This is a genomic window from Geodermatophilus sp. SYSU D00698, assembly GCF_054050335.1.
Window position 1 is genome coordinate 56,923 of sequence record NZ_JBJGZD010000017.1, and the last position, 51,565, is coordinate 108,487.

The 51,565-nt window shown below is 74.5% G+C and carries 50 protein-coding genes and 2 pseudogenes (1 of these 52 cut by a window edge); 16 read left to right on the forward strand and 36 right to left on the reverse strand.

From position 1 onward, the window contains the following. The 3 genes from ACI8AB_RS15870 to ACI8AB_RS15880 form a co-directional block, all read right to left on the reverse strand. On the reverse strand, positions 1 to 181 hold the 5' end (the start) of the coding sequence (locus tag ACI8AB_RS15870; protein WP_456950887.1) for a WS/DGAT/MGAT family O-acyltransferase. Its footprint begins 1,202 nt before the window's first position; the window shows 181 of its 1,383 coding nt (coding positions 1–181); the start codon lies at positions 179 to 181; the stop codon falls past the left edge of the window. Positions 182 to 272: 91 nt separating this feature from the next. Beyond that, positions 273 to 1,568: an AAA family ATPase gene (locus ACI8AB_RS15875; protein ID WP_456950888.1), complete on the reverse strand. Its 1,296-nt coding sequence runs from the start codon at positions 1,566 to 1,568 to the stop codon at positions 273 to 275. Continuing rightward, a complete protein-coding gene (locus ACI8AB_RS15880) occupies positions 1,568 to 2,473 on the reverse strand; it encodes an SAF domain-containing protein (RefSeq protein WP_456950889.1) in 906 nt (301 codons plus the stop codon). Before ACI8AB_RS15880 ends, ACI8AB_RS15875 begins: the two co-directional genes overlap by 1 nt. Positions 2,474 to 2,686: 213 nt before the next feature. On the opposite strand from ACI8AB_RS15880, the gene ACI8AB_RS15885 reads away from it, so the two are divergent. After that, complete coding sequence (locus ACI8AB_RS15885) at positions 2,687 to 2,983, forward strand: helix-turn-helix domain-containing protein (RefSeq protein WP_387991546.1); 297 nt, start codon at positions 2,687 to 2,689, stop codon at positions 2,981 to 2,983. A 2-nt stretch (positions 2,984 to 2,985) separates the two neighbouring features. On the opposite strand, the gene ACI8AB_RS15890 is transcribed toward ACI8AB_RS15885, so the two are convergent. Further along, on the reverse strand, positions 2,986 to 3,555 hold the full coding sequence (locus tag ACI8AB_RS15890) for a hypothetical protein (protein WP_456950890.1): 570 nt from the start codon (positions 3,553 to 3,555) through the stop codon (positions 2,986 to 2,988). An 85-nt stretch (positions 3,556 to 3,640) separates the two neighbouring features. Between ACI8AB_RS15890 and ACI8AB_RS15895 the strand changes: the two genes are divergently transcribed. Further along, positions 3,641 to 4,327 carry a hypothetical protein gene (locus ACI8AB_RS15895; RefSeq protein WP_456950891.1) on the forward strand — a complete coding sequence of 229 codons (687 nt, stop codon included), beginning with the start codon at positions 3,641 to 3,643 and terminating at the stop codon, positions 4,325 to 4,327. Between the two features lie 79 nt (positions 4,328 to 4,406). Further along, the gene (locus ACI8AB_RS15900; protein ID WP_456950892.1) at positions 4,407 to 4,955 is read left to right on the forward strand and encodes an Rv3235 family protein; all 549 of its coding nucleotides are present in this window, start codon (positions 4,407 to 4,409) and stop codon (positions 4,953 to 4,955) included. Between the two features lie 3 nt (positions 4,956 to 4,958). Here ACI8AB_RS15900 and ACI8AB_RS15905 read toward each other — a convergent pair whose 3' ends face one another. Both ACI8AB_RS15905 and secA read right to left on the reverse strand, forming a co-directional pair. Beyond that, positions 4,959 to 5,474: a GtrA family protein gene (locus ACI8AB_RS15905; protein WP_456950893.1), complete on the reverse strand. Its 516-nt coding sequence runs from the start codon at positions 5,472 to 5,474 to the stop codon at positions 4,959 to 4,961. A 128-nt stretch (positions 5,475 to 5,602) separates the two neighbouring features. Further along, positions 5,603 to 8,701: a preprotein translocase subunit SecA gene (secA, locus tag ACI8AB_RS15910; protein WP_456950894.1), complete on the reverse strand. Its 3,099-nt coding sequence runs from the start codon at positions 8,699 to 8,701 to the stop codon at positions 5,603 to 5,605. 59 nt (positions 8,702 to 8,760) lie between these two features. Here secA and ACI8AB_RS15915 point away from each other — a divergent pair, with 59 nt between their 5' ends. Continuing rightward, positions 8,761 to 9,153: a TIGR03618 family F420-dependent PPOX class oxidoreductase gene (locus ACI8AB_RS15915; protein ID WP_387991528.1), complete on the forward strand. Its 393-nt coding sequence runs from the start codon at positions 8,761 to 8,763 to the stop codon at positions 9,151 to 9,153. 138 nt (positions 9,154 to 9,291) lie between these two features. Continuing rightward, on the forward strand, positions 9,292 to 9,840 hold the full coding sequence (locus ACI8AB_RS15920) for a GNAT family N-acetyltransferase (protein ID WP_456950895.1): 549 nt from the start codon (positions 9,292 to 9,294) through the stop codon (positions 9,838 to 9,840). Positions 9,841 to 9,910: 70 nt separating this feature from the next. Here ACI8AB_RS15920 and hpf read toward each other — a convergent pair whose 3' ends face one another. From hpf to ACI8AB_RS15985, 13 genes are all read right to left on the reverse strand, one after another. Continuing rightward, on the reverse strand, positions 9,911 to 10,597 hold the full coding sequence (hpf, locus tag ACI8AB_RS15925) for a ribosome hibernation-promoting factor, HPF/YfiA family (protein ID WP_387991522.1): 687 nt from the start codon (positions 10,595 to 10,597) through the stop codon (positions 9,911 to 9,913). 67 nt (positions 10,598 to 10,664) lie between these two features. Beyond that, the gene (locus ACI8AB_RS15930) at positions 10,665 to 11,420 is read right to left on the reverse strand and encodes a ComF family protein (RefSeq protein WP_456950896.1); all 756 of its coding nucleotides are present in this window, start codon (positions 11,418 to 11,420) and stop codon (positions 10,665 to 10,667) included. 115 nt (positions 11,421 to 11,535) lie between these two features. Further along, complete coding sequence (locus ACI8AB_RS15935; RefSeq protein WP_456950897.1) at positions 11,536 to 13,248, reverse strand: LpqB family beta-propeller domain-containing protein; 1,713 nt, start codon at positions 13,246 to 13,248, stop codon at positions 11,536 to 11,538. After that, entirely contained in the window at positions 13,245 to 14,984 is a 1,740-nt protein-coding gene (gene mtrB / locus ACI8AB_RS15940; RefSeq protein ID WP_456950898.1) for an MtrAB system histidine kinase MtrB, read from the reverse strand. Before mtrB ends, ACI8AB_RS15935 begins: the two co-directional genes overlap by 4 nt. Positions 14,985 to 14,988: 4 nt before the next feature. Next, positions 14,989 to 15,696, reverse strand: coding sequence for an MtrAB system response regulator MtrA (gene mtrA / locus ACI8AB_RS15945; RefSeq protein ID WP_456950899.1), 708 nt, complete (start codon positions 15,694 to 15,696; stop codon positions 14,989 to 14,991). A 177-nt stretch (positions 15,697 to 15,873) separates the two neighbouring features. Beyond that, on the reverse strand, positions 15,874 to 17,358 hold the full coding sequence (ahcY, locus tag ACI8AB_RS15950) for an adenosylhomocysteinase (protein WP_456950900.1): 1,485 nt from the start codon (positions 17,356 to 17,358) through the stop codon (positions 15,874 to 15,876). Between the two features lie 135 nt (positions 17,359 to 17,493). Continuing rightward, positions 17,494 to 18,363: a GmrSD restriction endonuclease domain-containing protein gene (locus tag ACI8AB_RS15955; protein WP_456950901.1), complete on the reverse strand. Its 870-nt coding sequence runs from the start codon at positions 18,361 to 18,363 to the stop codon at positions 17,494 to 17,496. 66 nt (positions 18,364 to 18,429) lie between these two features. Continuing rightward, positions 18,430 to 19,596: a mannose-6-phosphate isomerase, class I gene (manA, locus tag ACI8AB_RS15960; protein ID WP_456950902.1), complete on the reverse strand. Its 1,167-nt coding sequence runs from the start codon at positions 19,594 to 19,596 to the stop codon at positions 18,430 to 18,432. Positions 19,597 to 19,683: 87 nt separating this feature from the next. Continuing rightward, positions 19,684 to 20,640 (reverse strand): DUF808 domain-containing protein, encoded by a 957-nt coding sequence (locus tag ACI8AB_RS15965; RefSeq protein ID WP_456950903.1) that lies wholly within the window; start codon positions 20,638 to 20,640, stop codon positions 19,684 to 19,686. A gap of 96 nt (positions 20,641 to 20,736) precedes the next feature. Continuing rightward, positions 20,737 to 21,879 (reverse strand): SIS domain-containing protein, encoded by a 1,143-nt coding sequence (locus ACI8AB_RS15970; RefSeq protein ID WP_456950904.1) that lies wholly within the window; start codon positions 21,877 to 21,879, stop codon positions 20,737 to 20,739. After that, positions 21,876 to 22,109, reverse strand: a complete 234-nt coding sequence (locus tag ACI8AB_RS15975; protein ID WP_456950905.1) for a Trm112 family protein — start codon at positions 22,107 to 22,109, stop codon at positions 21,876 to 21,878. Before ACI8AB_RS15975 ends, ACI8AB_RS15970 begins: the two co-directional genes overlap by 4 nt. Further along, on the reverse strand, positions 22,106 to 23,467 hold the full coding sequence (locus ACI8AB_RS15980) for a phosphomannomutase/phosphoglucomutase (protein ID WP_456950906.1): 1,362 nt from the start codon (positions 23,465 to 23,467) through the stop codon (positions 22,106 to 22,108). Before ACI8AB_RS15980 ends, ACI8AB_RS15975 begins: the two co-directional genes overlap by 4 nt. A 122-nt stretch (positions 23,468 to 23,589) precedes the next feature. Next, positions 23,590 to 24,000 (reverse strand): DUF3499 domain-containing protein, encoded by a 411-nt coding sequence (locus ACI8AB_RS15985; protein ID WP_456903293.1) that lies wholly within the window; start codon positions 23,998 to 24,000, stop codon positions 23,590 to 23,592. Positions 24,001 to 24,115: 115 nt separating this feature from the next. Between ACI8AB_RS15985 and ACI8AB_RS15990 the strand changes: the two genes are divergently transcribed. After that, positions 24,116 to 24,595, forward strand: a complete 480-nt coding sequence (locus ACI8AB_RS15990; protein WP_387991485.1) for a metallopeptidase family protein — start codon at positions 24,116 to 24,118, stop codon at positions 24,593 to 24,595. A gap of 66 nt (positions 24,596 to 24,661) precedes the next feature. On the opposite strand, the gene ACI8AB_RS15995 is transcribed toward ACI8AB_RS15990, so the two are convergent. Then, complete coding sequence (locus ACI8AB_RS15995) at positions 24,662 to 25,570, reverse strand: phosphotransferase (protein WP_456950907.1); 909 nt, start codon at positions 25,568 to 25,570, stop codon at positions 24,662 to 24,664. A 72-nt stretch (positions 25,571 to 25,642) separates the two neighbouring features. Between ACI8AB_RS15995 and ACI8AB_RS16000 the strand changes: the two genes are divergently transcribed. Beyond that, complete coding sequence (locus ACI8AB_RS16000; RefSeq protein ID WP_456950908.1) at positions 25,643 to 26,638, forward strand: hypothetical protein; 996 nt, start codon at positions 25,643 to 25,645, stop codon at positions 26,636 to 26,638. On the opposite strand, the gene ACI8AB_RS16005 is transcribed toward ACI8AB_RS16000, so the two are convergent. Next, positions 26,613 to 27,515, reverse strand: coding sequence for a hypothetical protein (locus ACI8AB_RS16005; RefSeq protein WP_456950909.1), 903 nt, complete (start codon positions 27,513 to 27,515; stop codon positions 26,613 to 26,615). The genes ACI8AB_RS16000 and ACI8AB_RS16005 overlap by 26 nt on opposite strands. A gap of 154 nt (positions 27,516 to 27,669) precedes the next feature. Continuing rightward, positions 27,670 to 27,921, reverse strand: coding sequence for a WhiB family transcriptional regulator (locus ACI8AB_RS16010; protein WP_456950930.1), 252 nt, complete (start codon positions 27,919 to 27,921; stop codon positions 27,670 to 27,672). A gap of 302 nt (positions 27,922 to 28,223) precedes the next feature. On the opposite strand from ACI8AB_RS16010, the gene cofD reads away from it, so the two are divergent. The 4 genes from cofD to rfbA are packed head-to-tail and all read left to right on the forward strand — an operon-like array spanning position 28,224 to position 31,779. Continuing rightward, entirely contained in the window at positions 28,224 to 29,186 is a 963-nt protein-coding gene (gene cofD / locus ACI8AB_RS16015; RefSeq protein ID WP_456950910.1) for a 2-phospho-L-lactate transferase, read from the forward strand. After that, on the forward strand, positions 29,179 to 30,234 hold the full coding sequence (locus ACI8AB_RS16020; protein WP_456950911.1) for a coenzyme F420-0:L-glutamate ligase: 1,056 nt from the start codon (positions 29,179 to 29,181) through the stop codon (positions 30,232 to 30,234). The genes cofD and ACI8AB_RS16020 overlap by 8 nt, the downstream gene beginning before the upstream one ends. Positions 30,235 to 30,265: 31 nt before the next feature. After that, positions 30,266 to 30,880: a dTDP-4-dehydrorhamnose 3,5-epimerase family protein gene (locus ACI8AB_RS16025; protein ID WP_456950912.1), complete on the forward strand. Its 615-nt coding sequence runs from the start codon at positions 30,266 to 30,268 to the stop codon at positions 30,878 to 30,880. Between the two features lie 26 nt (positions 30,881 to 30,906). Continuing rightward, positions 30,907 to 31,779 carry a glucose-1-phosphate thymidylyltransferase RfbA gene (gene rfbA, locus ACI8AB_RS16030; protein ID WP_456950913.1) on the forward strand — a complete coding sequence of 291 codons (873 nt, stop codon included), beginning with the start codon at positions 30,907 to 30,909 and terminating at the stop codon, positions 31,777 to 31,779. Between the two features lie 18 nt (positions 31,780 to 31,797). Here rfbA and ACI8AB_RS16035 read toward each other — a convergent pair whose 3' ends face one another. The 5 genes and pseudogenes from ACI8AB_RS16035 to ACI8AB_RS16055 all read right to left on the reverse strand — a co-directional run. Continuing rightward, positions 31,798 to 32,766, reverse strand: a complete 969-nt coding sequence (locus ACI8AB_RS16035) for a DNA-3-methyladenine glycosylase family protein (RefSeq protein WP_456950914.1) — start codon at positions 32,764 to 32,766, stop codon at positions 31,798 to 31,800. Positions 32,767 to 32,782: 16 nt separating this feature from the next. After that, positions 32,783 to 33,553, reverse strand: a complete 771-nt coding sequence (locus ACI8AB_RS16040) for an SDR family NAD(P)-dependent oxidoreductase (RefSeq protein ID WP_456950915.1) — start codon at positions 33,551 to 33,553, stop codon at positions 32,783 to 32,785. Between the two features lie 54 nt (positions 33,554 to 33,607). Further along, positions 33,608 to 34,054, reverse strand: a complete 447-nt coding sequence (locus ACI8AB_RS16045; RefSeq protein ID WP_456950916.1) for a DUF2304 family protein — start codon at positions 34,052 to 34,054, stop codon at positions 33,608 to 33,610. After that, positions 34,051 to 34,836: a glycosyltransferase family 2 protein gene (locus tag ACI8AB_RS16050; RefSeq protein ID WP_456950917.1), complete on the reverse strand. Its 786-nt coding sequence runs from the start codon at positions 34,834 to 34,836 to the stop codon at positions 34,051 to 34,053. The genes ACI8AB_RS16045 and ACI8AB_RS16050 overlap by 4 nt, the downstream gene beginning before the upstream one ends. A gap of 285 nt (positions 34,837 to 35,121) precedes the next feature. Further along, positions 35,122 to 35,724 (reverse strand): annotated as a pseudogene (locus tag ACI8AB_RS16055) (integrase core domain-containing protein); the annotation flags it as partial. 136 nt (positions 35,725 to 35,860) lie between these two features. Here ACI8AB_RS16055 and ACI8AB_RS16060 point away from each other — a divergent pair. Continuing rightward, the gene (locus ACI8AB_RS16060; RefSeq protein WP_456950931.1) at positions 35,861 to 36,850 is read left to right on the forward strand and encodes an IS481 family transposase; all 990 of its coding nucleotides are present in this window, start codon (positions 35,861 to 35,863) and stop codon (positions 36,848 to 36,850) included. Here the strand turns inward: ACI8AB_RS16060 and ACI8AB_RS16065 are convergent. Continuing rightward, positions 36,850 to 37,232, reverse strand: a pseudogene (locus ACI8AB_RS16065) (leucine zipper domain-containing protein); the annotation flags it as partial. The gene ACI8AB_RS16060 and the pseudogene ACI8AB_RS16065 sit on opposite strands and share 1 nt — an antisense overlap. A gap of 351 nt (positions 37,233 to 37,583) precedes the next feature. Here ACI8AB_RS16065 and ACI8AB_RS16070 point away from each other — a divergent pair. Next, complete coding sequence (locus ACI8AB_RS16070) at positions 37,584 to 38,807, forward strand: hypothetical protein (RefSeq protein WP_456950918.1); 1,224 nt, start codon at positions 37,584 to 37,586, stop codon at positions 38,805 to 38,807. Between the two features lie 16 nt (positions 38,808 to 38,823). Here the strand turns inward: ACI8AB_RS16070 and ACI8AB_RS16075 are convergent, their stop codons facing one another. From ACI8AB_RS16075 to ACI8AB_RS16085, 3 genes are all read right to left on the reverse strand, one after another. Continuing rightward, complete coding sequence (locus ACI8AB_RS16075; protein ID WP_456950919.1) at positions 38,824 to 39,540, reverse strand: glycosyltransferase; 717 nt, start codon at positions 39,538 to 39,540, stop codon at positions 38,824 to 38,826. A gap of 152 nt (positions 39,541 to 39,692) precedes the next feature. Further along, positions 39,693 to 40,790, reverse strand: coding sequence for a mannose-1-phosphate guanylyltransferase (locus ACI8AB_RS16080; protein ID WP_456950920.1), 1,098 nt, complete (start codon positions 40,788 to 40,790; stop codon positions 39,693 to 39,695). Continuing rightward, a complete protein-coding gene (locus ACI8AB_RS16085; RefSeq protein ID WP_456950921.1) occupies positions 40,787 to 41,716 on the reverse strand; it encodes a glycosyltransferase family 2 protein in 930 nt (309 codons plus the stop codon). The genes ACI8AB_RS16080 and ACI8AB_RS16085 overlap by 4 nt, the downstream gene beginning before the upstream one ends. A 159-nt stretch (positions 41,717 to 41,875) precedes the next feature. Here ACI8AB_RS16085 and glf point away from each other — a divergent pair, with 159 nt between their 5' ends. Both glf and ACI8AB_RS16095 read left to right on the forward strand, forming a co-directional pair. Then, positions 41,876 to 43,063: a UDP-galactopyranose mutase gene (glf, locus tag ACI8AB_RS16090; RefSeq protein ID WP_456950922.1), complete on the forward strand. Its 1,188-nt coding sequence runs from the start codon at positions 41,876 to 41,878 to the stop codon at positions 43,061 to 43,063. Positions 43,064 to 43,070: 7 nt separating this feature from the next. After that, on the forward strand, positions 43,071 to 45,029 hold the full coding sequence (locus ACI8AB_RS16095; RefSeq protein WP_456950923.1) for a glycosyltransferase: 1,959 nt from the start codon (positions 43,071 to 43,073) through the stop codon (positions 45,027 to 45,029). A gap of 74 nt (positions 45,030 to 45,103) precedes the next feature. Here the strand turns inward: ACI8AB_RS16095 and glfT1 are convergent, their stop codons facing one another. The 3 genes from glfT1 to wzm are packed head-to-tail and all read right to left on the reverse strand — an operon-like array spanning position 45,104 to position 47,621. Next, positions 45,104 to 46,012, reverse strand: a complete 909-nt coding sequence (gene glfT1 / locus ACI8AB_RS16100) for a galactofuranosyltransferase GlfT1 (RefSeq protein WP_456950924.1) — start codon at positions 46,010 to 46,012, stop codon at positions 45,104 to 45,106. Continuing rightward, on the reverse strand, positions 46,009 to 46,785 hold the full coding sequence (gene wzt, locus ACI8AB_RS16105) for a galactan export ABC transporter ATP-binding subunit Wzt/RfbE (RefSeq protein ID WP_456950925.1): 777 nt from the start codon (positions 46,783 to 46,785) through the stop codon (positions 46,009 to 46,011). The genes glfT1 and wzt overlap by 4 nt, the downstream gene beginning before the upstream one ends. Positions 46,786 to 46,787: 2 nt before the next feature. Then, the gene (gene wzm, locus ACI8AB_RS16110) at positions 46,788 to 47,621 is read right to left on the reverse strand and encodes a galactan export ABC transporter permease subunit Wzm/RfbD (RefSeq protein ID WP_387991416.1); all 834 of its coding nucleotides are present in this window, start codon (positions 47,619 to 47,621) and stop codon (positions 46,788 to 46,790) included. Between the two features lie 133 nt (positions 47,622 to 47,754). Here wzm and ACI8AB_RS16115 point away from each other — a divergent pair, with 133 nt between their 5' ends. Next, positions 47,755 to 49,821: a DUF6541 family protein gene (locus ACI8AB_RS16115; protein WP_456950926.1), complete on the forward strand. Its 2,067-nt coding sequence runs from the start codon at positions 47,755 to 47,757 to the stop codon at positions 49,819 to 49,821. A gap of 16 nt (positions 49,822 to 49,837) precedes the next feature. On the opposite strand, the gene ACI8AB_RS16120 is transcribed toward ACI8AB_RS16115, so the two are convergent. Together ACI8AB_RS16120 and ACI8AB_RS16125 are read right to left on the reverse strand one after the other, a co-directional pair. After that, entirely contained in the window at positions 49,838 to 50,761 is a 924-nt protein-coding gene (locus ACI8AB_RS16120; protein WP_456950927.1) for a glycosyltransferase family 2 protein, read from the reverse strand. A 367-nt stretch (positions 50,762 to 51,128) separates the two neighbouring features. Continuing rightward, positions 51,129 to 51,565: LGFP repeat-containing protein (locus tag ACI8AB_RS16125; RefSeq protein ID WP_456950928.1), on the reverse strand; the 437-nt coding region annotated here is incomplete at its 5' end.

Here is a 51,565-nt window from a genome sequence, read left to right on the forward strand (position 1 = left end):
CCGGCACGATCCGCTGCCGGTAGCGCGGCACCAGCGGCAGCCGCGCCTCGACCAGCTCGGCGAGGGTGTCGAGACCGCCCTCGACCGGCTCCAGGACCAGGACTCCGGCGACGTGGATCGGCACCCCGTCGTCCTCCAGGTAGAGGAACGACGCGTCCAGGGTGCTCAGCCGCTCGGCCATCGTCCTCCTCCGGATCGGGAGCCCACCGTACGTCGGGGGCGGAGGCCGGCACACCTGCAGGACGGGGAGGCACCGGGCCGGCACGGCGGCGTCACCCGGCCCTCCGGCGGAGGCGGCCGCGCCGGCCCGCGGAGGGCCCGGGCACCCGTGCGAGCCCGGCGGCGAGCGACCGCAGGGCGGCGCGCAGCGGGGAGCCGGGGGCCACCTCGGCGAGCGTCCGGCCGGAGGCGAGGGCGGCGTCGGTGGCGCGGCGGTCGGCCGGCAGGAACGCGCGGACCCCGCGGCCGGCGAAGCGCTCGAGGGCGCCCGCGATCTCCTCGCGCGGGTCCCCGGGGACCGGCCCGCGGCGCACCTGGTTGACCACGACCGCCGGCTCCACCTCCGGCAGCAGGTCGCGCAGCTGGCCGAGGGCGCGGACGGTGCGCTGCAGCGCCACCGGGTCGGCGCCGCTGACGCAGAGGACGTCGTCGGCGGACTCGAGCACGGTCACCGTGGCGCCGTTGCGCCGGGGCGCGGCGGTGTCGAAGGACAGCTCCTCGTCCTCCTCGAGGTTGAACGCGCAGTCCACGACGACGAGGTCGGCCGCCCGCCGCGCCTCCGTGAGCACCGCGGCGACCGCGGCGGGCCGCAGCTCGGGCCAGCGGTCGGCGCGCGCCAGCCCGGTCAGCACGGCCAGGTGCGGGCGGACCGACCAGGCCAGCCGGGTGAGCGCGGCGTCGTCGAGCGTGCCGGCCGCCGCCTGCCGCGCCGCCCCGGCCAGTCCCGGCGACTCGTCGAGCAGCCCGAGCACCTGGGCGACCACGCCGCCGTAGACGTCGGCGTCGACCAGCAGCGTGGGGACGCCGAGGCGGGCGGCCTCGTCGGCGAGACCGACCGCGACGGTGGTCCGGCCGGGCGCGCCGGTCGGGCCCCACACCGCCACGACCCGGCCCCGCGGGGGCCGCTGCTCCTCCGGCTCCTGCCCGGGCAGCGCCGGGGCGGGCAGCGCCGCGCGCGGGTCGGCGACGTCGCGCCCGGCCGCCGGCCCGCCCGCGACGGCGTCCCGCAGCGCGCGCACGACGTCCTCGGCCGGGGCGTCGGCCGGCAGCACCGTCCCCACGCCGAAGGCGCGCAGCCGGTCGCCGGCGTGCTCGTCCCCGGGGTCGGCCAGCCCGACGACGGCCACCCCCGCGGCGGCCAGCCGGGCGACCGCGTCGCCGTCGAGCCGGTGCAGGTCGGCCGACAGCAGCGCGGCCTGGGCGGTGCCGGTGGCCGCGGTGGCCAGCAGGTCCGAGGCGTCGACGCAGCGCCGCACGACGGTGACGCCGTGGTCGGCGCGGTCGAGCGCACCGACCAGCGCCGCCTCCCACGGCGCGCCGGTGACCGCGGTGACGACCTGCAGCGCCATCAGGCGGCGGGCGCGGCGGGGGCACCGGCCGCGGGGTCGACGGCCACCGGCGGCGCCGCGGGCGCCACCGGCGCGGGGGCGGGCTGCACCGGCGGGACGGGCACGGGAGCCTGACTCGGGCCCGGTGTCGGGGTCCCAGGCGGCGACGAGGAGGTCGGCGCCGACGACGAGGTGGCGGCTGACGACGAGGTGGCGGCCGGGGACCGGGGGACCGTGGGCGCACGGGTGTCGTCGACGGACCCGTGCACCACGACCACCAGCGGCCGGCCGCCGATCGCGGCCAGCACGTCGGGTGCCTCGTCGGCGGCCACGCCGACCACCACCTGCACGGTCGTGGTCGTCGTCGAGAGGACGCCGTCCGCCCGGCCGCTGACCGCCTGCACCGGTGCCGAGCCGACCACGAGCACGACGCCCTCCCCCGTCGCGGTGCCCGCCGGGTCGGTGACGCCGTAGACGTCGACGACCGAGCCGCGGGCCAGGCCCGGCGGCACGTAGCCGGCCTGCACCGGCAGCGCGACCTGCACGAGGTCCTCCGGCTCCTCCAGCACGGTCCGGGGCAGCAGCTCGCCGGTCCGGACCGCCCGGGCGAGGGTCCGGCCCGCGGGGTGGGTGCCGGTGGACAGGTAGGCGCCGGCGGCGTCGCCGAGCCGGACGTCGACGGCGGCCAGGTCCTCGGGGCCGAGCACGGTGCCGGCGGCGAGGTCGGCGGTCACCGACCACACGGGCACGGTGGCGTCGGCGGCGGTGACCACGCGGGCTCCCAGCAGCACCGAGCCCAGGACGAGCAGCACGCCGAGCACCAGGCGCAGGTCCAGCCAGCGGGGCGGGCGCACGCGGCGCGGCACCGGCCCGGCCGGCGTCTCCGCGGCGGGGCCCGCCGGCACCGTGCGCGTCGCAGCGCTCACCGGGCGCTCCTCCCTCCGCTGGCCGGGCATCCCCCGGCGGCCCGCCGACCGGCGGGCGTCCGTCCCGACCGGCACGGCGAGGCTCGGTCGGACGCAGATGATGCGGTACGGATGCGGATGCGTGCACCGGTTGTCCACACGTTCGGGTGGGGGCGGGAAACGTGCGGGTGAGTGCGTTCCTGACAGACTGGCGGGGACCGGACGGAGAGCCCCATGCCCACACCGCGCTTCCTGACCCTCGACGACGTCGCCGAGACGCTCAACGTCTCGTGGTCGCAGGCCTACGCCCTCGTGCGGCGGCGGGAGCTGATCGCCATCCAGATCGGCGGCCGCGGCCAGTGGCGGGTCGAGGTCGACGAGCTGGAGCGCTTCATCCAGCAGAAGTACGCCGAGGCCCGCGCCGGCGCGGTGCCCCCCGCCGACGAGGTCGCGGCCGACGGCGCGGAGGCCACCGGGGACGAGGTCCCGGCCGGCGAGGCGCCCGCCCGGGGACGGCGCCGCACCCGCTGAGGTCAGGCGGCGCCGGGCGCGAGCGTCCGCACCACGGCGACCGCCGAGAGCACCACCGCCCGCACGCCGCGCACCGCGCCGGCCCGACGGAAGTCGTCGGCCGCGTGCTCGGCGAGCTCCACGAAGTCGGCCCCCACCCGGTCCACCGTCCCGGTCAGCACCCCGCCGTCGTCGAGGACGACGGCCACGGTGCTGCGGTCGCGCGCCAGCCCGCGCAGCGCCCGGCGCAGGTCCATCGCGGCCCGGACGGCCGACGGCGGCGCGGCGGCGGCCGTGGTCCGCACCAGCCCGGACACCGTGACGACGGCCGGCAGCGCCACCAGCACCTCCCGCCCGGAACCGTCGTCGAGCAGCGCCCAGTCCGGCCCCAGCCCGGTGAGCAGGCCGGCCACCTCCCCGGCGCCGCGGCAGCGCAGCGACACGTGTCCGCCCACGGCTCCGCCGAGCCGGTCCGCCAGCCGCAGCGCCCCGACCTCCGCGCGGGACCGGGACGGGAGCTCGGCCCGCTCCTCGGCCACCGCGGCCGCCTCGAACTCCGCCTGCAGGTCGGCGAACAGCTGCTGCCAGCGCACGTCACCGAGCCTAGATCCACAAGGACTCTTGCGTTTGATCGCGTTTGCTTGCTTCAGTACGCCGACGTCAACGCAAGGAGGGCTCGTGTCGGCACGTCGACTCGTCGTCACGACGGCGGTCATGGCCGCGCTGGCCGCCGGGCTGCGTGCGCTCACCCCGGACCTCGCCGCTCTCCTGCGCAGCGGCGGCGACCTGCAGGCCCTTGTCGACACCGCCGGTCCCGAGGCGTTGCTGCTCGACGCGGTCGCGGCCGCCGCCTGGGCCGTCTGGGCCTGGGGCGCGCTGGGGCTGGCGCTCACCGCGCTGTCGGCGCTGCCCGGCCTGGCCGGAGCCGCCGCTGGCGTCCTCCTGCGCCGAGTGGTCCCGGCGTCCGGCCGGCGGGCCGCCGCGCTCGCCCTCGGCGTCGGCCTGGTCACGGCGCCGGCGTTGACCGGGTGCGCGACCGCGGGGCCCGTCGTCGTCGCGACCGCCGGCGCGCCGGCCCCGCTGGCCGTCCCGGACTGGCCGGCGCCCGCCCCCGCCCCCGCGGCGCCCGTCCCCGCTCCCGCGGTGCCCGACTGGCCGATGCCTGCTCCCGGCGAGCACGTCGTGCTGCGCGGCGAGTGCCTGTGGACCATCGCCGCCGCCGACCTGCGCGCCCGCACCGGCGCCGAGCCCCCCGACTCCGCGACCGCCGCCGCCGTCGGCCGCTGGTGGGCGGCGAACGCCGCCGTCATCGGCCCCGACCCCGACCTGCTGCTGCCCGGTCAGGTGCTGCGCCCGCCGCCGTGAGGGCCGCACCCCGCCGAACCCGTCCGGCCGCTCCCCCGGCCCCCGTCGCCCCCACCCCGACCCGACCCCGGGAGCTCCCGTGACCGTGTCCACCCACCCCGTCCCGCCGACCGCCGCGCCGCTGCGGACCCTGCGGCTGAGCCTCGTCCCGCCGCTGCACCCGCCGCTGACCGGACCGGCCGTCGCCCTGGTCGACCCCGCCACGCCGCCACCCCGTCCGCCGCACCGGCCCGGTCCGCGGCCGGCGCCGGAGGGACTCCGCCGCCGCAGGCCGGACCTCTTCGGCCCGGCCTGGTCGGTACGGGCCGACCTCCCCGACCCCCGCGCCACCGGGCGGCTGCTGTTCACGACCGTGCTCGAGGCGCTGGCCGGCCGCCGGCCGCTGTCCCAGGTGCAGCGGCTCGCCTCCCCCGGTGTGCACGCGGCGCTCGTCGCCGGACGGCGACCGGTCTGGTGCGCCGCCGGCAGCGCGCCGCTGCTGCTCGGCCCGGTGCACGTGTGCGAGCCGGTCGACGGCGTGGCGGAGGTCAGCGCGGTGGCACGGCGGGCCGGCCGCGCGCACGCGGTGGCCGCCCGGCTGGAGGGCATCGACGGCCGCTGGCGGTGCACCGCCCTGTCGATCGGCTGACGGTCAGGTCCGCACCCGCGTCGGGTGGGCCGCCGCGCCCGGACGGACCACGAGGACCCAGCGGAGACCGACGAACCGGGCGAGACCCACCACGCCGCTGACCGCGATGACCGCGAGCACCGACGCCAGCGGACCGGCGGAGACCGTCCAGGCGTCGAGCGCGGCCAGCGTGAGGCTGGAGGTCGCCAGCCCGGCCACGGCGATCCCCCCTCCGGCCCACTGCGCCGTCGCCCAGCCGACCCGGTCGCCGGCGCGGAAGGTCAGCCGGCGGTGCAGCTCGTTGGCCACGGCCGTCGAGGCGACCACCGCGACGAGGTTGGCCGGCTGGTCCCCGAGCCCGGACAACGCCAGGAACAGACAGGCGTAGACGACGTTCGCCGAGCCGCCGACCAGCACGAACCGGACGAACTGCGCCGGCACGCGGTCACTGCGGAGCCGGTCGGGCAGCGTCGGCGCCGGGGCCGCGGGGGCCCGCGTCCCCACCCGGTCGGGTGGAGGGGCGAGGACGGTCCCGGGCATGCGGCCAGGCTCCTCGCCTCCCCCGCTCCGCACATCAGGGAAGACCCTCATCCCGCACCTGATCCCGGGACGACGGCGCCCCGCCGACCACGGGGGTCGGCGGGGCGCCGGGGTGTGCGCGGGAGCGGTCAGCGACCGGCAGCCCCGTGGCAGACCTTGTACTTCTTGCCCGAGCCGCAGGGGCACGGCGCGTTGCGGGCCGGCTCCTTGGTCCCGGTGACCGTGGCGGTCTTGGCCGCCTTGGCCGGGCCGCTCTCCTTCGGCGAGGCGTCGAGCGAGGGCGCCGAGTAGCTCAGGTCCTCCTGCCGGCGCGGCTCGTCGAGACCCTTGACCGCCAGCTGCGGCCCGGTGCCCGACGGCGCCGGGGCCTCCGCCTCGGGCGTCGCCGGGGCCGCGGGCCGGGTGCCGCTCCTGCGGGCGGTGGGCCGCCCGGCCGGGGCGCCGGTCGAGCGGCGGGCCGCCGGCCCGCCGGACGGCTTGGCCATCGACACGGGCGCGGCCCCGTCGTCGGCAGCGGAGGCAGCGGCCGGAGCAGGGGCAGGGGCAGGGGCCGGGGCCGGAGCAGGCGCAGCGCCGTCGGCGGTCGGAGCGGGCGCGGCGGACGCGCGGGCCGCGGCCTCCTGTGCCGCCCGCTGCCGGGCGAGCACGCGGGCCGTGCCCTCCTGCGCGGCGGCCAGCGCCTTGGCCTCGGCCTCGGCCTGCTGGGCCCGGGCCTCGGCCTCCTGCTGCTCCCTGGTCTTGACCTCCAGGTTGAACAGGAAGCCGACCGACTCCTCCTTGATGCCGTCGAGCATCGCGGTGAACATGTCGTAGCCCTCGCGCTGGTACTCCACGACCGGGTCGCGGTTGGCCATCGCGCGCAGGTGGATGCCGGCCCGCAGGTAGTCCATCTCGTAGAGGTGCTCGCGCCACTTGCGGTCCAGCACGGAGAGCAGCACCCGCCGCTCGAGCTCGCGCATGACCTCCGAGCCCAGCGCCGCCTCGCGCTCCGCGTAGGCGCGGTGCACGTCCTCGAGCAGCTCGGTGCGCAGCACGTCGGCGGTCAGGGCCGCCTGCTCGCCGTCGGCCACCCGGTCGATCAGCTCCTGGCGGTCCAGGCCCACCGGGTAGAGCGACTTGAGGCCGGTCCACAGCTGCTCGAGGTCCCAGTCCTCGGCGTAGCCGGTCTCGGTGGCGCCGTCGACGTAGGCGCGGACGACGTCGTCGAGCATGTGCTGCACCTGCTCGTGCAGGTCCTCCCCGTCGAGCACCTTGCGGCGCTCGTCGTAGATGACCGTGCGCTGCCGGTTGAGCACCTCGTCGTACTTGAGGACGTCCTTGCGGACCTCGAAGTTCTGCTGCTCGACCTGCGTCTGCGCCGAGCGGATGGCCCGGGAGACCATCTTCGACTCGATCGGCTGGTCCTCGGGGACCCGCAGCGTGGTCATCATCGACTCGAGCATCGGGCCGTTGAACCGGCGCATGAGGTCGTCGCCGAGGGAGAGGTAGAACCGCGACTCCCCCGGGTCGCCCTGCCGGCCCGACCGGCCGCGCAGCTGGTTGTCGATGCGGCGGCTCTCGTGCCGCTCGGTGCCCAGCACGTAGAGCCCGCCGGCCTCGGCGACCTCCTCGTGCTCGGCCTTGACCTGGTCCCTGGCCGCGGAGAGCGCCTCGTCCCAGGCGGCCTCGTACTCCTCCGGGGTCTCCGACGGCGACAGGCCGCGGGCGCGCAGCTCCTCGTCGGCGATGAACTCGGGGTTGCCACCGAGCTGGATGTCGGTGCCACGGCCGGCCATGTTGGTGGCCACGGTGACCGCGCCGAGCCGCCCGGCCTGGGCGACGATCGCCGCCTCCCGCGCGTGGTTCTTCGCGTTGAGGACCTCGTGCGGGATGCCGCGGCGCAGCAGCAGCTTGGACAGGACCTCGGACTTCTCGACGCTCGCGGTGCCGACGAGGACCGGCTGACCCTTCTCGTGCCGGTCGGCGATGTCGTCGATGACCGCCTCGAACTTGGCCTTCTCGGTCTTGTAGACGACGTCGGAGCGGTCCTCGCGGACCATCGGCCGGTTGGTCGGGATCGGGACGACGCCCAGCTTGTAGGTCTGGGAGAGCTCGGCCGCCTCGGTCTGGGCGGTGCCGGTCATTCCGGAGAGCTTGTCGTAGAGCCGGAAGTAGTTCTGCAGCGTGATCGTGGCGAGGGTCTGGTTCTCGTCCTTGATCTGCACCTTCTCCTTGGCCTCGATGGCCTGGTGCATGCCCTCGTTGTAGCGGCGGCCGGCCAGCACGCGGCCGGTGAACTCGTCGACGATGAGCACCTCGCCGTTGCTGACGATGTACTGCTGGTCGCGGTGGAAGAGCTCCTTGGCCTTCAGCGCGTTGTTGAGGTAGCCGATCAGCGGGGTGTTGACCGCCTCGTAGAGGTTGTCGATGCCGAGCTGGTCCTCGACGAACTCGACGCCCTCCTCGGTGACGGCGACCGTGCGCTTGGCCTCCTCCACCTCGTAGTGCTCGTCCCGCTTCATCAGCGGCACGATGCGCGCGAACTCCACGTACCACTTGCCGGCGGACTCGGCCGGGCCGCTGATGATCAGCGGGGTGCGGGCCTCGTCGATGAGGATCGAGTCGACCTCGTCGACGATCGCGTAGTGGTGGCCGCGCTGCACGAGGTCGGCCTTGGACCAGGCCATGTTGTCGCGCAGGTAGTCGAAGCCGAACTCGTTGTTCGTGCCGTAGGTGATGTCGCAGGCGTACTGCTCGCGGCGGTGCGCGGGCTTCTCGCCGGACAGGATCGTGCCCACCGACAGGCCGAGGAAGCGGTGCACCCGGCCCATCCACTCGGCGTCGCGCTTGGCCAGGTAGTCGTTGACCGTGACCACGTGCACGCCCTCGCCGGTCAGGGCGTTGAGGTAGGCCGGCAGCACGCCGGTCAGGGTCTTGCCCTCACCGGTGCGCATCTCGGCGATGTTGCCCAGGTGCAGCGCGGCGCCGCCCATCAGCTGGACGCGGAAGTGCCGCTGGCCCAGCGTGCGGGTGGCCGCCTCCCGGACGACGGCGAACGCCTCCGGGAGCAGCTGGTCGAGGGTCTCGCCGTCCTCGTACCGCTGCTTGAACTCGTCGGTCTTCGCCCGGAGCTCCGCGTCGGTGAGGTCGGCGACGTCGCCCTCCAGGGACTCGATCGCGTCGGCGATCCGGTCCAGTCGTCGGAGGATCTTGCCCTCACCGGCTCGCAGGATTCTCGAGAACACCACGACACCAGCGTAGGCGGCGCGGCCAGCACCCCGGGGACGCCGCACGTACCCTCCGCCGGGTGGCCACCGACCCCGCCGCCCTCGGGCCCGGCGCGCTCGCCTTCCTGACCGAGCGCCACCTGGCCACGCTGACCACGCTGCGCGCCGACGGGAGCCCGCACGTGGTCCCCGTCGGCGTCACCTACGACCCGGACACCCGCACCGCGCGCGTCATCACCTCCGGCGGCTCGGCCAAGGCCCGGCACGTCCGCGCCGGGCAGACGCGGGTCGCCGTCTGCCAGGTCGACGGGCGCCGGTGGCTGACCCTCGAGGGGACGGCGGTCGTGCGCGACGACGCGGCCGCGGTGGCCGACGCCGAGGCCCGCTACGCGCGGCGGTACCGGCAGCCGCGGGAGAACCCGGCGCGGGTCGTCGTCGAGATCTCGGTCGACCGGGTGCTCGGCAACGCCTGAGGAAGGACCCCGTCCTCCCACCCCTCCCAGGCTCGGCAGGAGGACCCCCTGCCCCCACCGCTCGCACGCCCGCCCCGGCCCCTGCAGGGGCCGGGGCGGAACCGAGACAGACCACCGGACATGCACGACCCTGATCCCGTGGAGCTCACCGGCATCGACCTGACCACCGAGGTGGTCCGCACCGCCCGGCTGGTCCTCCGGCCGTTCACCCCCCAGGACGCCGGCGCGGTGCACCGCGCCACCCAGGACCCGGAGACGCAGCGCTGGATCAGCGCCGCGCCGGTGCCCTACACGCTCGCCGACGCCCGCGCGTTCGTGGACACGGTGGTGCGCCAGCGCGCCGAGGGCACCGGGCTGCCGGTGGTGGCCGAGGCCGACGGCGAGTTCGTCGGCACGGCGGGGCTGGTGTTCGGCGGGCGGCACCTCGGCCCGGAGATCGGGTACTCGGTGGCGCCGTGGGCGCGGCGGCGCGGCTACGCCACCGAGGTCACCGACGGTCTGGCCGCCTGGGCGTTCGCCCACGGGGCGCCCCGGGTGCACCTGGTGGTCGACGTGGACAACCCCGCCTCGCAGGCGGTGGCGCTGCGGGCCCGGTTCACCCGCGAGGGCGTCGTCCGCTCGGCCCTGCCGCGGCGCGACGGCACCCGCGCCGACGCCGTGCTGTTCGGCCGGCTGGCCGCCGACTGAGGACCGGCCCTCCCCGCGCCCGGACACGGCGGAGGGGCCGCGCCGGCACGGCACGGCCCCTCCGGGACGGTCAGCGCGGGACGGCGGCGGGCTCGGCCGGTGCCGCGACGTGGGAGGACCCGGTGCCCAGCGGCGGCTCCACCAGCCGGATCAGGCCGTAGTCGAACGCGTGCCGCCGGTAGACGACGGTCGGCTGGCCGGTGTCGGCGCACTGGAAGAGGAAGAAGTCGTGGCCCACGAGCTCCATCTCGTGCAGGGCCTGGTCGACGGTCATGGGCACGGCCGGGTGGTGCTTCTCCCGCACGATCCGGCCGGGCAGGTGCTCGTCGAGGTCGGTGACGAGGGGCTCCCCGGCGAACTGCTGCTCGACGTCGGGGATGCCGAGCGCCGGGGTCTCCAGCGGCGCGGCGGTGGGACCGGCGACCCGCACGCTGGGCGGGGTGCGCCGGCCGTGGTGCACGCGGCGGCGGTCGTTCGCCCGCCGCAGCCGGTTGTCGAGCTTGCCGCAGCACAGGTCGAGGGCGGCGTAGAAGTCCGGCGCCGCGGCCTCGGCGCGGACCACGGGTCCCTTGCCGCGCAGGGTGATCTCCACGCGCTGGCAGTTGGAGGACTGGCGGGGGTTCTTCTCGTGGAACAACTCGACGTCGATGCGCGAGAGCTTGCCGTCGAACCGTTCGAGCTGACCGACCTTGTCCTCCACGTGCTGCCGATAGTGCTCGGGCACCTCGACGTTGCGACCACGGACCACGATCTCCATCAGACCTCCCGGTCATCGGGTGTGATCGATGCAACGCTAGTCGCTGTCACGTGGGCCGGACAGTCGATCAGCGGGACTCCCGCGACGCCCTCGGGGAGCCGTCCGGGAAGCACCCAGGTGGCGTCGCGCGGACCGGCCGGGGGCCGGGACGGGGCGTCGCGGCGACGACGGCGGCCAGCACCGGCGTGTCACCGTCCGGGCGTGTCGCGGCCAGCGCGGCGGCCGCCTCGGTGAGTGTCGCGCCGCTGGTGACGACGTCGTCGACGACCACGAGCACCGCCCCGGCCGGGAGCCGGACCGGGCGGACGCCGAAGGTGCCGGCGAGGTTGGCCCGCCGCTGCGCCACCGACAGCCCCGCGGAGTCCCGCACCCGCCCGGTCCGGGTCAGCAGCCGGACGCACCCGGCGGGCACCCCCGCGGCGCGCAGGTCGCCGGCGGCGGCCGCGGCCAGCTCCCGGACGCAGTCGCGGCCGCGCGCCCGCAGCGCCGTCCGGGTCGGCGGCAGCGGGACCAGCAGCACCGGCCGGCCGGGCAGCAGCACCGCGTGCACGCCGACGGCCAAGGCCAGCGCCGCCCCGAGCGGGCCGGCGAGCTCCGCGCGGCCGTGCTCCTTGAACGCGGCGACCGCGGGGCGGACCGGCCCGGCGTAGGCGCCTGCGGCCACGGTGGGCGGCATGCCCGGCGGGAGCCGGCGCGGCGTCGCCTCGCGCGGTGCGCCGAGCAGGGCCGCGCACCGCCGGCACAGCGCCGGGCCGGGCACGCCGCAGCCCGCGCAGGTGCGCGGGAGCACGAGGTCGGCGAGCGCCGCGCCGAGACCTCCCACCACCCCAGCCTGCGGCTCCCGGCTCCCCGGCACCCGGGTCCGACCACATCTGTGGAGAGCGGCCCCTCTGCAGGCAGGAGGACCTCGTCCTCCTGCCTGCAGAGGGGTCCTTCCGCTACACCGGGTAGAAGGGCTCGGTGCCCGGCACCGGCTGCTGGCCGCGCAGCAGCGTCACCCAGGTGCCGCCGACCAGCAGCCACATCGTCCCGCCGGCGCTGACCAGCGGCAGCTGGCCGGGCGCCGCCGCCAGCGCCGTCGGCGCGCTCGGCAGGCCGGCGGTGGGCACCGTCGCCAGCCCCCACCCGTCGACGCCGACGACGTAGGGCACCACACCCTCCTCGCCGTCGGCGAGCACCATCAGGCTGCCGGCGGTGCGCCAGCCGACGTCGACCACGGCGGTCAGCGACGGCGCCACCTCGCGCAGGTCGCGCAGCGCCACCTGGCCCTCGTCGGAGCGCACGACCGTCCCGACCAGCAGCACGGCGTCGTCCCCGCGGGTGACCACCGCGGCGGCGCGGACGCCGTCGGGCGAGAGCTGCAGCGCCGTCGCCCGGCCCTGCCCGGGCAGGGTCGGGGCGTTCACCGGCTGCGGCTGCCCGGAGGCCGGCACCCGGACGACGGTGCTCTCGTCGCGGACCACCCAGAACTCCGGCCGGGTGGCCGCGACCGTCGGCACCGACAGCCGGCCGGCGCCGGTGATCACCGGGGCCAGGGGCTGGCCGTAGGGGCCCGCCAGCAGCGACGCGGTGCCCCCGCTCACCGAGACGCCGGCCATCGCGGTCAGGGCGCTGGTGCGCGGGTCCGCGGACACCGCCGCGCCGGTCAGCCCGTAGGCGCCCTCACCGGCCGGCCCGGGTGCGGGCTGCCCGTCGACGGTCATCAGCCGGCCGGCGTCGAGGTAGTGGCCGTCGGCGTCGGCGGGCACCGAGTCCGGGCTGTAGGAGGCCCAGTCGTCGGTGCGCTGGACGGTGGGGACGCCGTCGATGGCGACCGGCTCGCCGTTGCTGGTCACCTCCACCGAGTTCGTGCCCTCGAGCTGGTCCAGCGTCCACACCAGCTGGGCGGCCAGCTGGGCGAGCTGGTTGGGCGCGAGGTCGTCGAGGCCGGCGAGGTCGACGGTGACCGTCGCCCCGGAGACGGTCACCGCGCGGGTCAGGGTCACGCCGCCCAGCGCGTTGCTGACGCCGGCGGCCAGGGCCGGCGAGGGGCCCTCGACCAGCCGCTGCACCAGCGTCGTCGGCTGGGCGTCCCCGGAGACGAGGTACCGCGGGTCGGGCACCACGCGGGTGCCGGTCGGGTCGACGAAGTAGACGGCGAGGTCGTCGTAGAGGCGCTCGAAGTCGGGGACGAGCATGACCAGGCCGTCCGGCGGGTTGGTGATCCGCCACTCGCCGCCCACCTCAGCCAGCGTGAACTCGCGGGTGAAGACCGTGTCGTTCGGGGCCGAGAAGACGCCGCGCGGGTCGACGGTGCCGACCAGGTCGCCGGTCATGACCACGGCGCCCGAGCCGGTGGTCACCGTCGCGTAGTCCGGGCCCACGAGGGTGATGCCGGACTCGTCGGACCAGGTCGCGGCCGCCTCGGGGGTCAGGTGCTCGACGGCGACGGGGTGGCCGTTGACGGTGCTGGCGGCGGCGTCGACGAAGCCGCGGACGATCTCCTCCGGCGGCGCCCCGGCGCGCGGGCCGAGCGGCTCGATGCCGACGTCGCCGGTGGGCCGGGCCTGGGCCTCGGTGATCGCCTGCGGCGCGGATCCGGTGGGCACGGTCGAGCACGCGGCGAGCAGCCCCACCAGCAGGGCGGCCAGCGCGGCCGGCAGCCGCCTCACCGCCGCTCCCCCGGCCGGCGGACGATCGTCGGCCGCAGCGGCAGCGGCGAGCTGGTGAGGTCGGTGCCGGCCACCAGCGGGACGGTGAGCCGGAACTGCGCGCCCAGGCCCGGCTGGCCCCACACCTGCAGCCAGCCGCCGTGGAGCCGGGCGTCCTCGAGGCTGATCGACAGGCCCAGCCCGCTGCCGCCGACGGTGCGGACCCGCGAGGGGTCGGCCCGCCAGAACCGGTCGAAGACGTGCGCCGCCTCGGCCGAGGACAGCCCGACGCCGTGGTCGCGGACGGTGACCGCCGCCGCCGTCCGGTTGGCCGCGAGCGTCACCTCGATCGGCTGCCCGCTGCCGTGCTCGACGGCGTTGCCGACCAGGTTGCGCAGGATCCGCTCGACCCGCCGCGCGTCGACCTCGGCGATGACCGGGTCGGCCGGGCCGGTGACCCGCAGCTCGCAGCCGTGCCGCTCGGCCAGTGCGGTCATCCCGTCGGCCACCCGGCCCACCAGTGCGCCGAGGTCGGTGGGCGCCCAGTCGAGGACGGCGGCGCCGGCGTCGTAGCGGCTGATCTCCAGCAGGTCCGACAGCAGCCGCTCGAAGCGGTCGAGCTCCTCGTGCAGCAGCTCGGCCGACCGCGCCACGTGCGGCGGGAAGTCCCCGCGCGACTCGTGCAGCACGTCGGCGGCCATCTGCACCGTCGTCAGGGGGGTGCGCAGCTCGTGGCTGACGTCGGAGGTGAACCGCTGCTGCAGCTGGGACAGCGCCTCCAGCTGGGTGATCTGCTGCTGCAGGCTGTCGGCCATGGCGTTGAAGCTGGTGGCCAGCCGGGCCAGGTCGTCCTCGCCGCGGACGGTCATCCGCTCCTCGAGCTGGCCCTCGGCCAGCCGCTGCGCGGTGCCGGCGGCGCGGCGCACGGGGTCGACGACCAGCCGGGTCACGAGCACGCCGATCCCGGCCACGAACAGGGTGAGCGCGATGCCGCTGATCGCCACGGTGCTGCGGATCAGCGACAGCGTCTCCTCCTCCTGGTCGAGCGGGAACGCGTAGTACAGCTCGATCGCCTCGGAGGAGGAGACGTCGCCGGGGACGGGCACCCCCACCAGCAGCGTGGGCTGCGGCTCGCCGGTGTCGTCGGGGACGAGCGCGTACTGCGTGTACTGACCGCCGCCCTGCACGCCCGCCCGGAGGTCGTCGGGCAGCGCGGGGTAGACGCCGGGCCGGCTGATCGCGGGCGGCCGCTCGGCGTTGCCGGTGCGGTAGACCATGACGACGTCGAAGTCACCGGCCGAGCCGCCGCGGGTGAGCAGCCCGTTGACGGTGCGGCCCAGGGTGGCGCGGACGCTGGCGGCGTCACCGGCGGCGATGCCCACCACCTCCGACCGGGCGTAGACGACGCCGGCCTGGGCCTGGTCGATCGCGGCCTGCTCCTTGACCGACAGCAGCTGGGTCCGGATCTGGCTGAACAGCACGAGGCTGACGATCACCACGACCGTGCCGGCCACGACCATCGTGATCGCGCCGATGCGCACGTGCAGCGACCGCCGCCAGGTGGTGACCGCCCGGCCGGCCAGCCGGCGGGCGCGGATCCGCGCCCGGACCGCCCGCCGGCGGAGACCGCGGCGCAGCGCGGGCAGGTCGGCCGGCCGCCGCCGGGACGCGCGGACCGGGGCCGGGCGCGCCGGCGCCGGGGCGCCGGTGTCGCGGTCGTCCGCCGGTGCCGCCGGCGCCCGCTCGGTGGTGCTCACGGGATCACGGGGGGCCGGCCTTGTAGCCGACGCCGCGGACGGTCAGGACGATCTCCGGCTTCTCCGGGTCGCGCTCGATCTTGGCCCGCAGCCGCTGCACGTGGACGTTGACCAGCCGGGTGTCGGCGGCGTGCCGGTAGCCCCACACCTGCTCGAGCAGCAGCTCGCGGGTGAACACCTGGCGCGGCTTGCGGGCCAGGGCGACCAGCAGGTCGAACTCCAGGGGCGTCAGCGGGATCGGCGAGCCGTCCCGGGTGACCTGGTGCGCCGGGACGTCGATGTGCACGTCGCCGATGGACAGCGTCTCGGCCTGGCCGGTCTCGCCGCGGCGCAGCTGGGCGCGCACCCGGGCGACGAGCTCGACGGGCTTGAACGGCTTGGTGACGTAGTCGTCGGCGCCGGCCTCGAGCCCCTGGACGACGTCGATGGTGTCGCCCTTGGCGGTGAGCATGACGATCGGGACGGTCGACTGGCTGCGGATGTCCTGGGCGATCTGCAGGCCGTTGCGGCCGGGCAGCATGAGGTCGAGCAGGACGATGTCGGGCCGGGTCTGCTCGAAGACCGACAGCGCCCGGTTGCCGTCGGAGACGAAGGCGGGGTCGTAGCCCTCGCGCCGCAGGACGATGCCGAGCATCTCGGCGAGGGCGGCGTCGTCGTCGACGACCAGGACGCGGCCGCGACTGGGCCCGTTGTTCGCTGCGGTCGGAGGCACGTGACCATTCTGCGACGTCACGACCGGATAACGGGGGCGCCGGACCGAATCACCGGTCCGGCGCCACCATCCGTCCCACGGATCCCTGCCCGGAGGGCGGGGTGAGGGCCTGGAACGGCCCCCTCGCAGGGGCCCACCGCGAGCGGAGCGAGCGGTGGGGGGCGAGGGGGTCCTCCCTCAGTAGCGGTAGTGCTCGCTCTTGTACGGGCCCTCGACCGGCACGCCGATGTAGTCGGCCTGCACCTTGGTGAGCTCGGTGAGCTTCACGCCGAGCGCGTCGAGGTGCAGCCGGGCCACGTGCTCGTCCAGCTTCTTGGGCAGCACGGTCACGGTGGGCTCGCGGCCCTCGTAGGCCGCGCGGTTGCCCCACAGCTCGATCTGGGCGAGCACCTGGTTGGAGAACGAGGCGCTCATGACGAAGCTGGGGTGCCCGGTGGCGTTGCCGAGGTTCAGCAGCCGGCCCTCGGACAGCAGGATGAGGGTGTGGCCGTCGGCGAAGCGCCACTCGTCGACCTGCGGCTTGATCGTCGTCCGGGTGATGCCCGGGGTGCGGGCCAGGCCGGCGACGTCGATCTCGTTGTCGAAGTGGCCGATGTTGCCGACGATCGCCTGGTGCTTGGTCCGCCCGAGCTGCTCGGCGGTGATGATGTCGCGGTTGCCGGTGGCGGTGATGACGATGTCGGCCTTGCCGATGACGTCGTCGAGGGTGGTCACCTCGTAGCCGTGCATCGCCGCCTGGAGGGCGTTGATCGGGTCGATCTCGGTGACGACGACCCGGGCGCCCTGGCCGCGCAGGGACTCCGCGCAGCCCTTGCCGACGTCGCCGTAGCCGCAGACGACGGCGACCTTGCCGCCGATCATGACGTCGGTGGCGCGGTTGATGCCGTCGATGAGGGAGTGCCGGCAGCCGTAGAGGTTGTCGAACTTGCTCTTGGTCACCGAGTCGTTGACGTTGATCGCCGGGAAGAGCAGCCGGCCGTCGCGGGCGAGCTCGTAGAGGCGCATGACGCCGGTGGTGGTCTCCTCGGTGACGCCCTGGATGCCCTGGCCGATGCGCGTCCAGTAACCGGCGTCGGCGGCCAGCGTGCCGCGCAGCACGTCGAGGATGACGCCGTACTCCTCGGAGTCGGCCTCGGTGGTCTCCGGGACGGCGCCGTCGGCCTCGAAGCGGGTGCCGAGGTGGACGAGCAGGGTCGCGTCACCGCCGTCGTCGAGCAGCATGTTCGGGCCGACGACGTCGCCGTCCTCGTCGCGGAACTCGAACAGGCGCTGGGTGCACCACCAGTACTCCTCGAGCGTCTCGCCCTTCCAGGCGAACACCGGGACGCCGGCGGGCTCCTCGGGGGTGCCCTCCCCCACGACGATCGCCGCGGCGGCGTGGTCCTGGGTGGAGAAGATGTTGCAGGAGACCCAGCGGACGTCGGCGCCGAGCGCGACGAGGGTCTCGATGAGGACGGCGGTCTGCACGGTCATGTGCAGCGAGCCGGCGATGCGGGCGCCGGCCAGCGGCTGCTCGTCGCCGTACTCGGCGCGCAGCGCCATCAGGCCGGGCATCTCGTGCTCGGCGAGCTGGATCTCCTTGCGGCCGAACGGCGCCAGGGAGAGGTCGGCGACCCTGAAGTCGCCGTCGGTCAGGACGCGGGTGCCGGTAGAGGCGGTCATGTCGCTCCAGGGTCGAGGCCCCCACCGGCAGCGGCGGGGGCTCGGGGTCACTGAGGTGAGCGAGCATGCCGAGGCTTCGGCGGGGCTCGTGCCGTCGTCCAGCCTAACGCAGCGGGCCCGGCGGGCCCGGCGGGCTCAGCCCTCGCAGCCGACGCCGTCGCCGTCGCCGTCCAGGGACGGGTTCCAGCCGGGGTCGCCCTCGCGGAGGGGTGCGGCGCCCGCGGCGCGCACCGCGGCGCAGTCGGGATAGGGCGTCGCCGGCGCCGACGGCGCGCTCCCCGGCGCCTCCTGGCCCGGGAGCGGGCCGCGCCCGGGCAGCGGCTCGTCCGGGCAGGCGTCCAGCACGCCGGCGACGGCGTCCCGCTCGGCGCGGGTCATCCACAGCCCGTAGGTCACCTTCACGGCGACCTGCCGGGCCACGTACGCGCATCGGTAGGACCGGGCCGGCGGCAGCCAGGTGGCGGCGTCGGAGTCGCCCTTGGCCTGGTTGAGCGGGCCGTCGACGGCGAGCAGGTTGAGCGGGTCGTTGGCGAACTCGGTGCGACGGTCGGCGTCCCACTGCTGGGCGCCCTTCTGCCAGGCGTCGGACAGCGCCACGACGTGGTCGATCTGCACCGCCTCGCTGGTCCCCTCGCCGCGGCGGAACGCGATGGTGCGGCCGGAGTACGGGTCCACGAGGGTGCCGCTGACGACGACGCAGTCGCGGGTGCCCGGCTCGAAGCGCTCCCCGGTGAGGTCGCGGGCCAGGACGTCGTTGCGGGTGTCGCAGCCGTTCTGGTCGGTGTCGACCCAGCCGTCGCCGAACTCGTCGCGGGAGTAGCCGGTCTGCGGCGCGCGGCCACGGACCTCGACGGAGTCCAGCGCCTCCAGCGCGCTGCCGGCGGCCGGGACGGCGGGCGGGTCGCCGAGCAGGGCGGTGCACCCGGACCCCAGCGCGGCCACCAGGCCCAGCGCCAGCGCCGCCCGCAGCGGGGCGGGGCGCGGCCGGGCCGGTCGGAGGTGCACGACCGACGCTACGTCCGCGGCCGCGTCCCCGTCAGCCGCGACACGCGCCGCGTCGGCGCAGGTTCGTCAGCGCAGGTTCGTGGTCGCCCGGTAGAGGACCGCGGGGCCGCGGGCGGTGACCGGGGCGCCGGCCGGCACGAACGCCGACCGGCCCCTGCTCAGCCGGACCTCGCCGTCCGTGGACTCCAGGACCGCCTCCCCCTCGGTGCACAGCAGGACCTGCGGGCCGCGGGTGGTCAGGGACCCGGCCAGCTCGTCGAGCTGGCAGCGGGTGAGGTCGAAGTCGTCGACCGGCACCGGGTAGCGCAGCCCGCCGGGGCCGAGCACCGGGTGCAGCACCGGGATCTTGCCGTCGGAGAAGTCGAGCACCTCGATGAGCGCCGCGAGGTCGACGTGCTTGTTCGTCAGCCCTCCGCGCAGCACGTTGTCCGAGCTGGCCATGACCTCGACGCCGGCCCCGGACAGGTAGGCGTGCAGGTTGCCCGCCGGCAGGAAGACCGCCTCACCGGGGGCGAGCTTGAGGTGGTTGCACATCAGCGAGATGACCACGCCGGGGTCGCCCGGGTACTCCTCGGCCAGGGTCGTGGCCCAGCGGTAGGTGTTGATGAACTCCGGGTCGTGCGCGGCGACGAACGCGGCCGCCCTGTGCGCGACGACCTCCACCAGGTGCGTGCGCCGCTTGCCCGACAGCGCGAGCAGCTGCGGGATGGCCGCCTGCAGCCCGCCGCGGGCCAGCGCCGCGATGGTCGGCTTGAGCTCGGGCAGCTGCAGCTTGGCCAGGCAGTGCAGCGACTCCTCGACCGGCCGGAAGCCGCACAGGGCCTCGAAGGTGGTCAGCGCGAGCAGCAGCTCCGGCTTGTGCCACGGGTCCTTGAAGGTGCGGGTCGGGTCGTCCTTCGGGACCCCGGCCGCCTCCTCCGCGGCGAAGCCTGCCCGCGCCTGCGCCATCGTCGGGTGGGCCTGCAGCGACAGCGGGCTGTCGGCGGCCAGCACCTTCATGAGGAACGGCAGCCGCGGGCCGAAGCGCTCGTGCACCGCGGGCCCGAGCAGGGCGTCGGGCCGCTCCTCGATCGCCTTGTCCAGCGGCGTGCCGTCCGACAGCGTGCTGGGCAGGTCGGGGTGCCCGCCCATCCAGAGCTCCGCGTAGGGCTGCTCGGCCGGGACGGTCTCGCCCAGCAGTTCGGGGATGACGGTGCGGCTACCCCAGGGGTAGTGCCGGACCGCGCTGGTCATCTGCCACATCACCGGGCAGGTTAGTGCCGGGTGGCCGGCGTGTCCGGTCCTCCGCCCCCTTGTCCTCCCCCGGAGTGGTGCCCGGGCTCAGTGGGCGGCGGCCCCGTGCGCGGCCCGCTCCTTCTTCCGGTGGAACAGCAGGGTCACGACGGCGACGACCACCGCGCCGACGACCAGCCCGACCAGAGCGCTGGCGAACGTGTTGACCAGCCACCCCACGACGCCGCCCAGGGCACCGGTGGCCTCGTGCGCCGCCTCCTCCAGGTGGTGCACCGCGCCGTAGACGGCGTGCAGCCCGAGCTCGTCGCTGCCCACCAGCAGGATGTGACCGCCGACCCACAGCATCGCGGCGGTCCCCACGACGGTGAGCCCGGTGAGCAGCTTCGGCATGCCCCTGACCAGCCCGCGGCCGAACCCGGCCACGCCCTTCCTCTCCGACCGCGACAGCCGCAGGCCGGCGTCGTCCATCTTCACGATGAGCGCGACGACGCCGTAGACGAGGACGGTGATCGCCACGCCGACGACGGCGAGGATGGCCAGCCGCGACCAGAAGCCCTCGCTCGCCACCTCGTTCAGCGAGATGACCATGATCTCGGCCGACAGGATGAGGTCGGTGCGGACGGCGCCGCGCACGAGGGTGTTCTCGTCCGGCGGCTGCCCCTCGGCGTCACCGTGCGCGGCGGAGTGCCCGCGCAGCCGGTGCCAGACCTTCTCGGTGCCCTCGTAGCAGAGGAAGGCGCCGCCGAGCATGAGGATCGGCGTGAGCAGCCACGGCAGGAACTCGCTGAGCAGCAGGATCGCGGGCAGGATGATCAGCAGCTTGTTGCGCAGCGACCCCGTCGCGATGCGCCTGACGATCGGGATCTCGCGCTCGGCGGCGATGCCCTGCACGTACTGCGGCGTCACCGCGGTGTCGTCGACGACGACACCGGCGGCCTTGACGCCGGCCTTGGCGGCGGCGGCCCCGACGTCGTCGATGGAGGCGGCCGCGGCGCGGGCCAGGAGCGCCACGTCGTCGAACAGGGCTACGAGTCCACCGGCCACGGGAGGTCCTTCCAGTCGGTCAGCAGTCGGGTGCGCTCACGGTCGATCGCGGTCCGGTACCCCGGACCGGCCGCCCGGACACCGGCCGGGCCGGGCTCAGCGCCGCAGCGCCCGCTCCTGGTCCAGGGCCAGCGCGAGGTAGACGGCGGTGAAGTCGGCCACCGCCATCTGCTGCGCCAGGCGGGGCAGCCGGCCGTGGCGCTCGGGCTCGCCGTGCTCGGCCAGCCCGCTCACCGGCACGTTGTTGGCCGCGGCGGTGCGCAGCACCTCGCTCATCGCCTCGTGCGCCGAGCGGGGCTCCCGCTCGCCGGCGCCGTCGTGGTCGGCGGCGTCGGTGTCGCGGATGGTGAGCAGCCGCAGCCGGCGGCCGGTGTCCTCGGCTCGGTCGCGGAAGAAGTCGTCGACGTCGCGCGGCGCGAGCGGCCCGCCGAGCACCGCGCAGGCGGCGACGCGCTGGTCGGGCAGCCGGAACCCGCTGGTCGGGAGGCCGGCCAGGGTGGCCAGCTGGTCGGCGAAGCGGGCGGCCGCGGTGCCGGCCAGCGGCCCCTCGGCGGCGATGACCGGGAACGCGTCGAGCAGCTCGAGGGCGAGGGTCTTGGCCGGGTTGGTGAACGACTCGCGCGCGGGGCCGCACTCGGCGGCGACCTCGTCGAGGGCCGCGGCGATCGCCTCGGGGTCGGCCGCCTCGGGCCGCAGCAGCCCGAGGTCGGTGGCCAGCCGCAGCAGCGGGGTGAGCAGCGACCACAGGGTGGTGTGCCGCACCCGCGAGCGCGGCAGCGGCACGTAGGGCATCCGCGCGGTCGAGCAGGCCGCCCGCAGGGGGGCGTCGTCGGCGCCGATGCCCAGCAGGGTCACCCCGCGCCGGGCCGCCTCGTAGGCCGGGGTCACCGCGTAGCGGCCGGCGCCGGTCCGGGTGGCGACGACGGCGATGTCGGTCGGGCCGGTCCACACCGGCAGGTCCGGGCCGGGGACCACGTCGACGGTGACCGGGCTGGACGGGCCGAGCAGCGCCCGCAGCACCGACGCCGCCACCGCCCCCTCGCGCCGGGCGACGATCACCAGCCCGCGCGGGCGGCCGCCCTCGGTGACCCGGCCCAGCCCGGCCTCCTCGGTCAGCCGCGCGGTCTCGCGCACCTGCGCCCCGGCGCCGGCGACGGCCGGCAGCAGGCCGCGCGGGTCGCGGGCGCGCAGCACGTCGAGGTCGTCGAGGACCTCCTCGGCCAGCTCGGGCGAGGTCATCGGCCCGTCGTCCCCCCGCCGCCCCGCACCCGCGCCTCGTCGAGCAGCAGCACCGGGATGCCGTCCCGGACGGGGAAGGCCCGGTCGCACGTCGGGCACACCAGCTCGCTCGCCGCTTCGTCGACGGTCAGCGGGCTGTGGTGGGTGTCCGGGCAGGCGAGGACCTCCAGCAGCAGCGGGTCCAGGCCGAGCGGCCCCTGCGTCGGCCCCTGCGTCGTCCCCTGCGTCATGCGCGCACCATCCCCAGCACCCGGTCCCTGAGCTCTTCCATCCGCGCCCGGTCGGGCGCCTCGACGTTGAGCCGCAGCAGCGGCTCGGTGTTGCTGGCCCTCAGGTTGAACCACGAGCCGTCGGGCAGGTCGACGGTCAGCCCGTCGAGCTCGTCGAGCGTCGCGCCGTCGGCCTCGAACGCCTCCCGGACCGCCTTCGTCCGCTCCGCGGCGTCGGCCACGGTGGAGTTGATCTCCCCGGAGGCGGCGTAGCGGCTGTAGGCGGCCGTCAGCTCCGACAGCGGCCGGCTCTGCTCGCCGAGCGCGGCCAGCACGTGCATCGCGGCGAGCATCCCGGTGTCGGCGCGCCAGAAGTCGCGGAAGTAGTAGTGCGCGGAGTGCTCGCCGCCGAACACCGCGTCGGTGCGGGCCATCTCGGCCTTGATGAACGAGTGCCCGACGCGCGTGCGCACCGGGGTGCCGCCGTGCTCGCGGACGATCTCGGGCACCGCCCGCGAGGTGATCAGATTGTGGATCACCGTCGTCCCGCGGCCCTTGGCCAGTTCCCGGACGGCGACCAGCGCGGTGATCGCCGAGGGGCTCACCGGCTCGCCGCGCTCGTCGACGACGAACACCCGGTCGGCGTCGCCGTCGAAGGCCAGGCCGATGTCGGCGCCCTCGCGGCGGACCGCCTCCTGCAGGTCGACCAGGTTGGCCGGGTCCAGCGGGTTGGCCTCGTGGTTGGGGAAGGTGCCGTCGAGCTCGAAGTACAGCGGGACGACGTCGAGCGGCAGGCCCGCCAGGACGACGGGGACGGTGTGCCCGCCCATGCCGTTGCCGGCGTCGACGACCACCCTGAGCGGGCGGATCCGCGACAGGTCGACCAGTCCGCGCAGGTGGGCGGCGTAGTCGGGCAGCAGGTCCCGCCGGCCGATCTCGGCGACGCGGTCGGGCACGCGGTCGTAGGAGTCGCGCTCGGCCCACTCGCGGACCGTGACCAGCCCGGACTCCTGCCCCACCGGGGCGGCCCCGGCGCGGCAGAGCTTGATGCCGTTGTACTGCGCCGGGTTGTGGCTGGCGGTGAACATCGCTCCGGGCACGTCCAGCGAGCCGGCGGCGAAGTAGAGCAGGTCGGTGGAGCCCAGGCCCGCCTCGAGGACGTCGACGCCGCGGGACAGGACGCCCTCGGCGAACGCCCGGGACAGCGGCACCGAGGACGGGCGCATGTCGTGCGCGGTGACGACGGCGGTGGCACCGCTCTCGGTGGTGACGAACTCGGCGAAGGCGGCGCCGATGCGCCGCGCGACGTCCTCGTCCCACTGGTCGGGGACCACGCCCCGGACGTCGTAGGCCTTGATGATCGCCGACAGGTCCGTCACTGCACACCCTCGCCTGGACTTCCCGGGCGCGTCCCCCGGTCCGGCCGACCCTATCCGCGGGCACCGGCCCGGGCTCCCGGAGGCCGGTGCGGATCCCTCGGAGGTGCGAGCGGCGGAGTCCCTCAGTCCAGGTCGGGGAGGACGCGCAGGTGGCCGCGGCGGGTGCCGCGGCCGTCGTCGGCCGGGGCGCGCGGCGGCTCGGGGCGGGCCGCCTCGCGGACGGCGTCGGCCAGCGCGAGCAGGTCGTCCCCGGTCGGGCCGGAGTCCTCGACGTCGATCTCGTGCCGGACGACCTCCCAGCCGCGCGGCACGGTCAGCCGCTCGGCGTGGAACTCGCAGAGGTCGTAGCTGTGCGGCTCGGAGAACGTGGCCAACGGGCCGACGACAGCGGTCGACTCGGCGTAGACGTAGGTCAGTGTCGCCGCCGCCGGTTGCGCGCAGCCGCTGCGACTGCAGCGACGTGACTGCCTCACCACCGGTTCCTCACGCTGGGCACAGTAGCCGCGTACCCGGGGAGTCGGCGACAGGCACACCGGACCGGCGCCCCTCCGTTCCCATCCAACCCGACGTCCCCGCGCGCCCCGTCACCGGGGGCACGGCAACGCCCCGCTGCCCCGTCCCCGCGATGCGCCGTACGCTCGCCCCGCCATGAGCCGACCCGTCCGTCCCGACCGCTCCCGGCCCGCCCGGTCCCGCCGCGACCGGCACGGCCGGGGCCTGCGGGGCCGCCTCGTCCCCGACGAGGTCCCCCTCGCCCGCAGCCGCGCCGAGCAGTTCGACGACCTGGTGCTCGACGCGGTCGAGGACCTCGAGCGCCGCTGGGAGCGGGAGCTGGCCGGCGTGGAGTTCGCCGTCGAGGACGTGCCCTGGGTCGACCACACCAGCCCCGACGAGGTGGTGCTCGACCCGGACGTCCTCGACGACGGCACGGTGCCGCTGGCGCGGGTGCTGCCGGCGCACCGCGAGGACGGGCGGGAGGTGCCGGCGCGGATCGTCGTCTACCGGCGGCCCCTGGAGATCCGGGCGCACGACCGCGACGACCTCGCCGACCTCGTGCGCGACGTCGTCGTGGACCAGGTGGCGGTGCTGCTCGGCCGCGACCCGGAGGAGATCGACCCCACGGGGTAGGAGAGGACCCCCTCGCCCCCCACGGCTCGCAGGCTCGCCGCGGGCCCCTGCGAGCGGGCCGTTCCATCAGGTCGACAACGGGCTGCCCAGCTCGGCGGCCATCGCGCGGGCCTCGTTGAGGCGGGCGCGGGCGAAGGCGGTGTCCAGGCCGTCGCCGCGGTCGGCGCGGGTCAGCCGCGCCACCAGCTGCTCGAGGGCGACGGCGTGCCACAGCAGCCCCACGTCGGGCTCCTCCCAGCCGGCGGTGCGGGAGAGCACCACCTCCCCGATCTGCGCCCGGTCCTGCGCGTCGGGCGTGGTGGCCCACAGCGTCAGCAGGTCGCGGTGCCGGGGCGCGGGCCGGACGCCGGACCACTCGAGGACCACCAGCCGGCCCTCCCCGTCGGGCCCGCCGGAGTCGACGACGACGTTGGCGGCGCGCAGGTCGCCGTGCGCCACCTCGGACAGCGGCAGTTGCGCGGCGGCCGCGCGGACCGCCCGCAGCTCCCCCAGGCGCACGCCGCCGCGCACCAGCCGGGAGGCGTCCTCGACGGTGGCCCGGGCGCGGCGCAGCGACCCGCCGGCCGGCGGCTCCCACGGCTGCCCGGCCGGCGCCGGCAGCGGCGCGATCCGCACCGCCGCCTCGACCGCGGCGGCGGTCCACCGCGGACCGCCGGAGGGGCCGGGGTGGACGCGGCGGGACAGCAGCCACCGGCCGTCGTCGGCCGCGGCGACCACCTCGGGGACGCCGACCTGCCGCTCCTCGGCCCACCGCCGGCCGCGCAGCTCGGCCTGCAGCCGGCCCCGGCCGCTCTCGGTGACGGCGAGGTCGAGCACCCGGTCGGCGAGCACGCCCTGCACGACGCCGACCCGCGCGGACAGGTCGGTGACGGCGAGGACCGGGTCGGACACCCCCAGCTCGGCGAGCAGCGAGACCACGCGGTCGCGGGCTGCGGACACCGTCCCCGACGCCGTCGCTCCCGGGTTCTCGGCCACGCCGGGATCGTGTCAGGCGGCCCGGTGTGCCGCACGGGATCCCCCCGGGCGGCCCCTGGGATGCTCGGGGGGATGGACTCCCCCGCGCCGGTCGCCCCCTGGGTCGTGCTCGGCGTGGCCCTGGTGGCGCTGGCGGCGGTCGTCGCGGGGCTGGCGCTGAGCCGGCGGAGGGCGCCGGCCCGGCCGCGGCAGGAGGAGCGGCCCCCGCCGCCGGAGCGGCCGCCCGGTCCCCACTGGGCCGTCGACGACCTGCCCGCGTTCCTCGAGGCGCCGCCGGGCACCCCGGTCCCGGAGACGCGACCGGCCGCGGCCCCCGCGCCGGCGGCACCGCCGGGACCCGACCCGTCCGCCCGCACCGTGGCCGCGCTGGCCGCCGCGGGCCTCGCGCTGGTCGCCGTCCTCGCGGGCGTCGCGCTGGGCGGCGACCGCGGGGAGCCGGTGGCCGGCGGCGCGCCGCGACCGGCCGTCCCCGGGCCGTCCACGCCGCCCGCCTCCCCCACTCCCGCGCGGCCCGAGCTGCCCCCCGTCCCCGCCGACCCGCTGCCCGGCGAGCGCGGGGCGGGGCTGCTCGCCGCGCGGTCGGTGCCCCTCGGCGACGCCGGCGTCGCCGCCCGGCTGGCCCTGGGCGGGCTGGTGCTCGAGCGGCGCGCGGTCGGCGTCACCGTGGGCTACCCGTCGGTGAGCGTGAGCGTCGGGACCGACGGGACGGCACTGGCGCACGTGCTGCTGCCCGCCTGGAACTGCCTGAGCACCACCGCGCCCGCGGACCCGGAGGCGGCCGGGTGCACGCCGGTCCCCGTCGAGTACGCCGACCTGCCCACCCCGGCGCTGACCGTCACCCGCGACGGCGACGCGCTGCGGCTCGCCGGCCGCTTCCCCACCTACACCCGGCCCGCGGCGACGCCGCCGGCGTACACCGGCCGGGTCTACGACCTGAGCGTCACCGTGGCCCCGGCCGGTGGGCTCGACGGCGGCGAGGCCCCGGCGGACGGGACGCTGTTCCTCGGCACCGAGCGGGCCGAGGCGCTGCCCGACCCGTCGCTCAGCCGGATCCGCGTCGCCGGCTGACCGGCAGCGCGGGGACCAGCCGGGCCGCCCGGTCCAGCACCGGCCGCAGCACCCGGCCGCGACCGGACACCGCGACGCCGACCAGCGGCGCGCCCCGGACGGTGTCCAGCCCGCCGATCCCGGAGCGGCCCCACCACGGCAGCCGGTCCGCGCCGTCGACCAGCGTGAGCAGCCCGGCGCTCAGCCGCCCGCCGTCGGTGACCGTGGCGACCTCGACCCGGCCGAGGGCGGCGTGCAGCCGGGCGGCCGCGCGGACGAGGTCGCGGGCCCGCGCGTCGGGCGCGGTGGCGAGCAGGGCCGGCAGCGCGCGGTCGAGGTCGCGGGGGTCCCGGCTGCGGACGACCCGGCCGGGCGCGACGTCGTCCAGGCCGTCGACGAGCAGCGTGCTGCGGGAGGTGGCGACCCGGGCGTCGGGGCGCAGCCGGGCCAGCGCCCGCACGGTCGGGTCGCCCAGCGGCAGCCCGGCCAGCCGCAGCCGCCAGGGCCGGCGCAGCCCGGTGAGCAGGCCGAGCACGCCCGCTGCCAGGCGCTCGGCGGCGTCGTCGTCGCGGGCCAGCAGCCGCGCCGGCGGCCGGCCGCCGGGGACCGGGAGGCCGTCGCCGAGCAGGGTCGCGGTGACCACCGGGCCGGCGGTGGCGAGGGCGAGCAGGGCCAGCGCGTCGGGCCGGCCCGACCAGCGCGGCTCGACGACGACCGCGGCGGGGACCAGCCGCGGTCGCGGGTGCGCCGACTGCACCGACAGCACGGTGGTCAGCCAGGGCGCCGCGGCGGTCAGCGGCACGGCGAGGTCCCGGGCGAGCGGGACGGCGGCCCGGACCTCGCGGACCACGCGGGCCCGGCCCAGCGCCGTCCGGGTGTCCCTGTCCGCTCCGGTCACCGGGTCATCCGACCACACCGCCGGGACGCCGCCGGGACGACGCAGCCCCCGGCGGCAGTGCCGTCGGGGGCTGTGGTCGGGGGCTGTGGGAGGGGTCGGGGGACGTCGCACGCCGGTGTGCTGGGCGGTCCCGTCCGTCCCCGGACGCCGGGGGTCAGATGGCGCGGCGGCGCAGGCGGCGGCGCTCCCGCTCGGAGAGCCCGCCCCAGATGCCGAACCGCTCGTCGTTGGCGAGCGCGTACTCCAGGCACTCGGCCTTGACCTCGCAGCCGGTGCAGATCTTCTTCGCCTCGCGCGTGGAACCGCCCTTCTCGGGGAAGAACGCCTCCGGGTCGGTCTCGGCGCACAGCGCGCGCTCCTGCCAGGACTGGACGTCGTCGGCCAGGCCCATGCCGAGCAGCCCCATCAGGCCCTGGTCGGCCGGCCCGCTGTTGCGGGAGCCCCGCTCCGACCCGCCGACGTAGTCACTCAGCCACGAGACCTCTGCCATGACGATGCGTCCCCTCTCGCTCTCGTCCCGGACGCGGTTGCTCCGCGCCGCACACCGCGGGAATTACACGCGTGTCGTTGCCCGAGCGTCAACTTCGCCCGGTGTAAGCGGTTGACCACACGGGCCCCACCCGTCACACGCCGTTCGTCACTTCTCGTCCACGCAGCCGACACGCCCGTCGAACAGTGGACAAGTGCCCATGGGGGACGATGACTTTCGTGGAGATCGTCGTGCTCGCCGGAGGCGTCGGCGGGGCCCGGTTCCTGACCGGTCTGCGGGAGGTGGCACCGCCCTCGTCGGTCACCGCGGTGGTCAACACCGGCGACGACGTGACGATGCACGGGCTGCGGATCTGCCCGGACCTCGACACCGTCGTCTACACCCTCGGCGGGGGCATCGACCCCGGGCGCGGCTGGGGCCGGGCCGGCGAGTCCTGGACGGTCAAGGAGGAGCTGGCCGCCTACGGCGCCGAGCCCACCTGGTTCGGCCTGGGCGACCGCGACCTGGCCACCCACCTCGTCCGCACCCGCATGCTCGACGCCGGCTACCCGCTGTCGGACGTCACCGCCGCGCTCGCCGACCGCTGGCAGCCGGGGGTCACCGTGCTGCCGATGAGCGACCAGCGGGTCGAGACGCACGTCGTCGTCGACGACCCCGGCAGCGGGCGGCGCAGCGCGATCCACTTCCAGGAGTGGTGGGTGCGCCACCGCGCCGGGCTCGAGCCGCACGCCTTCGTCCAGGTCGGCGCCGAGCAGGCCCGCCCGGCACCGGGCGTCGTGGAGGCGCTGGCCCGCGCCGACGCCGTCGTGCTGGCGCCGTCGAACCCGGTGGTGTCGATCGGCACGATCCTGGGCGTCCCCGGCCTGCGCGACGCGCTGCGCGCCACCCCGGGCCGGGTCGTCGGGATCTCCCCCGTCGTCGGCGGCGACGTCGTCCGCGGCATGGCCGACCGCTGCCTGCCGGTGCTCGGCGTCGAGGTCAGCGCCGAGGGCGTCGGGCGGCACTACGGCGCGCGGTCCGACGGCGGTCTGCTCGACGCCTGGCTGGTGCACACCGGCGACCGCGCCGAGGTGCCCGGCGTCGACGTGCGCGCGGTGCCGCTGCTCATGAGCTCCCCCGAGGCCACGGCCGCGATGGCCCGGGCCGCGCTGGACGCCGCGGGCGTCTCGGTCGATGGCTGAACCGGCCGGGGGTCTGCGGGTCCTGCCCGTCCGGGGGCTGCCGGAGTTCACCGCCGGGGACGACCTGGCGGGGGCGGTCGCCGGCGCCGCGCCGTGGCTGGCCGACGGCGACGTCGTCGTCGTGACCTCCAAGGTGGTGTCCAAGGTGGAGGGCCGGGTGGTCCCGGTGCCGCCGGGCGCCGACCGCGAGGCGGTGCGGCAGCGGGCGATCGACGACGAGAGCGTCCGCGTCGTCGCCCGGCGCGGGCCGCTGAAGATCGTCGAGACGCGGCACGGCTGGGTGGTCGCCGCCGCCGGCGTCGACGCCTCGAACGTGCCCGGCGACTCGCTCGTCCTGCTCCCCGCCGACGCCGACGCCTCCGCCCGCGGGCTGCGCGACCGGCTGCGCGCGCTGCTCGGCGTCGAGGTGGCGGTGGTCGTCAGCGACACCTTCGGCCGCACCTGGCGGGAGGGGCTGACCGACGTCGCCGTCGGCTCGGCGGGGATCGCGGCGCTCACCGACCACCGCGGCGCGGTCGACGCGCACGGCAACCGGCTGGAGACGACGCAGACGGCCGTCGTCGACGAGGTCGCCGCGGCCGCGGACCTCGTCAAGGGCAAGCTCGACGGCGTGCCGGTCGCCGTCGTGCGGGGGCTCCGGTTCGAGGTGCCCGCCGAGGACACGGGCACCCGGCCGCTGGTGCGGCTGGGCCCCGGCGACCTGTTCCCCTACGGCAGCCGCGACCTGGTCGCCAGCCGGCAGCCGGTCCGCGACCTGGTGCCGCGGCCCGGGGACCGCGAGGCGGTCGCCGAGGCGTTCCGGGTGGCCAGCGCCGCGCTGCCGGAGTTCCCGGTGGTGCTGCGGCACGGCGGCGAGGGCGACGGCGTGGTCGACGTCCACCTCCCCGAGCGCGCCACGGTCACCGCCGCGCTGAACCTCGGCGCGCACATCGGGGCCGTGCTCGTCCAGCTGCACGCCGAGGGCTGGGCCACCCGGTGGGAGCCGGTCGGCACCCCGGGCGGGTCCTCACTCGTCGGGAGGTTGTGGCTGGGCTCCGTGCGGACCTGAGCGAGGAGGCCGGTTTCGTTACGGTCGCCTGGTGGAGATCCGTGAGCTCGCCGTACCGGACAGTTACCGCATCGACCTCGTTCCCCACGGGGACCCCCGCGGCCGCTTCACCGAGTGGTACCGCGCGGACGTGCTCGCCTCGGCGACCGGCTTCGGGTTGACGCTCGCCCAAGCCAACCACAGCGTGTCCGCCCGAGGCGTCCTACGAGGTGTCCACTTCGCCGTCGTGCCGCCAGGGCAGGCCAAGTACGTCTACTGCCCCGCCGGCCGGGTCCTCGACGTCATCGTCGACATCCGGGTGGGCTCGCCGACCTTCGGGGCCCACGACGCCGTGGTGCTCGACAGTGAACAGCCTCGAGCGGTCTACCTGTCCGAGGGACTCGGGCACGCCTTCGTGTCCCTGGCAGACCACAGTTCCGTCACGTATCTCGTCTCGACGAGGTACTCGCCCGGGCGCGAGTTCGGCATCCATCCCCTGGATCCGGCGCTGGACCTGCCCTGGCCGAGCGACCTCGACTTCTCCCTGTCGGCCAAGGACAAGGCGGCACCCACTCTGGAGGAGGCCCGGAACCGGGGAATCCTCCCGACTATGGAACAGTGCACCGCCCGATACGCCCAGCTGCGCGGTGACCAAGCGGCGAGCTGACCGACACCATCGGTAACGTCCCGAGCATGCGCGGCATCATCCTGGCCGGTGGTACCGGCAGCCGACTGTTCCCGATCACGCAGGCGGTGAGCAAGCAGCTCATGCCTGTGTACGACAAGCCGATGGTGTACTACCCGCTGTCGACCCTGATGATGGCCGGCGTCCGCGAGGTGCTCGTGATCACCACCCCCGGCGACCAGGCCGCGTTCCGGGCGCTCCTGGGCGACGGCAGCCGGCTCGGGATGCGGATCGAGTACGCCGTGCAGGAGAAGCCGGAGGGGCTGGCACAGGCCTTCCTCATCGGCGCCGGTTTCGTCGGTGACGAGGCCGTGGCGCTGGTCCTGGGCGACAACATCTTCTACGGCGCGGGCCTCGGGACGGCGCTGGGACGGCTGCCCGTCCCCGACGGCGGCCACGTGTTCGCCTACCACGTGGCCAACCCGCAGGACTACGGCGTCGTGGAGTTCGACGGGGGCGGCAAGGTCCTCTCCATTGAGGAGAAGCCAGCCACGCCGAAGAGCTCCTACGCCGTGCCCGGGCTGTACTTCTACGAGTCCTCGGTGGTCGAGGTGGCCCGCGGCATCCGGCCCAGCGCCCGCGGCGAGCTCGAGATCACCGCGGTCAACGAGCACTACCTGCAGCAGGGCCGGCTGACCGTCACCGTCCTCGACCGCGGCACCGCGTGGCTGGACACCGGGACCTTCGCCTCGTTGCGCCAGGCGACCGAGTTCGTCTCGGTGGTCGAGGAGCGGCAGGGCCTCAAGATCGGCTGCATCGAGGAGGTCGCCTGGCGGCAGGGCTGGCTCGACGACGACGGCCTGCGCCGCGCCGCCGGGCCCCTGGGCAAGAGCGGCTACGGCGACTACCTGCTGCGCCTGCTGGACGACCCGCGCCCCTGACGGAGGACGCCTCCGCGGTCAGAAGCGGCGGTAGTCGGTCGGCGCCATCCGGGGTCCGCGGCGGGGCGGCATGCTCCCGCCGACGTGCAGCAGCCGCACCACCCGCTGCCGGTGCCCGCGCCAGGGCTCGAGCAGCTCCATCATCCCGTCGTCGTCGGTCTTGCGGCCGGCCAGCGACCAGCCCACCAGGTTCTTCAGGTGGAAGTCGCCGTAGCTGACGGTGTCGGGGCAGCCGTGGGTGCGCTGGACGACCTCGGCCGCGGTCCACACCCCGATGCCCGGCACCGTGCGCAGCTTGCGCTGCAGGGTCGGCGAGTCGCAGCCGTCGTCCGGCTCGAGCGCGTGCGCGACCGACGCCACGTGCAGCAGCGCCCGCCGGCGGGCGCCGTCGAGGCCGCAGCGGTGCCACTCCCAGTCGGTGACCTCCCGCAGCCGCCGCGGCGAGGGCAGCACCCGCATGCCCTCGGGGGCGGGGCCGGGCGCGGGGTCGCCGGCCAGCCGCAGCAGCGCCCGCCACACCCGGTGCGCCTCGACGACGGTGACCTTCTGCTCCAGCACCGCCGGGACCAGCGCGTCCCAGGTGCGGCCGGTGCGGCCCAGCCGCAGGTCGGGCGTGCGCCAGGCGATCTCGCGGACCAACGGGTGGCAGTCCGGGTCGAAGCCCCCGCAGTCGTCGAACGCGCCGAGCCAGCCGGGCACCGCCGTGCCGGCCCACTCCGCGCCCGGGCCCCACGCCTGCACCCGCACCTCGCCGCCGCGGTACGTGACGCGCACCGTCGCCGGCCCGAACGGGGTGGTCGTCGTCCGCCAGACGGCGTCCCCGTCCCACTGCATCGCGGGGTCCCCGGCGCTGCGCTGGTGGGGGCGCAGCACCGCCCCTAGGTCGAAGTGCCAGTCCGGCCGCCAGCAGTCGGTGAAGTCGGCGCCGGCGAGGACGTCGGGAGGTGCGGGTGCCGGCCGGGTGGGGGCCGGCGGTGCAGCGGTCACACGGATCTCCGGGGGATCAGCGGGGGGCCATGCGCAGCGCGCCGTCCATCCGGATGACCTCGCCGTTGAGGTAGCCGTGCTCGACGATGGCGAGCGCCAGCTGGGCGAAGTCGTCGGGACGGCCCAGCCGCTTGGGGAACGGGATGCCGTTGGCCAGCGCGGTGCGGGCCTCCTCGGGCAGGCCGCCGAGCAACGGGGTGTCGACCAGGCCGGGGGCGATGGTGCACACCCGCACGCCGACGCTGGACAGGTCGCGCGCGGCCGGCAGGGTCATGCCGACGATGCCGCTCTTGGAGGCGCTGTAAGCGAGCTGGCCGATCTGGCCGTCGAAGGCGGCGATCGAGGCGGTGTTGACGACGACGCCGCGCTCGCCGTCCTCCTCCGGCTCGGTGGCGGCCATGGCGGCGGCGGCCAGGCGCAGCACGTTGAAGGTGCCGACCAGGTTGACCATCACCGTGCGGAGGAACGGGTCGAGGTCGTGCGGCGTGTTGCCCTTGCCGACCGTGCGCTGCGCCCAGCCGATGCCCGCGCAGTTGATCGCGACGCGCAGCGGCCGGTCCTTGCCGGTGGCGTCCTCGATCGCGGCGGCCACCTGGGACTCGTCGGTGACGTCGGTGCGGACGAAGGTCGTGTGCCCGCCGAGCTCGTCGGCCAGCGCCTTCCCGCGCTCCTCGTTGAGGTCGAGGATCGTTACCGCGGCACCGCGCGCGGCGAGCGCACGGGAGGTGGCCTCCCCGAGGCCGGAGGCCCCACCGGACACGACAGCTGCGACGTCGAAAGTCTTCATGACAGGCATCACACCACGCCGCCTTTTCGGCGGCGTACAGCCCTCCGGGGCAGGTCAGTTCCGCGCGACCTGCGGTCGGTCGTCGAGTTCCACCGCGGTCGCGCCGGACACCAGGGGCTGTTTGGGCGCGCGCTGCGCGGGACCGCCGAAGCCCGGGGTCACGCCGAGCCCGATGCGGGCCTCGGCCTCGGCCAAGGCGACCTGACGGGACAGCCGGACCAGCCGGGACTCCTGCTCTCGGAAGCGCACGCTGGTGCTGCCCACCAGGTAGATGAGGACCAGCGCGAGGACGTAGAGCAGAAGGTCGGTGCCGCGGGTGACGCCGACAGCGTCGGCGGCCCACTGGGTGGCGTCCGGAAAGATCACTGCGAGCACACCGGCGACGACGGTCAGCGCGGCCAGCAGCTTGCGGCGGGCCTGGCCGCGGAGCGAGGCACGCGAGCGCAGCGAGGCCCAGACCGCGACGATCAGCGCCGGGACCAGCAGGAACTTGATGATCATGAGCGGCCCCCATTGCTGATCCGGTGGGCGATCGTATCGGCCAGGATGTTCACGCTGTTAAGCAGCGGCTGCCCCTTCGCCCGCGAGTAGTCGGTGTAGAGGATGTGCACCGGGTGCTCGACGACCCTCAGGTCGGGGCTGGTCAGCTGCTCCTCAAGTTCGGAGGCGTAGGCCATGCCGGTGTGCGAGAGCCGAATGCGGGCGGCGACGTCGCGGGTGATCAACCGCAGGCCGTTGTGCGCGTCGGTGAGTCGCGTGCCGGACTTGCGGTTCATCAGCTTGGTCGCCATGCGGAGGATGAACCGGCGCAGAGGGCTCATCGAGGTGCGTGAGTCGAGGAAGCGCGAGCCCATGACGACGTCATAGCCCTGTCGGATGCGCTCGATCATCGACAGGAGGTCACCGAGCTGGTGCTGGCCGTCGGCGTCGTAGCAGCCGATGTAAAGGGAATCAGTGAAGCGCAGGGCGGCCTCGTACCCGGTCTGGAGCGCACCGCCGGCGCCCAAGTTGACCGGGTGGCTGACCCGCAGCGCGCCGGCGGCGTCGATCTCCCGGGCCGAGGCGTCGGTGCTGGCGTCGTCGACCGCGATGACCCGCAGACCTGCCCGCACGAGCTCCTCGATGACGCCTCGGACGACGGCGGCCTCGTTGTAGACGCGCACCACGACGACCGTGTCGTCCCACGGTCCCGGTGCCCGCCCGTCCCGCTGAGCGGAGGTCGCCAGGTGCAGCTGCGGCTGCATGCCCAGCTGCTCGCCACGGTCACCGTGCTGGGAAGCCATCGACCGGGATGCTAGCGCTCGCGCCGGCGCAGGACCGGCGGGCGGGAGGGACCGGATGGCGGTCAACAGTTGCTCCTCGTGACGGGCGACACTCACGGCCCTCAGTGGGGCCGACCGGACGCCCGGTGCGCAGGGGACGAGGTCCCGTGCCGGCGTCGACGGTCACGCTAACCCGCTCTGGACGGGAGGCGAGGACCCCGCGGGACCGGTGTGACAGGTGCTGCACCTGAGCTGCGTGCACCTCCCCCAGAGCGGCGGCGAGCCGGTAGTGCGCCGGTCCGGCCGCTAGGTGTAGTGCCCGACCGCGTTGTCGACCGTGATGCGGCTGAGTGGTGGAGCGTCGCCGAGTGCGGTGTGGCCGCGGTGATGGTTGTAGGTGTGTAGCCAGCCGGGCAAGGTCGCAGCGCGCTCAGCGGAGCTGATGAAGGGACGGTTGTAGGCCCACTCGTCGGCGAGGGTGCGGTTGAACCGTTCGGCCTTGCCGTTGGTCTGTGGCCGGTAGGAGCGGGTGAACCGGGCTGCGGCGCCCAGGTCAGCCGGGGCGCCGTGCCAGGCCCGGCTGGTGCGGTAGACCATCGCGTTGTCGGTCATCACGCGCTCGACCCGGTCGATCCCGGTCGCGGCGAACCAGGCCGCGGCCGAGCGCGGAAACGCCGCGCAGGTGGCGGCGGTCTCGTCGGGATGGATCTCGGCATAGGCCAGTCGGGTGTGGTCATCGATGGCGCGGTGCACGTAGTCGAAGCCGACCCGGCGGCCGGCCCGAAGGTCGCGGCGGCGGTCGAGTTCCTGGCTTGACCCTCGGCCGTGAGCGCGCCAGCCGCCGCCGGGGCGGATGGCGCCGAGCTTCTTGACGTCGACGTGTATCAACTCGCCGGGGCGGGCCCGCTCCTAGCTGTACTGACCGGAGACGTTGGTCGAGGGCATGTGACCACGGGATCTAGCTGACGGATCTTGTGGCGGGAGGACCTCCGGGCGTGGAGTGGAGCTGCTGAAGGCATCCAGTCCACGAGTCCCGGAGGTCCTCGTGCTCCACGCTAATGCCGTCCTGACCCCGCGCCAGCGTCTGCGGGTGGCCCAGCTCGTGGTCGAGGAGAACTGGCCCAAGAGTCGCGTGGCGGAGTTCTTCGGCGTGTCCTGGAAGACCGTCGACCGGTGGGCCGAGCGCTATCGGGCCGAGGGCAAGGCCGGCCTCGTCGACCGGCCCAGTCGGCCCCACTCCAGCCCGGCCAGGACCGATCCGGCGACGACGAAGCGGATCGTGTCGCTGCGGCTGCGCAAGCGCTGGGGAGCGGTCCGACTGGCCGCCGAGACCGGGGTGGCGCCCTCCACCGCCGGAGCGGTGCTGCGTCGCTGTCGGATCAGCCGGCTGTCTCGGCTCCAGCGCCGGGAGCAGCAGGTCGTCCGCTACGAGCACGCCGCGCCCGGCGAGTTGCTGCACGCCGATGTGAAGAAGCTGGGCAACATCCCCGACGGCGGTGGCTGGCGGTTCCTCGGCCGCGAGCAAGGCTCGGCCAATCGGCATCGCGACGGCGGCCGGGCCCGCAGCCGCTATCGCCACCCGCTGATGCGCCACGGCTTCATCCACGTCGTGCTCGACGACCATTCCCGGCTGGCCTACGCCGAAATCCACGACGATGAGCTCGGCGCCACCGCCGCCGGCGTACTGCACCGCGCGACGGCTTGGTTCGCCGCCCGCGGCGTCATCGCCCGCCGCGTGCTCACCGACAACGGTGCCTCTTACCGCAGCCGCGCGTGGGCCGCCGCCTGCACCGACCTCGGCATCAGCCCGAAGCGGACCCGGCCCTACCGCCCGCAGACCAACGGCAAAGTCGAACGCTTCAACCGGACCATGACCAGCGAATGGGCCTTCGCCCAGCTGTTCACCAGCGAAGCCGACCGCCGCGCGGCCCTTCCTGGTTGGCTACACGCCTACAACCACCATCGGCCCCACACCGCGCTCGGCGGCCATCCACCCATCAGCCGCTTGGCCAACCTGCCCGGTCAGTACACCTAGCGGCGCACCAGGACACCGGTCGGGCGATCAAGCCAGGCCAGCCGGTGCACCCCGTGCCGGCGCAGCACCGCGTGCACCGTGGAGGGCGCGAGCCCGACCAGCGGCGCGATCCGCGCCGGCCCCAGCTTGCGGGCGCTGCGCAGCGCCAGCACGCGGGCCTCCACCACCGGCGGCGTCTTGCCCGGCAGCCGATGGGCCAGGCTCGACCGATCGGCCAGCCCGGCCAAACCTCGGCCCGCCAGCGGGCCAGCCACTTGTAGCCGGTCGCCCGCGAGAGGTTGAGCTCGACGACCACATGTGCGATGGGGCGGCCCTGCTCGACCACCCGGCGGACCAGTTCGGCCCGGCCGTGCACGGTCAGGCGGGCATTAGCGTGGGACACGGGACCTCCGGGTTGTCGGTGCGGCGTCAGCACCCACACCTTCACCCGGAGGTCTCCTCGCTGTCACAGCCCGCTACACCGTCAACAACGCTCGTGGTCACTACAGCTAGGCGTCGGTCCCGGCGGCGCACGGTGCGGGGACCGCTGGTCCGCCGTGCTCCCGGAAGGCGGCCGCTTCCTGTGGGAGACTTAGTCCCCGTGCGGTTCGGGCGGGGAGGACGGGGAGCCGACCCCGCGCCTCCAAGACGCCCTCCCACACCGGGGGCCGTACCGGTCTCCGACACCGGCCCGCTGCCGCAGCTCGTACCGGCCGCGGGCGAGGCCGGCGGCCTGCGCCGCGGGATGTCGGCCATGGCCGCGGCCACGGTCTTCGCCGCGGGCTCGGGGTACCTGGTCACGGTCGTGGCGGCGCGTGCACTGGGCAGCACCCGTTACGAGGTCTTCGCTGTCTTCTGGGCTCTCTTTTTCGCGATCGCCGGGATCCTCGGCGGCCTCGTCCAGGAGACGACCCGGGCGATCCGCACCGGCGCAGAACTGCCCACAGAGTGGCACCCGCGGCTGGCTCCCACCCCCTTCCTAGTCTCCGTGGTCCTCGGCGCCGTCTTCACGGGCGGGCTCATCATCACGTCCCCGCTGTGGGTGGACCGAATCATCTCCGAGCACCCGGACCCTGCCCTGTGGCTCCTGGCCGGGTCGACGCTCTCACTCGCCCCGCAGGCCGCCCTGTCCGGCATCCTGTCCGGCGCGGGGCTGTGGCGCGCCTATGCCGGCATGCTGGGACTCGACGCGGCAGCACGCCTGATCGCCGCCGCGGTCGTCGCCGCCGGGGGCGGCGGGACGATCGCCTTCTTCCTGGTCGCCATCGCCGGGTCCCTGAGCTGGCTGGTGACCCTGGCCGTGTCCCGCGACGCCCGCCGGGCGACGCGGCTCCGTGCCGACGTCCCGCTGGCTCAATTCCTGCGCCGGACGCTGCAGGCCATGGCCGCCGCGACGGCGGCGGCCATCCTCATCGTCGGCTTCCCCGTGCTGCTGTCGGCCACCACCCCCGACGAGGAGCGCGCGGCCCTGGGACCGGTCATCCTGGCGGTCACGCTGACCCGGGCCCCGTTCCTGGTCCCTCTGACCTCGTTCCAGAGCGCTGTGATCGTCTACTTCGTGGAGCAGCAGAGGAGCACCTCTGCCGCGCTGCGTCGGCCCGTGCTGCTGCTGGGTGCGGCGGCCATGGCCATCACCGCGGCCGCGGCCGTACTCGGCCCGCCTCTGGTCCGCCTGTTCTTCGGGGCGGACTTCACTCTCTCGGGAGCGACGCTGGGGGCCTTGACCTTCGGGGCGGCGTGCACGGCCTGGCTCATGGTCAGCGGGTGCGCCGCCCTGGCCCGTGCTCGGCACACTCTGTTCAGCGGGGGCTGGTTGCTGGCCGGCGCGGTGTCCTTCGCCCTCCTGGCCCTCCTGCCGGCAGGCTTGTCCACCCGCACGGCCCTCGCGCTCGTCGTCGGACCGCTCGTCGGGTCCGTCCTCCACCTGCTAGCCCTCCGCGGGCCGCACCTGGCGCACAGGCCCTCGGTCCCCCGCTGACCGGCACCGAGGGGGGTCAGGCACCGGTGCGCCGCCGTGCCTCCAACACCATCTGAACGACCAGGCGACGGGAGTGGAGGACCTGCTGCACGCCCCGGGGCCGGGGCGAACTGGTGTTCGCGTCGTGCAGCCGTCGGGCGACGGTCCGCGTTTCGACGTGCTCCATGCGGCCCACGACGTTGCCGCAGGCCGCGATCCATTGGTCGTGGCTCTCGTCGAGGAATGCCGGGAAGGGCAGCACCGTCTCCCGCATCGACTCGTGGATGGCCATGGCGCAGCCGAAGTAAGGCCGGGTGGCGGCGAACAGGCCGGCGAGGTTGCGCCACGTCCGGCCGGAGTCGCTCCGCCGCAGCACCCAGTCACGCTGCCCGTAGGGCCCGGGGAAGCCGCCGTCCCGTCCCAGAATGGTGAGGTTGGATGCCGCCACGCCGGACCTGCCCGCCGCCTCCACGAGTTCCTGACGGTGTCCCGGCAGCCAGACGTCGTCCTGATCGGAGAGGAGCAGGACGTCGCCGGTCGCGCGGGTCAGGGCCTCCTCGAAGGTGCGGATGTAGCCCACGTTCCGCTCGTGGCGGAACAGCCGGATGCGGGGGTCCTGCAGACGCTCGACGACGTCCACGGTCCCGTCCCGGGAGGCGTCATCGACGACGACGATCTCGTCGCCCGCTTCCAACTGCTCGAGGACGGACCTGACCTGCTCCTCCACGAAGCGCTGACCGTTGTAGGTCGCCATGCACACGCTGGCGCGCACCGACTCGTCCCCCCACCTGGTGTCCGCTCTGGTCCCCACGTCATCGGCACAACGTCCGGACGACCGCCAGGCAGGATAGCGAGCGCGCGTCCCGGCACCTGGAGCCGACCGGTCGCGCTCGTGTGCCGCACCGGTCAGTTGTAGCGGGACCCGAGGCGCTGCACCACGGCGGCCAGCAGCTGCTTGACCCGCTCCGCGTCGGACACCGGGCAGACCATCGTGACGTCGGCGGTGGCCACGACGACGCTGTTGCGGACCCCGACCAGCGCCACGAGGTGCCCCGGGTCGTCGTTGAACACGATGTTGCCCGCGCTGTCGAGGGTCACCGCGAGCCCTCCCACGGCGTTCCCGTCGACTGGGGAGAGGGTCTGCGCCAGCGCCGGCCACGAGCCGACGTCGAGCCACTCGACGTCGAGGTCGGCGACCAGCACCCGGCCGGGCTCGGTGGCCGCGGGCTCGAGGACGGCGTAGTCGACGCTGGTCTTCGGCAGCGTCGGGAACACCTCGGCGAGGACGGCGTCGCGCTCCGCGCCGGCCGGCGCGGCCACGACCCGCGCCAGCCCCTCCGCCGACGCCGGCAGGTGGTCGGCCAGCGCGTCGAGGACGGTGCGGGCCCGCCAGACGAACATGCCGGAGTTCCACAGGTACTCACCCGAGGCCAGGTAGGCCTCGGCGGTGGCGCGGTCGGGCTTCTCCTTGAACGCGGCGGCCTCGGCGACGCCGGGCACCTCGGTGGCCGGGCCGCGGCGGACGTAACCGAAGCCGGTCGCCGGGGCCGTCGGCGTGATGCCGAGGGTGACCAGCGCCCGCGGCCGCGCGGTCACGGCGTCGAAGGCGGTGGTCAGCGTGGCGGCGAACCGCTCGACCGGGCGGATCACGTGGTCGGCGCTCACGACGGCGAGCTCGGCGTCGGGGTCGGCCTCGGCGACCAGGGCGGCGGCCAGCCCGACGGCGTTGGCGGTGTCGCGGGCGACCGGCTCGAGCACCAGCCGGTCCGGCCGCAGCCGCGGCAGGGCGGCCCGCACCTGGGCGCCGTAGCGGGCCGCGGTGCACACCCAGATCCGCTCGGCCGGCAGCACGGCCTCCAGCCGGGTGAAGGCCTCGGCCAGCAGGCTGTGCGGAGGGCCGTCGCCGTCCTGGAGGACGTCGAGCAGCTGCTTGGGCCGGGCGACGCGCGACAGCGGCCACAGCCGCGTGCCCGAGCCTCCGGCCATGACCACCGCGTGCCTCATGCCGTGCCTCCTCGACGGGCCCGGCCGACGTCGTCGGCGCGGCGCTGGAAGCGGGCCCCGGCGGCGACCCGCCCGCTGACGTAGGACACGAGCATCCGGCCGCCGAGGCCGGCCCGGAGCGCGGCCCGCAGCGGGGCGTTGCGGGGGCCGGGGTACTGGCCGGAGAGGTAGCGCAGCGCGCTGGTGTGGTGCACCCGCTGCATGCGGTGCGGCTCCCGGCGGGTGGCGTGCCCGCCCTCGTGGACGACGACGGCGCTCGGCGCGTAGACGTGCAGCCAGCCCGCGCGCCCCAGCCGCCGGCCGAGGTCGACGTCCTCGAAGTACATGAAGTAGCCGGGGTCGAAGCCGCCCACCGCCCGGAACGCCTCGAGGTCGACGAGGAAGCAGGAGCCCGACAGCCAGCCGGCGGTGCGCTCGCGCGGCGCCTCGCGCTCGCGGCGGTAGCGCGCCGTCCACGGGTTGCCCGGCCACGCCCAGCCCACCAGCGCGTGGCCGGCGCCGGTGGACAGCCGCGGCAGCTCGCGCGCCGACGGGTAGAGCTCGCCCTCGGGGGTGCGGATGGCCGGGCCGACGGTGGCCGCGCGCGGCCAGCGGGCGGCGACGGCGAGCAGCTCGTCGACCGACCCGGGCTCGAAGCGGACGTCGGGGTTGGCCACCAGCGCGTACCGCCCCGGGGCCCCGGCCAGGCCGGCGTTGACCGCCGCGCCGTAGCCGACGTTGCCGCCCGTGCGCAGCAGCCGCACGTGCGGGTGCGCGGCGGCGACCCGCTCCGGGACACCGTCGGTGGACCCGTTGTCGGCCAGCACCACCTCGACGGGCCGGGTCGTCGCCTCACCCAGCGAGGACACGAAGCACTCGAGCGCCTCCCCCGGGGAGTACGTCACCGCGACCACACGCAGCGGGAGGACGTAGGGAGAGCCGGACACGCTCCGACTCTATGAGGTGCGCATCGACCCAACGCGGAGCACCATCGCTCGGGGGAGCGTGGGGCCGGTGGGACGTGGGGGACGGTCCCGTCACGAAAGCCCGTCCGGACCAGTCGACGACGCGAGCCCGGGGACCCTTCGCCGGTACAGTCGCCAGGCGTGACCTCAGCGAGACCTGACCTCGTCGTCGTCGGTTCCGGCTTCTTCGGACTGACCGTCGCGGAACGGGTGGCCAGCCAGCTGGACAAGCGCGTGCTCGTCCTCGACCGACGCGACCACATCGGTGGGAACGCCTACTCCGCACCGGAGCCCGAGACCGGCATCGAGGTGCACGTCTACGGCGCCCACCTGTTCCACACCTCCAACGAGCGGGTCTGGCGGTACGTCAACCAGTTCACCGAGTTCACGAACTACCAGCACAAGGTCTTCTCCATCTATCAGGGGAAGACCTACTCCCTGCCGATCAACCTGGCCACGATTTGCCAGTACTTCGAGCGCAGCTACTCCCCCTCCGAGGCCCGCGCGCTGGTGGCCGAGCAGGCCGGTGAGATCGACACCGCCGACGCGCAGAACCTCGAGGAGAAGGCGGTCTCCCTGATCGGCCGCCCCCTGTACGAGGCGTTCATCCGCGGCTACACCAAGAAGCAGTGGCAGACCGACCCCACCGAGCTGCCCGCCGCGGTCATCGCCCGCCTCCCCGTGCGCTACACCTTCGACAACCGGTACTTCAACGACACGTACGAGGGCCTGCCGAAGGACGGCTACACCGCGTGGCTGCAGAAGATGGCCGACCACCCGAACATCGAGGTGCGGCTGTCGACCGACTACTTCGACGTGCGCGACGAGCTGCCGGCCGACGTGCCAACCGTCTTCACCGGCCCGATCGACAAGTACTTCGGCTACGAGGCCGGTGAGCTGGGCTGGCGCACGCTGGACTTCGAGACGGAGGTCCTGCCGATCGGCGACTTCCAGGGCACCTCGGTCATGAACTACGCCGACGAGGACGTGCCCTTCACCCGGATCCACGAGTTCCGGCACTTCCACCCCGAGCGGGAGTACCCGGCCGACAAGACGGTCGTGGTCCGCGAGTACTCGCGTTTCGCCGAGACCGGCGACGAGCCGTACTACCCGATCAACACGCCCGAGGACCGCGCCAAGCTCGAGCGCTACCGCGAGCTGGCCAAGAAGGAGGCCGCGGAGAAGCGTGTGCTCTTCGGCGGCCGGCTGGGCACCTACAAGTACCTGGACATGCACATGGCGATCGGGTCGGCGCTGAGCATGTTCGACAACCGCATCCGCCCCTTCTTCGACGAGGGCGGTTCGCTCGACGGTCGTCTGGAGGACTGACCCGACCATGACCAGCGAACTGAGCGCCTCGGATCAACCAGTCATCCCGGACGCGGTCGCCGAACCCACTGCCGAGGAGCTCACTCCAGACAAGGGTGTGCAGCTGCTCCAGCGGGTGCTCATGCCCCGTCCCGCCGACCAACTCAAGGTGCGCAGCCTCTACCTGGACGAGGTCAACTCGGGTCGGGCGAAGGCCCGTGACAGGTTCACCGCCGAGCTCGACGCCGGGTGGGAGGTGTCCTTCGCCACCTACTTCAACGCCTTCCCTGCTAGCTACTGGCGCCGGTGGAGCGTCCTGTCCTCCGTCGTGCTGCGTCTGACCGTCTCGGGCAGTTGCCGCATCGACGTCTATCGGTCGAAGGCCGACGGCGAGTCGATGCATGTCACAGGGGCACTCCACGAGGGTCCGGAGCGGACGCTCGAGTTCGAGCTCGACCTCGGCCCCTTCGCCGACGGCGGCTGGTATTGGTTCGACGTCACGACCGACGAGCCGACCACGGTTCGCGACGCGGGCTGGTACGCGCCGCAGCCGCCGGCCGAGGAGCCGCGGCTGGCCGTCGGCATCTGCACCTACAACCGGCCGGTCGACGCCGTCGCCGCGCTCGAGGCCCTCAGCGAAGACGCGACCGTCCGGGACCAGCTGCACCTCGTCGTGGTTGCCGACCAGGGCAACCGCAACGTCCGCGATGCGGCGCGCTACCCGGTGGTCGCCGAAGGGCTCGGTGACCGGCTGCGGATCATCCAGCAGCCCAACCTGGGCGGCAGTGGTGGCTTTTCCCGGACAATCCACGAGGCGTTCGTCAACAGTGACGCCACTCACGTGGTACTCCTCGACGACGACATCCAGCTGGAGCCCGACAGCCTCCTGCGGGCGCGCGCCTTCGCCGCCTTCGGAAAGGCGCCGATGCTCGTCGGCGGGCAGATGCTGGCCTTGCAGGACCGCTCGGTGCTCCATGCCATGGGTGAGATCGTCGACCGGTCAAACTTCTTCTGGCGGAACGCTCCCAACACCGAGTACTTCCACGACTTCGGTGAGGAGTCGCTGCGCGAGACGCCGGCACTGCACCGCCGGATCGACGTGGACTACAACGGTTGGTGGATGTGCCTGATCCCCCGGCCGGTGTTCGAGGCGGTGGGGATGCCTCTGCCGGTGTTCATCAAGTGGGACGACGCCGAATACGGTCTGCGTGCCTTCGCCGCCGGCTTCCCGACGATATCGTTGCCCGGCGCGGCGATCTGGCACCTCTCCTGGGGTGACAAGGACGATGCCAGTGACTGGCAGGCCTATTTCCACATCCGCAATAGACTGATCGCCGCTGCGCTTCACTCACCACACCCGCACGGGGGCAAGCTCTTCCGCGAGATGCTTAAGGCCGATCTGCGGTTCCTCATCACGCTGCAGTACGCGACCGTCGAACTGCACCAGATGGCCTACCGGGACCTCCTCGCCGGTCCCGAGCGGCTCTTCGAGGACATGCCCGCCTCGGTGGTGCGGGCTCGGGAGCGGCGGGCCATGCACCCTGACGGACGCGTCCTCGCCTCCTCCGGTGAACTCCCCCTGCCGTCGATGCCGGCTGCTCAGGCGATCAGCTTCCGCAAGATCCCGGTCAACCCGCTGCAGATCGGCTCCACCCTGCTGAAGGCGATCGCACACAACGCCACCCCGGTCGACCCGGTCACCCGGGAGGTACCGCAGCTGGACCTGGCCTACCAGGACGCCCAGTGGTTCCTCCTGGCCCGGCTGGACAGCGCCACCGTGGGCACTGCCGACGGACGTGGCGTGACCTTCCGCCGCCGGGACCCGAAGACCTTCCGGCGGCTGTTCTCCGAGTCGGTGCGGCTCCTGCGCCGCCTCACCCAGGAGTTCCCGAACCTGCAGCGCCGGTACCGGGCCGCCGCCCCGGACCTGACCTCCGTGGACAACTGGACGAAGGCCTTCGAGGAGTGGGGCTACACCCGGGTCTGAGTGACCGGCACACACAGCGAGGCCCCCGACGGGAACTGTTCGTCGGGGGCCTCGTTGTGTGCCGGTGCGGTGGTTCAGGGCCGGGTGAGCCGTTCCTGTCGGCCGGCACGTGTCAGCGTCCGCCACTCCCGCCAGCCGGAGCGGTCGCGGCGGGACACCAGGAAGAACCAGCCGAAGCGCACGGTCTCCAGTGGGCGCAGCCAGCGCATGCCCGGCTGGGCCATGAGGTAGCCGCGGTTGCGGTAGGTGAAGTACCGCTTGACGTCGTTCGCCGGGTACTGGGCCGACAGCCGCCCGCCGAGGATGGGCGCGAACTCCGTCGTCCCCTCCGGGTGCAGGTAGGCCGCCTGGGTGCAGGTGCCGAAGGGCAGGCCAGCGCGCAGCAGCCGCCGGTGGATCTCGGTCTCGTCGCCGCGGAAGAACAGCCGGTAGTCCGGGACGCCGACGACGTCGAGGGCCTCGGCGCGGAACAGCGCCCCGTTAAACAGCGAGGCGTAGGACGGCAGCAGGTCCAGGCCGGCGAAGTCGCTGCGCCGCCGCCGCCAGCGCAGCCCGCGGCGCAGCGGGAAGGCGAGCCGGTCCGGGTCGGCCATGTCGGTGACCAGCGGGCTGACCTCGGCCAGGCCGTGCCGCTGCGCGGCGTCCAGGAGGGTGGCGAGCACGGTCGCGTCGGCGGGCCGGCCGTCGTCGTCGGCGCACCAGACCCAGTCCGCGCCGAGCGCGAGGGCGTGCAGCATGCCGTAGGCGAAGCCGCCGGCGCCGCCGAGGTTGCGCCGGCTGGGCAGGTGGGTGGCCGGCAGCCCGCTGGCCGCGACGACGTCGGCGGCCGACTGGTCGGGCCCGTTGTCGACGACGACGACGTGGTCGACGCGGCGGGTCTGGGACGCCAGCGCGGCCAGGCTCTCGACGAGCAGCTCCCGCCGGTGCCGGGTGACGACGACGGCGACGACGCACTCCCCCGCGGCCGGGACCGCGGCGCTCACGCCGGCAGGCCCTTGTAGGCCCGCAGCACCTCGTCGAGGTCGCCCTGCTGCTTGATCCGGCCGTGCTCCATCCAGATGCCGGTGTCGCAGAGCTCGCGCAGGAACTCGTCGGAGTGGGAGGCGAACACCAGCAGGCCCGAGCGCTCGACGAGCTCGACCAGCCGCTGCTTGGACTTCTCGAGGAAGGCGGCGTCGACGGCGCCGATGCCCTCGTCGAGCAGCAGGATCTCGGGGTCGATGCTGGTAACGACGCCGAGGGCCAGCCGCACCCGCATGCCGGTGGAGTAGGTGCGCAGCGGCATGTGCAGGAAGTCGCCGAGCTCGGTGAAGTCGGCGATGTCGTCGACCCGCTCCTGCATCTGCTTCCGGCTCATCCCGAGGAACAGCCCGCGGATCATGATGTTCTCGAGGCCGGAGATCTCCGGGTCCATGCCGACACCGAGGTCGAACACCGGCGCGACGCGGCCGCGCACCTCGGCGTGGCCACGGGTCGGCTCGTAGATGCCCGACAGCAGCCGCAGCAGCGTGGACTTGCCCGCGCCGTTGTGCCCGACCAGGCCCACCCGGGCGCCGTGCTCGAGGGTGAGGGTGATGTCCCGCAGGGCCTCGATGACCGGCACCTTGGCGCCGCTGTCGATGTTGCCCCCGACCAGGCCCATGACGGTCTTCTTCAGCGACCGGCTCTTGGCGTCGAAGATGGGGAAGTCGACGCACGCGTCCTTGGTCGTGATCCCGATCGGGCCGTCGGCGCCGGCCCCGTTGACGTCGTTCATGCTCACACCCAGTAGGAGACGCGGGACCGGTAGCGGCGCAGCACGAACATCGTGAAGGCCCAGCCGGCCACCGTGATGGCGAGGACGACCACCCAGTACCGCAGCTCCTGGTCCTGTCCCAGGAGCGGTCGCCGGATGATCTCCACGAAGTGCAGGAAGGGGTTGAACTCGGCCAGCCGCGCCCGCTCGGCGATGGCGGGGTTCGGGCTGTTGACCAGCTCGTCGTAGATCCACACGATCGGCGTCAGGAAGAACGCCAGCTGCACGACGCTCTGCGTGATCGGCAGGATGTCGCGGAACCGCGCGGTGATGACGCCGACGGCGAGGGAGACCCAGGCGCCGTTCAGGGCGAGCAGCACGAAGGCCGGGACGACGGCGACGGCCGTCCACCTCAGCGGCTGCGGGAACACCAGCAGCATGACCAGGTAGACGATCATGTTGTGGGCGAAGAACAGCGTCTGCCGCCACACCAGGCGGTAGACGTGCACCGACAGCGGCGCGGGCAGGTGCTTGATCAGGCCCTCGTTGGCGATGAAGACCTCGGAGCCCTCGTTGATGCACCCGCTGACGAAGTTCCAGACGATGAACCCGACGAGGACGTGCGGCAGAAACCGCGACAGCTCGATGTCGAACAGCCCCGAGTAGAGGATCCCGAGCGCGACGGCGGTGACCGCCATGCTGATGGTGATCCAGATCGGGCCGAGGACCGAGCGGCGGTAGCGCTGGCGGATGTCCTGCCAGCCCAGGTGCCCCCAGAGCGTCCGCTGCTCCCAGCCGCGCCTGAGGTCCGCGACGGCTGCGGCGAGCGTCCGTCCGGCCGGTTGTGCGAGTGCCACGGCGGTCCACGCTACCTGCGGATCCGCCGCCTGGGCGGTGCCCGCTGGGGGTAGCGGGACCCGTGGGACTGCCGGTCCCAGGTGGACGGACAGGTCCGTCGGTAACCCGGCATGCGATGCCTGCTGTCGTACCGTGGCGACGATCGCCCACCCGGCCGCGCGGCCGACCACACAGTCTGGACCCGTCCTCGTGAGCCTGCACGACGTCCTCGTCCCCGCAATGAGCCTCCTGGTTCTCGCCGTTCCCGGACTGGCGCTCGCCGTGCTCACCGGTCTGCGTCCAGCCACGTCGCTGGCTGTCGCCCCTTTGCTCACCTACGGCCTGGTGACTACCGCAGCCACCGTCGCCTCGTTTGTCTCGTTCCCGTGGGAGCCGTGGACGCTGGCCGTAGCCACACTGCTCGCCGGGGCAGTCATCATCGGGTTGCGCGTGGTCACCGGCCGCGGACAGTCCTGGCGAGGCCGGGTGTCCATCGAGCGCCCGACCCGACCCGGCCGGCGCGACTGTGCCGTGATTGGCGGCGTCCTCCTCGGCGGCGCTTTGGCGGCGGCCGTGTTCCGCGCCGCGTTCGGACGGCTCGACGCGCTCAACCAGGACTGGGACTACGTCTTTCACGCCAATGCCGTGCGTCTGATCGCTGACACCGGTGACGTTGCTCCGGCAGCGATGGCACAGATCAACGAATGGGAGTCGACGTCCTTCTACTACCCGAACTCCTACCACGCGCTGGGAGCGGTCGTCCGCGACCTGACCGGGGCTGGGGTGTTCGAAGTGCTCAACAGCCAGACGATGTTGGTGGGGCTGGTGGCGGGACTGGGACTGGCCGGCCTGCTGCACCGCTTCAACGCACCATGGACCGTCTCGGCCACCACGCCGGTCCTCCTCGCCGGGTTCTCCGGCTTTCCCTACGACGTGCTGTGGCGCGGCCCGCTGCTGCCCTACGCCATCGGTGTGGCGCTGATCCCTGCCTTCGTCCTCCTGCTCGACGTGGTACTGCACCGTCGCGGCCCGGCTCCCACCCTGGCGTTCGCGCTGGGTGCGGCCGGACTCCTGGGTCTGCACCCGAGCACGGCGCTGTCGGCTGCGCTGTTCGTCCTGGTGTACCTGGTCGTACGTTGGTGGAGGTCCCCGTCGGCGGTGCCCGGGGACCTCGCCGTCCTGGTGGGCGGTGGTGTGGCCGCGCTCGTCACGGCCTTGCCGGCCGTCCGTGGCGCTCTCAACACTGGGAGTCAGGCCGCCGAGATCGATTGGCCGGCCATCTCCAGCACCGGTCAGGCGCTGGGGGATCTGCTCCTCCTCAACCACGGGACCCGGGCACCCCAGTACTGGTTGGCGCTCCTCGTCCTGCTGGGACTCCTGTCACTGGTCCGGGCCCCCTGGCTGTGGGCCTGGACAGGCGGCACAGCAATCGCCTTCGGGTTGTTCGTGGCGGCGGCGTCATCCGACAGTCGGCTCGTTGCGGACCTGACCGGCCCGTGGTGGAACGACCGCTGGCGCTTCGCGGCACTGGCGGTCATCGGGCTGGCGCCGCTGGCGGCGCTCGGCCTCTCCAGTGCGGCAGATGCCGCCCAGCGGGTGCTGCGGCGCGTCACGAGGGGACGGCTAGGACATGTTCTCCACCCTGCAGTTCCCGTCGCCTTGGTCGTCGCCGGGCTCCTGGTCGTCGTCGTGGCCTCGGACGGGCTCTACGCCCCGCGCAACTACGAGCGCGTGGCAGTCAACCACCGCACCGATCACACGCTCAATCAGGACGAGATCGATGCCATGCATTGGCTGGCCAACCACTCGACCGGTGGCACGGTCATGAACGACCCCAACGACGGATCGGCCTATCTTCTCGCGGAGACCGGCCTGCGTCCGCTGTTCGGTCACGTGATCAACCCGCCCGTCGTGCCGCTCATGGGCAAGACCCAGCGGCTGCTCCTCGAGCACTTCAACTGCCTGGACGCCTCCCCGACCGTGCGTCAGGCGGTCGAGGATCTCGGCATCAAGTACGTCTTCCTCGGAACGGGCTACGTCCGCCCTGGTTTCGAGCGGCTGACGGGGCTGCGCGGGCTGGACTCCTCGCCGTCCCTGGAGTTGGTGCACCGTGCGCCCGGGGTCCGTGTCTTCGAGGTCGACCTGACCGACGCGCCCACCGAGCCGGTGCGCGCCTGCACCTTGCCCGAGGAGGACGGCGCTGGGGGCAGCGAGGGCTGAGACCCGACGAGGGAGGTCAGGAGGCGCGCTTGCGCAGGAGGAGCGAGCCGGGGAGCCCTCCGAAGCCATGGCGCAGCAGCGTGCGGACGGCGTCGGGACGGCGCTTCTGGACCGCCGCCGGCAGGTAGGTCAGCGCGTGCAGGCGCGAGGAAGCGTGAACGCGCGCCGCGCGGGCGGCACGGTGCCAGCCCCTGCGCTGGAGTTCCTCGGCGGCGTTCAGGAAGAAGCGGCGCTCCTCGTCGAAGCGGGTGCCGTCCAGCGCGCGCCAGGATGAGTCGCTCCCCGAGTGCCGGCGGTACGCGAAGCACACGGTGGGGTCATACACCAGCGTCTCGCCGCGCATGAGCAGGTCGAGGACGAGCTGCAGGTCCTGGACCACGTGGAGCCCGGGCCGGAAGCCGATCTCCCGGATCTTGGCGACGTCGAAGCACAGCGCCGGGAAGTACAGCCAGTTGCCTCGCAGCAAGCTGCGGGCCAGCTCCTCCCCACCCATGGCCGTCCGTCGGCCTAGCTTGGGCTGGTAGAGCCGCTTCTTGGTCTCGTCGACCAAGGTGCGCACCTCGGTGCCGTGCTCGTCGATGACGCGGACGCCCGGCTGAATGACCGCCGCGTCGGGATGGGCCTGCCGAGCCGCGGTCACGACCGCCACGTAGTCGGGGAGCATCAGGTCGTCCGCGCCGAGGATGACGACGTCGCTCTCGCGGGCGAGGTCAATGCACTTCTCGTAGTTCTTGTTGGCCCCGAGGTTGACCTCGTTGCGGACGTAGGTGACGCGGGCGTCGCCCAGCGCGCCGAACCACTCGGCGACGGTCGGATCGGGGTACCCGTCGTCGACGACGGTCAGTCGCCAGTCGGGGCTGGTCTGGTCCTGCACGCTCCGGACGGTGGCACGGAGCATGTCCGGGTCGCCGTAGAACGGGATCATGATGTCGAGCGTCAACGGGGCTCCTCGTACAGGGTGGTGTGGGGGACGGGTTGAGGTCGGGGACGCGGTTCGAGGTGTGGGACGGGGCTCGGGCACGGTGGATCGACACCCCAGGAGCGGAATGGCGGTGGTCACGTGTGCCGGTGCGCGGCGGCCGCCACGGCCTGCCCCGGCTCCGACACCGGCAGGGGGCGAGTGACGGGACCAGGGACCGCACTGAACCCCCGCGGGAGCCGCTGAGGGCGAGGAGCACGCCTTTCTCGCACCTCCGCTCGGTCGCGACCGTCCGGGGGAGCGCCCCGACTGTAACGGAGCGCTCCCCGCACCACCGGGCTGACGGATCGCACCGACTGCGGCCCCGGGAGGGACGCCAAGCCCTGGCTCAGGCCGGCTGAACCTGCACCACGCCGTCGACGACGACGAGGGCGCCATGGGCGAGGTCCACACGCTGTCGGCCGTCCCGCACGTACACGTCGCTCACCGGCGCGCCCAGAGGACCGGTGGACGCACCGTTGGCGACGTAGGCGTCGAGCAACTGCTGCGTCATCCGGTGCACCGAGGACACGGCCGACCAGTGCAGGACGCCGTTGCGGAACGCCTGCGCGCTGTCCGGGCCGGCCGGCGTCTCGTCCCCGGTCGGCGCGCCGAGAGGCCCGTCGACACCGCCCGTGGACAGCCAGTAGTTCCCGATCGCGCCGCGCACGGCGTGGGCACCGCCGGCCGAGGTCCACCAGATGCTGCCGCTCTGGAAGTCCTGCACCCGGGCCGCACCCGATGACCGCTCCCCGCCCACCGGGAAGCGCAACACGCCGGCCGGCC

Excerpts from the sequence above, each read along its gene's own strand:
- ACI8AB_RS16045 (WP_456950916.1), bottom strand. The coding sequence starts at position 34,054 with ATGATCATCAAGTTCCTGCTGGTCCCGGCGCTGATCGTCGCGGTCTGG.
- ACI8AB_RS16040 (WP_456950915.1), bottom strand. The coding sequence starts at position 33,553 with ATGAAGACTTTCGACGTCGCAGCTGTCGTGTCCGGTGGGGCCTCCGGC.
- ACI8AB_RS16020 (WP_456950911.1), top strand. The coding sequence starts at position 29,179 with ATGGCTGAACCGGCCGGGGGTCTGCGGGTCCTGCCCGTCCGGGGGCTG.
- ACI8AB_RS16010 (WP_456950930.1), bottom strand. The coding sequence starts at position 27,921 with ATGGGGCTGCTCGGCATGGGCCTGGCCGACGACGTCCAGTCCTGGCAG.
- ACI8AB_RS16050 (WP_456950917.1), bottom strand. The coding sequence starts at position 34,836 with ATGGCTTCCCAGCACGGTGACCGTGGCGAGCAGCTGGGCATGCAGCCG.
- ACI8AB_RS15875 (WP_456950888.1), bottom strand. The coding sequence starts at position 1,568 with ATGGCGCTGCAGGTCGTCACCGCGGTCACCGGCGCGCCGTGGGAGGCG.
- ACI8AB_RS15885 (WP_387991546.1), top strand. The coding sequence starts at position 2,687 with ATGCCCACACCGCGCTTCCTGACCCTCGACGACGTCGCCGAGACGCTC.
- wzt (WP_456950925.1), bottom strand. The coding sequence starts at position 46,785 with ATGAACGACGTCAACGGGGCCGGCGCCGACGGCCCGATCGGGATCACG.
- ACI8AB_RS16080 (WP_456950920.1), bottom strand. The coding sequence starts at position 40,790 with ATGAGGCACGCGGTGGTCATGGCCGGAGGCTCGGGCACGCGGCTGTGG.
- ACI8AB_RS16095 (WP_456950923.1), top strand. The coding sequence starts at position 43,071 with ATGACCAGCGAACTGAGCGCCTCGGATCAACCAGTCATCCCGGACGCG.
- hpf (WP_387991522.1), bottom strand. The coding sequence starts at position 10,597 with ATGGAGATCGTGGTCCGTGGTCGCAACGTCGAGGTGCCCGAGCACTAT.
- ahcY (WP_456950900.1), bottom strand. The coding sequence starts at position 17,358 with ATGACCGCCTCTACCGGCACCCGCGTCCTGACCGACGGCGACTTCAGG.
- ACI8AB_RS16000 (WP_456950908.1), top strand. The coding sequence starts at position 25,643 with ATGGACTCCCCCGCGCCGGTCGCCCCCTGGGTCGTGCTCGGCGTGGCC.
- ACI8AB_RS15990 (WP_387991485.1), top strand. The coding sequence starts at position 24,116 with ATGAGCCGACCCGTCCGTCCCGACCGCTCCCGGCCCGCCCGGTCCCGC.
- manA (WP_456950902.1), bottom strand. The coding sequence starts at position 19,596 with ATGACCAGCGCGGTCCGGCACTACCCCTGGGGTAGCCGCACCGTCATC.
- rfbA (WP_456950913.1), top strand. The coding sequence starts at position 30,907 with ATGCGCGGCATCATCCTGGCCGGTGGTACCGGCAGCCGACTGTTCCCG.
- ACI8AB_RS16070 (WP_456950918.1), top strand. The coding sequence starts at position 37,584 with ATGGCCGCGGCCACGGTCTTCGCCGCGGGCTCGGGGTACCTGGTCACG.
- ACI8AB_RS15905 (WP_456950893.1), bottom strand. The coding sequence starts at position 5,474 with ATGCCCGGGACCGTCCTCGCCCCTCCACCCGACCGGGTGGGGACGCGG.
- ACI8AB_RS16075 (WP_456950919.1), bottom strand. The coding sequence starts at position 39,540 with ATGGCGACCTACAACGGTCAGCGCTTCGTGGAGGAGCAGGTCAGGTCC.
- ACI8AB_RS15975 (WP_456950905.1), bottom strand. The coding sequence starts at position 22,109 with ATGACGCAGGGGACGACGCAGGGGCCGACGCAGGGGCCGCTCGGCCTG.
- ACI8AB_RS15970 (WP_456950904.1), bottom strand. The coding sequence starts at position 21,879 with ATGACCTCGCCCGAGCTGGCCGAGGAGGTCCTCGACGACCTCGACGTG.